Source organism: Cryobacterium sp. TMT2-10, from assembly GCF_004403075.1.
GTDB classification, from domain to species: domain Bacteria; phylum Actinomycetota; class Actinomycetes; order Actinomycetales; family Microbacteriaceae; genus Cryobacterium; species Cryobacterium shii.
The window spans coordinates 1-57530 of sequence record NZ_SOGW01000072.1; the positions used below are offsets into that span (position 1 = coordinate 1).

General features: G+C 69.4%; 52 protein-coding genes (1 of these 52 running past the window's edge). 23 read left to right on the forward strand and 29 right to left on the reverse strand.

Translation table 11 applies throughout. The features are described 5' to 3' along the window. The 5 genes from E3T37_RS07785 to E3T37_RS07805 all read left to right on the forward strand — a co-directional run. A partial coding sequence (locus tag E3T37_RS07785; RefSeq protein ID WP_166806081.1) for a molybdenum cofactor guanylyltransferase occupies positions 1-486 on the forward strand: 486 nt, incomplete at its 5' end. A gap of 6 nt (positions 487-492) precedes the next feature. Continuing rightward, entirely contained in the window at positions 493-780 is a 288-nt protein-coding gene (locus E3T37_RS07790; protein ID WP_134366237.1) for a DUF6457 domain-containing protein, read from the forward strand. Then, complete coding sequence (locus E3T37_RS07795; protein ID WP_134366238.1) at positions 780-1019, forward strand: MoaD/ThiS family protein; 240 nt, start codon at positions 780-782, stop codon at positions 1017-1019. Before E3T37_RS07790 ends, E3T37_RS07795 begins: the two co-directional genes overlap by 1 nt. 164 nt (positions 1020-1183) lie before the next feature. Beyond that, positions 1184-2509, forward strand: a complete 1326-nt coding sequence (locus E3T37_RS07800) for an MFS transporter (protein WP_134366239.1) — start codon at positions 1184-1186, stop codon at positions 2507-2509. Between the two features lie 195 nt (positions 2510-2704). Further along, positions 2705-3217, forward strand: coding sequence for a flavodoxin domain-containing protein (locus tag E3T37_RS07805; protein WP_134366240.1), 513 nt, complete (start codon positions 2705-2707; stop codon positions 3215-3217). A gap of 118 nt (positions 3218-3335) precedes the next feature. Here E3T37_RS07805 and E3T37_RS07810 read toward each other — a convergent pair whose 3' ends face one another. Continuing rightward, positions 3336-3851, reverse strand: a complete 516-nt coding sequence (locus tag E3T37_RS07810; RefSeq protein WP_198416006.1) for a DUF2231 domain-containing protein — start codon at positions 3849-3851, stop codon at positions 3336-3338. Positions 3852-4080: 229 nt separating this feature from the next. Between E3T37_RS07810 and E3T37_RS07815 the strand changes: the two genes are divergently transcribed. Next, on the forward strand, positions 4081-4248 hold the full coding sequence (locus tag E3T37_RS07815) for a dihydrofolate reductase family protein (protein ID WP_134366241.1): 168 nt from the start codon (positions 4081-4083) through the stop codon (positions 4246-4248). 55 nt (positions 4249-4303) lie between these two features. Here the strand turns inward: E3T37_RS07815 and E3T37_RS17345 are convergent, their stop codons facing one another. The 11 genes from E3T37_RS17345 to E3T37_RS07865 all read right to left on the reverse strand — a co-directional run bounded on the left by E3T37_RS17345 (position 4304) and on the right by E3T37_RS07865 (position 18448). After that, complete coding sequence (locus E3T37_RS17345; protein ID WP_241978679.1) at positions 4304-4456, reverse strand: DUF2252 family protein; 153 nt, start codon at positions 4454-4456, stop codon at positions 4304-4306. Then, a complete protein-coding gene (locus tag E3T37_RS07820) occupies positions 4413-5753 on the reverse strand; it encodes a DUF2252 domain-containing protein (RefSeq protein ID WP_241985465.1) in 1341 nt (446 codons plus the stop codon). Before E3T37_RS07820 ends, E3T37_RS17345 begins: the two co-directional genes overlap by 44 nt. A gap of 96 nt (positions 5754-5849) precedes the next feature. Further along, positions 5850-6623, reverse strand: a complete 774-nt coding sequence (gene narI, locus E3T37_RS07825) for a respiratory nitrate reductase subunit gamma (protein ID WP_134366242.1) — start codon at positions 6621-6623, stop codon at positions 5850-5852. Continuing rightward, positions 6620-7312, reverse strand: coding sequence for a nitrate reductase molybdenum cofactor assembly chaperone (gene narJ, locus E3T37_RS07830; RefSeq protein ID WP_134366243.1), 693 nt, complete (start codon positions 7310-7312; stop codon positions 6620-6622). Before narJ ends, narI begins: the two co-directional genes overlap by 4 nt. Next, entirely contained in the window at positions 7309-8988 is a 1680-nt protein-coding gene (narH, locus tag E3T37_RS07835; protein WP_134366244.1) for a nitrate reductase subunit beta, read from the reverse strand. Before narH ends, narJ begins: the two co-directional genes overlap by 4 nt. Continuing rightward, positions 8989-12771 (reverse strand): nitrate reductase subunit alpha, encoded by a 3783-nt coding sequence (locus tag E3T37_RS07840; protein WP_134366245.1) that lies wholly within the window; start codon positions 12769-12771, stop codon positions 8989-8991. Positions 12772-12850: 79 nt separating this feature from the next. Beyond that, entirely contained in the window at positions 12851-13552 is a 702-nt protein-coding gene (locus E3T37_RS07845; RefSeq protein WP_134366246.1) for a metalloregulator ArsR/SmtB family transcription factor, read from the reverse strand. A gap of 157 nt (positions 13553-13709) precedes the next feature. Further along, positions 13710-16433 carry a multicopper oxidase domain-containing protein gene (locus tag E3T37_RS07850; protein ID WP_134366247.1) on the reverse strand — a complete coding sequence of 908 codons (2724 nt, stop codon included), beginning with the start codon at positions 16431-16433 and terminating at the stop codon, positions 13710-13712. Further along, positions 16430-17512 (reverse strand): hypothetical protein, encoded by a 1083-nt coding sequence (locus E3T37_RS07855; protein WP_134366325.1) that lies wholly within the window; start codon positions 17510-17512, stop codon positions 16430-16432. Before E3T37_RS07855 ends, E3T37_RS07850 begins: the two co-directional genes overlap by 4 nt. 76 nt (positions 17513-17588) lie before the next feature. Next, entirely contained in the window at positions 17589-17882 is a 294-nt protein-coding gene (locus E3T37_RS07860; protein WP_241985464.1) for a DUF2249 domain-containing protein, read from the reverse strand. An 83-nt stretch (positions 17883-17965) separates the two neighbouring features. Then, positions 17966-18448, reverse strand: coding sequence for a molybdenum cofactor biosynthesis protein MoaE (locus E3T37_RS07865; RefSeq protein ID WP_241975815.1), 483 nt, complete (start codon positions 18446-18448; stop codon positions 17966-17968). A 127-nt stretch (positions 18449-18575) separates the two neighbouring features. Here E3T37_RS07865 and E3T37_RS07870 point away from each other — a divergent pair, with 127 nt between their 5' ends. From E3T37_RS07870 to E3T37_RS07880, 3 genes are all read left to right on the forward strand, one after another. Next, positions 18576-19595 carry a C4-dicarboxylate transporter gene (locus E3T37_RS07870; protein ID WP_166806082.1) on the forward strand — a complete coding sequence of 340 codons (1020 nt, stop codon included), beginning with the start codon at positions 18576-18578 and terminating at the stop codon, positions 19593-19595. A 469-nt stretch (positions 19596-20064) separates the two neighbouring features. Continuing rightward, the gene (locus E3T37_RS16785) at positions 20065-20568 is read left to right on the forward strand and encodes a hypothetical protein (protein WP_166789196.1); all 504 of its coding nucleotides are present in this window, start codon (positions 20065-20067) and stop codon (positions 20566-20568) included. Positions 20569-20702: 134 nt separating this feature from the next. Continuing rightward, a complete protein-coding gene (locus E3T37_RS07880; protein ID WP_134366252.1) occupies positions 20703-21209 on the forward strand; it encodes a hypothetical protein in 507 nt (168 codons plus the stop codon). Between the two features lie 37 nt (positions 21210-21246). Here the strand turns inward: E3T37_RS07880 and E3T37_RS07885 are convergent, their stop codons facing one another. Together E3T37_RS07885 and E3T37_RS07890 are read right to left on the reverse strand one after the other, a co-directional pair. After that, a complete protein-coding gene (locus tag E3T37_RS07885) occupies positions 21247-21921 on the reverse strand; it encodes a response regulator transcription factor (protein WP_134366253.1) in 675 nt (224 codons plus the stop codon). Next, positions 21918-23447: a cell wall metabolism sensor histidine kinase WalK gene (locus tag E3T37_RS07890; protein ID WP_241978675.1), complete on the reverse strand. Its 1530-nt coding sequence runs from the start codon at positions 23445-23447 to the stop codon at positions 21918-21920. The genes E3T37_RS07885 and E3T37_RS07890 overlap by 4 nt, the downstream gene beginning before the upstream one ends. Positions 23448-23505: 58 nt before the next feature. Here E3T37_RS07890 and E3T37_RS07895 point away from each other — a divergent pair, with 58 nt between their 5' ends. Further along, positions 23506-24363: a TIGR00645 family protein gene (locus E3T37_RS07895; protein WP_241976082.1), complete on the forward strand. Its 858-nt coding sequence runs from the start codon at positions 23506-23508 to the stop codon at positions 24361-24363. A 1-nt stretch (position 24364) separates the two neighbouring features. Here E3T37_RS07895 and E3T37_RS07900 read toward each other — a convergent pair whose 3' ends face one another. The 3 genes from E3T37_RS07900 to E3T37_RS07910 are packed head-to-tail and all read right to left on the reverse strand — an operon-like array spanning position 24365 to position 27665. Beyond that, positions 24365-25393: an electron transfer flavoprotein subunit alpha/FixB family protein gene (locus E3T37_RS07900; protein ID WP_134366256.1), complete on the reverse strand. Its 1029-nt coding sequence runs from the start codon at positions 25391-25393 to the stop codon at positions 24365-24367. A gap of 29 nt (positions 25394-25422) precedes the next feature. Beyond that, the gene (locus E3T37_RS07905) at positions 25423-26226 is read right to left on the reverse strand and encodes an electron transfer flavoprotein subunit beta/FixA family protein (RefSeq protein WP_134366257.1); all 804 of its coding nucleotides are present in this window, start codon (positions 26224-26226) and stop codon (positions 25423-25425) included. Continuing rightward, the gene (locus E3T37_RS07910) at positions 26223-27665 is read right to left on the reverse strand and encodes an FAD-binding oxidoreductase (protein ID WP_134366258.1); all 1443 of its coding nucleotides are present in this window, start codon (positions 27663-27665) and stop codon (positions 26223-26225) included. The genes E3T37_RS07905 and E3T37_RS07910 overlap by 4 nt, the downstream gene beginning before the upstream one ends. Positions 27666-27759: 94 nt before the next feature. Here E3T37_RS07910 and E3T37_RS07915 point away from each other — a divergent pair, with 94 nt between their 5' ends. Genes E3T37_RS07915 through E3T37_RS07935 form a run of 5 tightly spaced genes read left to right on the forward strand, consistent with a single transcriptional unit; the run spans position 27760 to position 33422 of the window. After that, positions 27760-29328: a CoA-acylating methylmalonate-semialdehyde dehydrogenase gene (locus E3T37_RS07915; protein ID WP_134366259.1), complete on the forward strand. Its 1569-nt coding sequence runs from the start codon at positions 27760-27762 to the stop codon at positions 29326-29328. 2 nt (positions 29329-29330) lie between these two features. Further along, positions 29331-30509: an acyl-CoA dehydrogenase family protein gene (locus E3T37_RS07920; RefSeq protein WP_134366260.1), complete on the forward strand. Its 1179-nt coding sequence runs from the start codon at positions 29331-29333 to the stop codon at positions 30507-30509. Further along, positions 30506-31678, forward strand: coding sequence for an enoyl-CoA hydratase/isomerase family protein (locus E3T37_RS07925; RefSeq protein WP_198416007.1), 1173 nt, complete (start codon positions 30506-30508; stop codon positions 31676-31678). Before E3T37_RS07920 ends, E3T37_RS07925 begins: the two co-directional genes overlap by 4 nt. Next, positions 31675-32625, forward strand: coding sequence for a 3-hydroxyisobutyrate dehydrogenase (gene mmsB, locus E3T37_RS07930; protein WP_134366261.1), 951 nt, complete (start codon positions 31675-31677; stop codon positions 32623-32625). Before E3T37_RS07925 ends, mmsB begins: the two co-directional genes overlap by 4 nt. Next, positions 32622-33422 carry an enoyl-CoA hydratase gene (locus tag E3T37_RS07935; RefSeq protein ID WP_134366262.1) on the forward strand — a complete coding sequence of 267 codons (801 nt, stop codon included), beginning with the start codon at positions 32622-32624 and terminating at the stop codon, positions 33420-33422. Before mmsB ends, E3T37_RS07935 begins: the two co-directional genes overlap by 4 nt. Before the next feature lie 199 nt (positions 33423-33621). Here E3T37_RS07935 and E3T37_RS07940 read toward each other — a convergent pair whose 3' ends face one another. Beyond that, complete coding sequence (locus tag E3T37_RS07940; RefSeq protein ID WP_241976081.1) at positions 33622-34146, reverse strand: MarR family winged helix-turn-helix transcriptional regulator; 525 nt, start codon at positions 34144-34146, stop codon at positions 33622-33624. A 22-nt stretch (positions 34147-34168) separates the two neighbouring features. Continuing rightward, the gene (locus E3T37_RS07945; protein ID WP_134366263.1) at positions 34169-34768 is read right to left on the reverse strand and encodes a TetR/AcrR family transcriptional regulator; all 600 of its coding nucleotides are present in this window, start codon (positions 34766-34768) and stop codon (positions 34169-34171) included. Between the two features lie 79 nt (positions 34769-34847). Between E3T37_RS07945 and E3T37_RS07950 the strand changes: the two genes are divergently transcribed. Then, positions 34848-36023: an acyl-CoA dehydrogenase family protein gene (locus tag E3T37_RS07950; RefSeq protein WP_134434558.1), complete on the forward strand. Its 1176-nt coding sequence runs from the start codon at positions 34848-34850 to the stop codon at positions 36021-36023. Positions 36024-36155: 132 nt separating this feature from the next. Here E3T37_RS07950 and E3T37_RS07955 read toward each other — a convergent pair whose 3' ends face one another. Further along, a complete protein-coding gene (locus tag E3T37_RS07955) occupies positions 36156-37310 on the reverse strand; it encodes an AI-2E family transporter (RefSeq protein WP_134366265.1) in 1155 nt (384 codons plus the stop codon). 140 nt (positions 37311-37450) lie between these two features. On the opposite strand from E3T37_RS07955, the gene E3T37_RS07960 reads away from it, so the two are divergent. From E3T37_RS07960 to E3T37_RS07970, 3 genes are all read left to right on the forward strand, one after another. Further along, complete coding sequence (locus E3T37_RS07960; RefSeq protein ID WP_134366266.1) at positions 37451-37723, forward strand: hypothetical protein; 273 nt, start codon at positions 37451-37453, stop codon at positions 37721-37723. A 3-nt stretch (positions 37724-37726) separates the two neighbouring features. Further along, the gene (locus E3T37_RS07965) at positions 37727-41134 is read left to right on the forward strand and encodes a DNA polymerase III subunit alpha (protein ID WP_134366267.1); all 3408 of its coding nucleotides are present in this window, start codon (positions 37727-37729) and stop codon (positions 41132-41134) included. A 66-nt stretch (positions 41135-41200) separates the two neighbouring features. Beyond that, a complete protein-coding gene (locus E3T37_RS07970) occupies positions 41201-41788 on the forward strand; it encodes a heme-binding protein (protein ID WP_134366268.1) in 588 nt (195 codons plus the stop codon). Here E3T37_RS07970 and E3T37_RS07975 read toward each other — a convergent pair. From E3T37_RS07975 to pflB, 4 genes are all read right to left on the reverse strand, one after another. Then, a complete protein-coding gene (locus tag E3T37_RS07975) occupies positions 41785-43950 on the reverse strand; it encodes a transglycosylase domain-containing protein (RefSeq protein ID WP_160141004.1) in 2166 nt (721 codons plus the stop codon). The genes E3T37_RS07970 and E3T37_RS07975 overlap by 4 nt on opposite strands. Before the next feature lie 153 nt (positions 43951-44103). Continuing rightward, positions 44104-44577 (reverse strand): aromatic ring-opening dioxygenase LigA, encoded by a 474-nt coding sequence (locus tag E3T37_RS07980; protein WP_134366270.1) that lies wholly within the window; start codon positions 44575-44577, stop codon positions 44104-44106. Positions 44578-44759: 182 nt separating this feature from the next. Continuing rightward, the gene (gene pflA, locus E3T37_RS07985; protein ID WP_134366271.1) at positions 44760-45617 is read right to left on the reverse strand and encodes a pyruvate formate-lyase-activating protein; all 858 of its coding nucleotides are present in this window, start codon (positions 45615-45617) and stop codon (positions 44760-44762) included. Positions 45618-45663: 46 nt separating this feature from the next. Further along, positions 45664-47928: a formate C-acetyltransferase gene (gene pflB, locus E3T37_RS07990; protein WP_134366272.1), complete on the reverse strand. Its 2265-nt coding sequence runs from the start codon at positions 47926-47928 to the stop codon at positions 45664-45666. Between the two features lie 321 nt (positions 47929-48249). On the opposite strand from pflB, the gene E3T37_RS07995 reads away from it, so the two are divergent. From E3T37_RS07995 to E3T37_RS08010, 4 genes are all read left to right on the forward strand, one after another. Beyond that, a complete protein-coding gene (locus E3T37_RS07995; protein WP_134366273.1) occupies positions 48250-48951 on the forward strand; it encodes a GntR family transcriptional regulator in 702 nt (233 codons plus the stop codon). Between the two features lie 63 nt (positions 48952-49014). Next, entirely contained in the window at positions 49015-50220 is a 1206-nt protein-coding gene (locus tag E3T37_RS08000) for an MFS transporter (protein ID WP_134366274.1), read from the forward strand. Between the two features lie 46 nt (positions 50221-50266). After that, a complete protein-coding gene (locus tag E3T37_RS08005; RefSeq protein ID WP_134366275.1) occupies positions 50267-50797 on the forward strand; it encodes a GNAT family N-acetyltransferase in 531 nt (176 codons plus the stop codon). Between the two features lie 76 nt (positions 50798-50873). Continuing rightward, the gene (locus tag E3T37_RS08010) at positions 50874-52286 is read left to right on the forward strand and encodes a phosphotransferase (protein WP_134366276.1); all 1413 of its coding nucleotides are present in this window, start codon (positions 50874-50876) and stop codon (positions 52284-52286) included. 35 nt (positions 52287-52321) lie between these two features. Here the strand turns inward: E3T37_RS08010 and E3T37_RS08015 are convergent, their stop codons facing one another. From E3T37_RS08015 to ligD, 5 genes are all read right to left on the reverse strand, one after another. Beyond that, positions 52322-54025: an AMP-binding protein gene (locus tag E3T37_RS08015; RefSeq protein ID WP_134366277.1), complete on the reverse strand. Its 1704-nt coding sequence runs from the start codon at positions 54023-54025 to the stop codon at positions 52322-52324. Positions 54026-54073: 48 nt separating this feature from the next. Beyond that, positions 54074-55441, reverse strand: a complete 1368-nt coding sequence (locus tag E3T37_RS08020) for an ABC transporter permease (protein ID WP_255572784.1) — start codon at positions 55439-55441, stop codon at positions 54074-54076. Positions 55442-55459: 18 nt separating this feature from the next. Next, entirely contained in the window at positions 55460-55741 is a 282-nt protein-coding gene (locus tag E3T37_RS08025) for a hypothetical protein (protein WP_134366279.1), read from the reverse strand. After that, positions 55738-56688 carry an ABC transporter ATP-binding protein gene (locus tag E3T37_RS08030; protein ID WP_198416008.1) on the reverse strand — a complete coding sequence of 317 codons (951 nt, stop codon included), beginning with the start codon at positions 56686-56688 and terminating at the stop codon, positions 55738-55740. Before E3T37_RS08030 ends, E3T37_RS08025 begins: the two co-directional genes overlap by 4 nt. A gap of 79 nt (positions 56689-56767) precedes the next feature. Then, positions 56768-57530: the 3' portion of a non-homologous end-joining DNA ligase gene (gene ligD, locus E3T37_RS08035; RefSeq protein ID WP_134366280.1), read on the reverse strand. Its footprint extends 260 nt past the window's final position; 763 of the gene's 1023 nt are visible here — the last part of the coding sequence; its start codon lies beyond the right edge, outside the window — the gene reads right to left on this strand; the stop codon is at positions 56768-56770.

The window sequence follows — 57530 nt, forward strand, 5'->3', positions numbered from 1 at the left end:
GAGGCCGTGCCCGCGGCGGCCTGGACCCTGGAGGACCCACCGTTCGGCGGGCCCGTCGCCGGGATCGTCGCCGGGCTGGCTGCGCTGGACCGGCCCGCGGCATCCGTTGTCGCGGCCGAGTGGGTGCTGGTGCTGGCCTGTGACCTGCCCTGGGCCGCGGATGCCGCGCGCCTGCTGGTGCCGGCGGCGACCGACCCGGGGCTGCCGGCATCCGTTCACGGCCTGCACCTCACCGACGAGGGCGGCCGGGCGCAGTGGCTCGCCGCGATCTACCGTCTGGCTCCCCTGCGGGCGGCCGCGGGCCGGCTCGGCGCCGACGCGCACGGTTCGAGCATGCGTGACCTGCTGGCCCCGCTCACCCTGCGCGGCATCCGGGACGCCGCCGGCGCGGGCAGCGACGTGGACACGTGGCAGGATGTGGAGAGGAGCTCCGCACTCCTGCTCACCGAGGCCGACCCCGTCGCGGAGCAATCCGATGAGGAGTGAAACCGAATGAGCACCTCCGCCCCGCTTCCCCCCGAGGCCCTCGACGACTGGTTGGCGGCCCTCGCCGCGCGGCTGGGCCTCGACCCGGCCGACGTCCCGGTGGGCACCCTGCTCGACGTGGCCCGCGACGTGGCCCACAATGTGGCCCGGCCCGCCGCGCCGCTGAGCACGTTCCTGGTCGGGCTGGCCGCCGCCCGCGCCGGGGGTACCGCCGCCGACATTGAACGCGCCTCCGCCCTGGCCACCGAGCTCGCCCTGGCATGGCCGGCCGACTACCCGGACACGACCCGCTGATGGCCACGGTGCGCTTCTTCGCGGCCGCCGCCGAGGCCGCCGCCACCGACGGCACCGCCCTCGACGCGGCCACGATCGGCGACCTGCGCGCCCGGCTCGTGGCCCGCTACGGGGCCGAGTTCGAACGCATCCTGAACCGGTGCTCGCTGCTGGTGAACGGCACCCGGGCCACGGATGACGCGGTGCCGCTCGCCGGCAGCGACGCCGTCGACGTGCTGCCGCCCTTCGCCGGCGGCTGACCCGGCCCGCCACCGTTCGGCTACCGCCGGGACGAGGTTCGAGCCGGACCGGATCGGAATCATTTTTCACGGTGTTCGCGCGTTGTCGCATCCCGGCCGGCCGGTCAAGGTGGTAGCTATGCGGGCCTTTGGCGCCCGGCAGCGCACCCGGACGAAGGAAGAACATGTCTGTCGCACCGCCCACGCAGTACGCCGCGAACCTCCAACCGGACCTGTCGAACTGGGACCCGGAACACGACGAGACCTGGGATCCGAAGCTCGCCTGGCGCACCCTCTGGATCACCACCTTCAGCCTGACGCTCAGTTTCGCCACCTGGTACCTCGTCAGCGCGATCGCCCCGCGCCTGAACGACATCGGCTACTCGCTGACTCCCGGCCAGCTGTACTGGCTGGTGGCCCTGCCCGGACTCGCCGGCGGCCTGCTGCGCCTGGTCTTCATGTTCCTGCCGCCGATGATGGGCACCCGGGCCCTCGTGGCCATGTCCTCGGCCCTGCTCGTACTGCCCATGATCGGCTGGACCCTCGCCGCCCGCGACACCTCCACCCCGTACTGGGTGCTGCTCGCGCTGTCCTTCTCGGCCGGAATCGGCGGCGGCACGTTCTCCGGCTTCATGGCATCCACCAGCTATTTCTTTCCCAAACGCCTCGCCGGCACCGCGCTCGGCCTGCAGGCCGGCCTCGGCAACTTCGGCATCGGCCTGATGCAGCTGCTGCTGCCCTGGGTCGTGGGCTTCGGCCTCCTCGGCACGGCGGCCCTCACCCCGCAGAGCAGCGCCGCGGGCGACCTGGTCTGGCTGCACAACGGCGGCCTGGTGCTCATCCCCTGGGCGCTGCTCGCCGTCGTGCTCTCGGTCGTGTACCTGCGGCGGGTGCCGGTCACGGCCAACTTCCGCCAGCAGATGGACATCTTCGGGGTGAAGCACACCTGGATCATGACGGCCATCTACCTGATGAGCTTCGGCGCCTACAGCGGCCTGGCCGCCCAGATGGGCCTGATCATCCTCAACGTCTACGGCGACTTCCCGGATGCCCCGAACCCGCTCGCGTTCGCGTTCATCGGTCCCGTCGTGGGCGCCCTGGTGCGCGCGGCCAGCGGGCCGTTCTGCGACCGGTGGGGCGGCGCGATCTTCACCTTCGTCGGCGGCCTCGGCATGGTGGCGGGAACCGCGTTCACGTCCTTCTTCCTCACCCCGACCAGCGTGGACGAGTTCTGGGGCTTCCTCGCCGGCATGATCGTGATCTTCTTCTTCGCGGGACTGGCCAACGCCGGCACGTTCAAGCAGATGCCGATGATCTTCCCTAAGCGACAGGCCGGCGGCGCCATCGCCTGGACCTCCGCGATCGCGGCCTTCGGCCCGTTCATCGTCGGCATCTCGCTCACGGCCATCAGCCCGACCGCGTTCTTCATCGGCTGCACCGTGTTCTGCGTCTTCTGCACCTGGCTCGTTTGGTTCTACTACGCCCGCAAGGGCGCTCCCTTCCCCAGCTGACCGCGCCGCGCCGCGCCCTAACGAATTCGACGGAGATTCTGCCCGAATCGGCCCCAGATACCCCGAAGACGCGCTTTTACAGCAAAATCTCCGTCGAATTGGTTCCGCGCCGGGGGCGGCGGCCGGGGGCGGCCGGCTGCCGCGGTTCCCTCGGCGGCACCATCGACGTATTCTGGGCAAAAAACGGAGGACGTCATGCGAGCACTCGTGGTCTACGAATCCCAATGGGGCAACACCGAGCAGGTCGCGCGTGCGATCGCCGCCGAACTCGGCACCACCATGGAGGTGGAGGTCGTCGACACCGACAGCGCTCCAGCGTCGGCCGACGGCTACGACCTCCTGCTGGTCGGCGGCCCGACGCACGCCTTCTCGATGAGCCGGCCGAACACCCGGCAGGATGCCGTGAACCAGCATGAGGCGCCCCGGTTGCCGACTCGAGGCATCCGGGAATGGCTGGACGGCCTCGCCCCGGTGACGGGTGTCAAGGCCGCGACCTTCGACACCCGCGCGAACGCGCCGCGCCTGCCGGGCTCAGCGGCCCGGGCGGCGAAGCAGGAGTTGAAGAGCCTCGGCTTCGAGATCGTGGTCAAGCAGATGAGCTTCCACGTGCACGGCTACGCCGGCCCGCTCGTGGACGGCGAGCTCGAGCGGGCCGTCGAGTGGGCGCACGAAGTCTCCAGCGGCCTCACCTCCGCGGACACCCAGTAAGTCTCAGAGCACATGGGTGTCTGAGTACCTGGAAAGAAGCCTCCAGCGGCGAACGGATGACCCGGTCGCCGCTGGAGGCTGGGGAACGTCTGACGGCCGCGGAACGGCCAGTGCCGGCTCAGTCCTTGTTGCCGGCGGGCGCCGGTGTGCCCATGTCATCGGACCAGACGGCGGTCGCGCCGCTGTGGCCGATGCGGATGGCCTGCACAGTGGTGCCGGTGGAGGCGAGCAGGGCGGCCGCGGCCAGGACGATGGCGACCCACCTCGGGGCGCGGCGCGTGGAGCCCCGGCCGAAGATCTCCCGGTAGTTCCACCAGAGCAGCACGCCGGCGACCACGGCCAGACCGATCCCCCACGGCAGCAGGCCCTCGGCCAGGTCGGCGTGCGTCTCGATCAGGGCGCTCTCGGAGACCCGCTCCTCGAGTGCTTCGCCGGACTGGGTCGACAACGGCACGAGAACGACGGCGGCCAGGGCCAGCAGCAGCGGAAGGAATCTGGCCCACTTGCGGAAGCGGGGCCACAGGGCGGCAACGACGATGACAAGGGCTGCAGTGGGAACGACGACCTCGGTGGCGTGCACGATGAGGGGGTGAACGGGCAGACCGGCGATGGTGTCGAGCAGCGCTTCGAACATGGTTCTCCTTGTGGGCGTCACCGGGCAGGCACGTGTGTGAGCCCGTACTCTCGCAATGCTAAGCACGGGGAGCCGTACCTCGCCACGACGTGCAGCCTTCCCTCAGTAGCCCGCGCGGCGGGTCGCTGCACAACGGGTCGAAACGAAGGGACAGCATCTTGGCCAGACTCGTCTACACCGGGATCACGTCGCTCGACGGCTACGTGGTGGGCCCGACCTGGCCGCACGGATGATCCGGGCCGGCCTGGTGGACGAGTTCCGGCTGCTCGTCTCGCCGATCATGCTCGGCGGCGGCCACTCCCACTTCCCGAACGGAGTGCGCGTGCCGCTGCAGCTGCTCGCCGACCGCCGTTTCGGCAACGGCGTCGTCTTCGTCCGCTATCGCGCCGAACCGTGAGTCTCGCCCCTATTTTTTCGATTTACCGGGTCTTTTCTCACGGTTCGGCGAAGAACTAGACGCCTTCGATTGCCTGCAGGCGGCCGGAACCGACCGCCCCGGCGAACAGGGCGTAGTCCCGGTCGTTCTGGTCGGCGTAGCGCTCGGAGAAATCGGTGACCGATTTATCGAACTTGTCGCTCTTGCCGAGGTAGGCCGCGATCGCGATCGGGTCGCCCGAGCGGGCGTACGCCCGAGCGGGCGTACGCCCGGGCGAGCGTCCAGCCGCAGGCGTGGGCGTACAGCGACAGGCCGGCCGGTTTCAGCGATTCGACCTCGGCAGACCCCTTCATGTCGCGCAGCTGCCGCCAGTAGATGAAGCGGTTCTCCTGCACGCCCTTCGTCCAGCCCAGGTAGATGTCACTGGCGGCCTGCATCAGCCGTTGGCCCTGCACGACCCGCTCCCCCGGTTGCTTGTAACGACTCTTCGGCAGGTGGTCTTCCAGAACGGATGCCGTGGCCTCCTTGATCTGCAGGAAGAGCGGGTCCTGTTCATCTCGCCCCTGGAGCAGGGCGATGAAGGAGCGGGTGCCGACACTGCCGACACCCACCACCTTGCGGGCCACGTCGACCAGCTGGAACTGCTCGAGCAGATGACGGCGGTCGTCCGGAAGGGTGACCCGGTAGGCGCGCAACTGGTCGAGGATAGCGCGCCGGGTCTCCTCGGCTGACATCCCGAACGCGTCGAGGAGCCCTCGGGCGGGGATGACGATCGGCGGCTGACTCACGATCCGGTACTGCCCGTCGTCGAACTCGGCGAGTTTGGAGAGAGCCTGCAGGCTATCCCTGGTGCGGGCCTTCGCCGAGTTGCGCTGCATTGTCTTCTCGATGGTCCGGTTCAGTTTCCGCTGCTTGCCTGTCCCGGCGCCCACGGACTGTTGGAGGACCTTCGTCAGGTCCTCCTGTGACAACCGGGCGTACCAGATGTCCATGGTGCGCATCTGGGCGAACGAGGCCATGGCCTCTCGATACGCACGGACCGCCGCGAGGGTCACATCCCGGGCGCCGGACGCGCTGAAGCCGTTGTTTCGGGCTGCGATCGTGAAACTGGCGGTCATCCGCAGCACGTCGTACTCGAACGGACCGGGGAGCGTCTCATCGAAGTCGTTGAGGTCGAAGAGGAGCAGCCGCTCGGGTGACACGAACACGCCGAAATTGGAGAGGTGGGCGTCACCGCATTGCTGGGCGATCAGGCCCGCCCGGGGCGTGTCCGTGAGGTCGGTCGCCATGATCTTGGCCGCACCGCGGTAGAAGGTGAAGGGGGAAACCAGCATCCGGTCGTGCCGAACCGGCACCAGGTCCTGCTCCCTGGTGGTGTTCTGAGCCTCGAGCAGCGACGGCGGGTCCGGCCGGTCGGCGGCGGGAACCCAGCCCCGATGACTGGTGAGGGGCGTGCGCTCCCGCGCGCTCCTGCCGCGGGCTTTCCGCTCCTCGACGCTGAGGTGCTGCGCTTTGGGCGCGGTCATGATCGGAGACCTTTCGGCTGCACTGCAATCGGCGGGTGAGAACATCTCCACGATTGCCCGGCCGCGCGCCGGCGTCAATGTCTCCGGGCCGGGCGGCTAACGGCGACTGCCCTCCCGATGGCGGGTGCCGCGTGGCAGCTCGCTCTTCTCCCAGCCGCGGCGGGCCTTCACTGCACCCGCGCCGCGGTGGCCGTCCCGCGAACGGTAGACGATGTAGGGCCGCACGAAGTAGCCGAGCGGCGCCGAGAAGACGTGCACCAGGCGACTGAACGGCCACAGCAGGAACAGGGCCGTCGCCGAGAGCACGTGCAGCTGGAAGAAGAACGGCACGCCGCTCATCAGCGACGGGTCCGGCTGGAAACCGTAGAGGCTGCGGAGCCAGGGCGAGATCGACCCGCGGTAGTCGTAGCCGGCGCCGAGCACCTGGTAGAGCACCGTGGCCGTGGTGCCGAAGGCGATGGTGCCGGCGAGGAAGAGGTACATCACCTTGTCCATCGCGGTCGTGACCAGTTTGACCCGGGCGACCAGGCGCCGACGAACCAGCAGGATGACCAGGCCCGCGATGGTCAGCACCGCCGCGATGCTGCCCAGCCAGGTGGCCCCCAGGTGGTACAAATGCTCGGTGACGCCGAATAACTCGAGCCAGGGCTTGGGGATGAACAGGCCCACGAGGTGGCCGCCGAAGACCATCAGGATGCCGTAGTGGAACATCGGCGAGCCCCAGCGCAGCCACTTGTTCTCGTAGGTCTGGCTCGACCGGGACGTCCAGCCGAACTGGTCGAACCGGTAGCGCAGCAGGTGGCCGACGATGAAGACGACGGCCGCGGCGTAGGGGAACGCCACCCAGAGCAGAATGTCGAGCGGGGTCATACCCGTACGTCCTCACTGTTCGCGGCGGACGGCGAGAACGGTTTGAGATTGCCGAGAAAGGTCATGCCGACCGTCTCGGTGGGCGGTCCCTCGTTGACGAGGTCCAGGTAGCGCTGACGGGTTTCCTCGTCGATCTTCGGCAGCGACAGGGACACCACCTCCACGACGTGCGCGTAGGGGCTCGGCACCGCCTCGAGGGCCGTGCGGAGCACCTCGATGCCGTCGCGGTGGGCGGCGAGCAACTCCTGGGCGATCGGCGACTCGCTGAGGGCCGAGAACTCCAGCACCATCGGCAGGTAGTCGGGCAGTTCGTCCGCCGCCACCTCCCAGCCGGCCGCGCGGTAGGCCTCGACGAAGCGCACCAGCGCCATTCCGCGCCGGCGAGTGTCCCCCGCCGCGTAGTAGCTCAGGTACGGACAGCACTTGCGCTTGAGGTCGAACGTGGCCGTGAAGTGGATCTCCAGCTCCTGCTGGCTCATCGCATCCGCCGCCGTCAGGAACGCCTCGAAGGCGTGGCGGAGCGGATCCGGCAGCAGCGTCACCGATGCGGCCACGGCCGAAAAGCGCGCCCGGCGCTCCTCGCTGGGGTAGTCCAGCAGGATCGACGCCGCCATGTGCGCCATCCGGCCGTCCTCCGCGGACAACGGCAGGGCTGTCACCTTGCGGACCGGCAGCTTCGGCAGCCTCATGCGGGGATCCCGGGGGCGCCGTCGGCGGTTCTGGGCGGGAACATGCCCTTCGGCACGCCGCCGCCGGTCCAGTTGAGCAGGTTGACCCGGCCCGGCGTGGTGGGCCGGGTGCGTTCCCCGCCCTTGCCGACCATCTCGTTGTAGTTGTCGACGGTCGCGTTCAAAGGCATGCCCGGGGTCTTCCCGTAGGGGCCCGCCGCCGTGGCCGCGGTGGGCCCGCCCATGCCGGGGCCGCCGTCGGTGTCGAGCGAGCAGGCGAGTTCCTCCAGCTCGCGCGCCGTCTCGACGTGCGCCTTCGGGATGACGTAGCGGTCCTCGTACTTGGCGATCGCCAGCAGGCGGTACATCGCCTCGATCTCGGTGCCGGTCATGCCGACCGCGGCCGGGATCGACTCGTTGCGGGGGCGCCCCAGGTTGATGTCGCGCATGTAGGACCGCATCGCGGCGAGCTTGCGCAGGGAGGACTCGACCGGAACGACGTCCCCGGCCGAGAACAGGCCGGCCAGGTACTCCACCGGGATGCGGAGCTTGTCGATGGCGGCGAACAGGGTGCGGGCATCCTCGCCGTCGTTGTTGGTGGTCGAGATGACGTCGACCACCGGGGACAGCGGCGGGATGTACCAGACCATGGGCATGGTGCGGTACTCCGGGTGCAGCGGCAGGGCCACCTTGTACTCGGAGATGAGCTTGTAGATGGGGCTGTTCTGGGCGGCGAGGATCCAGTCGTCCTCCATGCCCTCCGCCTTCGCCGCGGCGATCACCTCCGGGTCAAACGGGTCGAGGAAGCAGGCGCGCTGGGCATCCAGCAGGTCCTGCTCGTTCTCGACCGAGGCCTGCGCGAGGACCGCGTCGGCGTCGTAGAGCATCAGGCCCAGGTAGCGCAGCCGGCCGACGCAGGTCTCGGAGCAGATGGTGGGCTTGCCCTGCTCGATCAACGGGTAGCAGAGAGTGCACTTCTCCGCTTTGCCGGTCTTGTGGTTGAAGTAGACCTTCTTGTAGGGGCAGGCGGAGACGCACATGCGCCAGCCGCGGCATCCGTCTTCATCGACGAGCACGATGCCGTCTTCTTCGCGCTTGTACATCGCGCCCGAGGGGCAGGCGGCGACGCAGGCGGGGTTCAGACAGTGCTCGCAGATGCGCGGCAGGTAGAACATGAAGGTGTTCTCGAACTCCATCTTCACGTGCTCGCTCATGGTGGCGAGGATGGGGTCGTCGGCCGCGGTCTCCTGCGAGCCGCCGAGGTTGTCGTCCCAGTTGCCGGACCACTTGATGTCCATGTTCTGGCCGGTCAGCAGGGATTTGGGCCGGGCCACCGGGCTCTGGGTGCTCAGCGGGGCCTTGGTGAGCATGTCGTAGTCGTAGGTCCACGGCTCGTAGTAGTCGTCGATGACGGGCAGGTCCGGGTTGTTGAAGATGGTGGCCAGGCGCTTGATCCGGCCGCCGGAGCGCAGCTTCAGGCGTCCGCGCTTGTTGCGCGTCCAGCCGCCCTTCCACTTCTCCTGGTCCTCGTAGCGGCGCGGGTAGCCCACGCCGGGCTTGGTCTCCACGTTGTTGAACCAGACGTACTCGACGCCGGTGCGGTTGGTCCAGACCTGCTTGCAGGTGACCGAGCAGGTGTGGCAGCCGATGCACTTGTCGAGATTCATGATCATCGACATTTGAGCCATTACGCGCATTTAGTACTCAACCTCCTGGCTGCGTCGACGGATCACGGTGACCTCGTCGCGTTGGTTCCCGGTCGGGCCGAGGTAGTTGAAAGCGAAGGACAGCTGGGCGTAGCCGCCAATCAGGTGGCTGGGTTTGAGCAGGATGCGGGTGAGGGAGTTGTTGGTGCCACCGCGCATGCCGCTGGTCTCGGCGATCGGCACGTTGATGGTGCGGTCCTTCGCGTGGTACATGTACACGGTGCCCTCCGGCATCCGGTGCGACACGATGGCGCGGGCCACGACGACGCCGTTGCGGTTGTAGGACTCGATCCACTCGTTGTCGCGCACGCCGATCTTGTCGGCGTCGAGCGGAGACATCCAGATGGTCGGGCCGCCGCGGGACAGCGAGAGCATCATCAGGTTGTCCTGGTACTCGGAGTGGATCGACCACTTCGAGTGCGGCGTCAGGTAGCGCACCGCCACCTCGGCCCGGCCCTTCGAGCCGGTCGCCCCGGTCGCGGCGGTCGAGCCCACGATCGAGTCGTCGAACAGGCGGTGCATGTCCAGCGGCGGCCGGAAGATCGGCAGCTGCTCCCCCAGTTCGATCATCCAGTCATGGTCGAGGTAGAAGTGCTGCCGCCCGGTCAGGGTGTGCCACGGCTTGAGGTGCTCCACGTTGATCGTGAACGCGCTGTAGCGTCGGCCGCCGTGCTCGCTGCCGGACCATTCCGGGGAGGTGAGCACCGGGACCGGCGCGCCCTGGACATCCGGGTAGGAGAAGCGGCGGCCCTCGTTGTCGCTGGCCAGGTGCGCCAGCTTCATTCCGGTGCGCTCCTCCATCTGGCGGAAGCCCTGCGTGCCGAGGCGGCCGTTAGTGGTGCCGGAGAGGGCCAGCACCATTTCACAGGCCTGGATGGCGGTCTTCAGCTGCGGCCGTCCCGCGGTGGGGCCGCTCTGGACCAGGCCGTTCTTCTGGCCGAGGTAGGCGACCTCGACGTCCGGGTTGAACTTGACGCCCTTGGTGACCATCCCGAGCTTCTCGGTCAGCGGCCCGAGGGCCCCGAGCCGGGCCGCGAAGGCCGGGTAGTCGCGTTCGACCACGACCAGCTTGGGCATGGTCACGCCGGGCACCAGCACCTGGTCGTACTCGACGATGCCGTGGGGGGCGCTCATCGCATCCGGGGTGTCGTGCAGCAGCGGCACGGCGACGAGGTCCTTCCGAACTCCGAGGTGCTCGACCGACATTTCGGAGATCTTCTCCGCCAGGAGGTGGAAGATGTCGAAGTCGGTCTTGGCCTGCCAGGGCGGGGCGATCGCGGGGTTGAAGGAGTGGATGAACGGGTGCATGTCCGTCGTGGACAGGTCGTTCTTCTCATACCAGGTGGCCGGGGGCAGCACCACGTCGCTGAAGATGGTGGTGCTCGTCATGCGGAAGTCGCTGGTCACCATCAGGTCGAGCTTGCCCTCGGGCGCGGTCTCGTGCCATTTCATGGTCTTCGGCCGCTTCTCCGGCGGCGACTCGGGCGCCCGCACCGCGGACTTCGTGCCGAGCAGATGCTTGAGGAAGTACTCGTTGCCCTTGCCGGAGGAGCCGATCACGTTGGCCCGCCAGATGTCCAGGATGCGCGGGAAGTTCTCCGGCGCATCCGGGTCTTCGACCGCGTATTCGAGCGTGCCGTCGCCGAGGGACTCGACCACGTACTGGGCCGGGTCCACACCCGCGGCGACCGCGTCGTCGACCAGGTCGAGCGAATTGCGGTTGAAGGTGGGGTAGCCGGGCATCCAGCCGCGCTTGGTCGACTCGACCAGGCAGTCGGCCGTGGTGCGGTCCTTGAACGTGCCGGCCCCGAGCGGGCTGGACAGGGTGTCGGCGGACAGTCCGTCGTAGCGCCACTGGTCGGTGGCGAGGTAGAAGAAGCCGGTGCCGATCATCTGGCGGGGCGGCCGCACCCAGTCCAGGCCAAACGCGTACTGGCCGTAGCCGGTGATCGGGCGTACCTTCTCCTGGCCGACGTAGTGCGCCCAGCCGCCGCCGTTCACGCCCTGGCAGCCGGTCATGGTGGTCAGGGCGAGGAAGGCCCGGTAGATGGTGTCGGAGTGGAACCAGTGGTTGGTGCCGGCGCCCATCAGGATCATCGAGCGCCCACCGGAGTCCTCGGCGTTCTGCGCGAACTCCCGCCCGATCCGCTCGGCGGCCTGCATCGGCACCGACGTGATGCCCTCCTGCCAGGCCGGGGTGCCCGGCGAGGACGCGTCGTCGTAGCCGGTGGGCCAGACGCCCGGCAGGCCGGGCCGGCCGACGCCGTACTGGGCGAGCAGCAGGTCGAACACGGTGGTGACCAGCTGGCCGGCCACCATCCGCACGGGCACGCCGCGACGGATGACGCCCGCGCCTCCCGCGTGCTGCTCGCCGACCTCGTCGGTCTCCGGTGCCACGTCGAACCGCGGCATGTCGATGGCCACGGATGCCTGGTCGTAGTCGGGTGCGTCCGCGATCGACAGCAGCGGGTCGACGCCCTCCAGGTCGAGGTTCCACTTGCCCACGTCGGTCTCGGAGAACCGGTGCCCGATCGAACCGTTGGGCACGACAACCTGGCCGTCCTGGCCCAGAAGCACCGGCTTGAACGCGGCGCTGGCGACGGTCGGTGCCAGGCCGGGCAGGGCATCCGCGGTCATGAACTTGCCGGGAACGTACGCGTCGCCGCGCTTGGTGAGACCGATCAGGTAGGCGGAGTCGCTGTAGCGCTTCATGTAGTCGACGAAGCGGGGCGTGCGGCGGTCGACCAGGAATTCCCTGAGCACGACGTGGCCCATGGCCAGCGCGAGGGCGCCGTCGGTGCCGGGGTGCACCGCCAGCCACTCGTCGGCGAACTTGGAGTTGTCGGCGTAGTCGGGCGAGACGGTGATGACCTTCTGGCCCTTGTAGCGGGCTTCGACCATGAAGTGCGCGTCGGGGGTGCGGGTGACCGGCACGTTGGAGCCCCACATGATCAGGTAGGACGAGTTCCACCAGTCGGCCGACTCCGGCACGTCGGTCTGGTCGCCGAACACCTGCGGGGAGGCGACGGGCAGGTCGGCGTACCAGTCGTAGAAGGAGAGCATGGTGCCGCCGAGCATGGAGATGAACCGGTTGCCCACCCCCTGCGAGACGATCGACATGGCGGGGATCGGCGAGAAGCCGGCGATGCGATCCGGGCCGTACTTCTTGATGGTGTGCACGTGGGCGGCGGCGACGATCTCGGATGCCTCGTCCCAGCTGGTGCGCACCAGGCCGCCCTGGCCGCGGGCGCTCTTATAGGCGCGGGCGGACTCGGGGTTGCCGGTGACGTCGGCCCAGGCGAGCACCGGGTCGCCGGTGCGGGCCTTCGCCTGGCGGTAGAGGTCGAGCAGCACGCCGCGCACGTAGGGGTATTTCACCCGGGTCGGCGAGTAGGTGTACCAGCTGAAGGCGGCGCCGCGGGGGCAGCCGCGGGGCTCGTATTCGGGCGAGTCGGGGCCGACGGAGGGGTAGTCGGTCTGCTGGGTCTCCCAGGTGATGATGCCGTCCTTGACGTACACCTTCCAGGAGCAGGAGCCGGTGCAGTTCACGCCGTGGGTGGACCGCACCTCCTTGTCGTGGGTCCAGCGGTCGCGGTAGAACGAGTCGGCGTCGCGGCCGCCCTCGAGGAACACCGAGCGGAGGTCGGGCGAGGCCTTGCCGCGGCGCAGGAAGCGCCCGAGTTTCAGGATCGTGTCGTCGATCGGGCCGTCGATGCCGGGCTTCGCGGGTGTGGCGGCCGGCTTCGAAAAGGCGGAATTCTTGAGCGATTTCACACTGTACCCCTTGCACTGCCCGGGGTCACTGCGGTCAGCGACCACCCTCGCAGCCCAGTCTCACCGGCGGGAAAAGGCGCTACAAGTCAGAAACGCCGTGATAAATGATTGCGGGCCGGTGCTGCTCCTGGGGCTGTGCGTCTTCGGCGGGTTCAGTGTCGGACCGGTGTAGGTCGAGAACGCAGGTGTTCGGTTCGACCAGCGGGTGCAGCGCGTCGGCGCTTAGCGGGCCCTCGGTCATCTCCAGCAGTGTCTTCAGCAGCCCGAAGTGCACCCGACAGACCTCGGGGTGTGCCTTGACCATGTCCCTGTACGGGCACTCGTGCAGGTGAACGTGGTCACCGTCGGCGTCGTCGATCGCGAGCCGCGCGTCGAAGCCGGTGCCGTCGAGGTGGTCGTCGAGGGCGTCCAGTTGCCGTTGCAGCGGCGAGTGGATGACGGCCTCGACCCGCAGCATCCGTCGCACCTGATCGCCGTGGCGCTCGGCTGCCTGGGCCTTGGCCGCCCGGATCGAACCCTCGGCGCGGTCCGGGCCGGCGGCGGCGCTGTACAGCATCCGCGGACGGCCCTTTGAGTCCTTGCTTTCCGGCTGGCAGGTGACGAAACCATCGCCGATCAGGCGCTGCAGGTGCTCGCGGGCCGTGTTGTGGTGCAGTCCGGTGGCTTCGGCCAGGTCGCCCACCGTCATGGTTCCGCGTTGCTGCAGAAAGTGCAGCAGTTTGATCCTGCTGAACGAAGCGAGCGTGCGGTAGCTCGACGTGCGTTTCGACGACGGCGTCATCGGCCCAGTCTCCTGTCCACCCGGCAAAACCGATACCCCTGGGCGCAAACTCGGTGCCCGCGGGTCGCCCCTGAACCAATTCGACGGAGATTTTGCCGATTTGGGCCCGAAACCGCCCGCTTTGCGCTTGTGGGACCAAAATCTCCGTCGAATTCGTTCACGGCGTGACCTGGAAGACGCCACGAGCGCCCTTTTCGGCGTCGGACATGACGTGGCTGACGAAGGGATAGCTGCCGGCCTCGGGGAAGGTCAGCTCGACGAAGCCACCCTGGGCGGCGGCCAGGTCGAGCACCTGCGAACCGCCGGTTCCGGTGCTGCCGCCGTCGCGCAGCAGGTAGTCCCCCTCCTTGAACACGGTGTCGAACTGGCCGCCGACGACGTGGAAGGAGCTGCCCACGTTCGGGCCGGCGTCGAGCACCCAGACGCGCACCCGCTCCCCGACTTTCGCGGTCAGCGGCCGGGCACCGTACTGGTTGGCGATGCCGTTGAAGACCACCAGATCGGGGAACTGGGCCGCCACCTTGTCGGCGTCGGCCTCGCCGCCCTGCGCGCCGAGGTAGAGCTCGGACTGCACCAGGACGTATTCCCGGTCGACCGGGGTCAGTCCGGCCGGGTCGATGACGACGGCACCGAACATGCCGTTCGCGATGTGCACCGACATGGGCATGGTGGAGCAGTGGTAGAGCCAGATTCCCGAGCTGGTGGCGGTGAACCGGTAGCTCAGGCTCTGCCCCGGTGCGATGCTGCGCATTGCCTTGTCGGGCGCCAGAGCGCCGGCGTGGAAGTCGATCGAGTGCTCGATCGAGCCGTCGTTGACGAACGTGATGTCGAAGACGTCGCCGACCCGGCCGTGCAGGGTCGGTCCGGGGGCCGTGCCGTTGAACGTCCAGAGTGATTGGGTGACGCCGGGCGACACCTCGGTGGTGACGTTCTTCACCCGCATGGTCAGTGTGTGCACGGTCGGCGTGGACCCGTTCGGCGTGGACCCGGTCTGCACGGATACCGGCGGCAGCACGGCGTCGCGTGCCGTGAAGTCGGCCGCGGGCTTCTTCATCAGGTCGAGGTCGTCCGCCGCCGACGATTCCCCGCCGGCGGAGGCGTGGCCCGCCGGCATGGCCGCGTCCCCGGCAGGGTCCGCGCCGACGGCCACGACGGTGAGGGTCATGCCGAGCAGCTTGTGCCCGGCGATCGAGCACCAGCCGTCGATATCCGTTCCGACGACGCCGATGGTGACATCCTTGCTCGTTCCCGGAGCGACGGAACCGGAGACCACGCCGGTGGCGAGCACGAGGTTGTGCACCATGTCGTCGGCGTTGGTCAGGGTGATCACCAGGGTGTCGCCGGCCGGAATCTCGATCCGGTCCGGGCTGAAACGGGTGTCTTTCATCCTGACGTCCACTCGGGTCGTGTGCCCGGTCGCGTGGCCGCTGGCCGAGACCCCGGCGGATGCCGCCCCGCTCGCCATCCCCGCGGCGGCCGGGTCCATCGCGACGCCGAGGGTGACGACGAGGAGCAGGGCGCCGACGGCCGTGACGGTCGCGCCGGTCCGGCGCGGCTGCTCCGCGCCGGTCGCGGCGGGGCCGCCGGCCGGTCGGATCGGCGAGGCCGAGGCATCCGTGGCTCGGCGCACGCGCCGGTTCACCCGCATCGCCCGGGTCATCAAGACCAGGAAGGANGAGGCATCCGTGGCTCGGCGCACGCGCCGGTTCACCCGCATCGCCCGGGTCATCAAGACCAGGAAGGATGCGAGGGTGCCGACGACGAGCAGGGAGAGGGTGACCCTGACCAGGCTGGGCACCGGCAGCAGGTAGAGCACCAGGCCGCCGTTGACGACGATCACCCGGAACAGCGCGCCACGGTCGAGCTCCCGGGCCGTGGGGCGGGATACCCGGGGGCCGCCGCCGAGCACCACCGGCAGCAGGTAGCTCAGCGCGCCGAGCAGGATCTGCGCGGCGAAACCGACCGCGAACACGGGGACGAGCTGCTCGAGCCGGTCCGCCGCGGCGACCCAGCTGGGAGCGAACGCCACGAGCAGTCCGAACCCGGCCACGCAGAGGAAGAACCAGGCCAGGGCGGCACCGATGCTCCAGCTTGCGAAGGTGGTCGGCGGGGACGTGCGGCCCAGGCGCACGGCCTCGACCAGGACCAGCCCGAGGCCGACCAGGTAGAGCAGGGCGCCGAGGGCGGTGACCAGACGTTGATCGGCCAGCGCGCCGAGGCCGAGCACCGCGAGCCCGGCGAGGAGCAGCGGCAGTGTGCCGCGGGCCGATGCCCGCGTGGTCTGCACCCGGGCGTGCAGCACGGTCGGCCAGAGCAGGGCGACCGTGCCGATGACGGTCAGGCCGACCCAGCCGAGCAGGTTGAGACCGATGTGGGCGACGAAGAGGCGCTCGAAGGGCTCCCCCTCGTCGGTGCGCGCCATCAGCACGCCCAGGGTCACCCCGATCGACAGGGCGACGCCGGCCGCCAGGTAGTAGCGCACGAGCGGCGCGAAGCGGGCCGGCAACGACCCGCGCGACTGGGCGAACAGGATGCCCGCATGCAGCAGGGCGTTGGCCCCGACCAGGCTGCCGCCGACCAGTACGAGCGGCCACCAGCCGCCGACCATGCCGGCCACGACGAGCGCCGCGCCCACGGTGTGGGTCAGGAGCCGGACGCCCATCGAGGCCCGGCCGCCCGGGGCGCTCCGCCGCAGCAGGGTGTCGGCGAAGTGCTGGCTCCAGGTGAGGATGGCGGTGCTGACCGCGCCCAGCAGCAACAGGTGCACCATCAGCCAGGGCGCGACCGGCAGGAAGCGGTGGAACAGCACCGCCACGACGGTGAGGACCAGCCAGGCCGGCACCAGCAGCCCGGTGAGAAGGTGCCACAATCGACGGCTCATCTGATCACTTTCGTTGTTGTCTTTCGGGCGGGCACGCCGAGCAGCACCGACACCACGGCCAGCACCACGAACAGCAGCACCGCCGCGATGTTGGCCACGCCGCCCCACTGCACCAGTTCAGGCAGGCCGCGCGCGTCGCCGAGCAGGATGCGCACCACCAGCGAGGCGTGCAGCAACAGTGCCGGCGCGTACAGCACCGGCCGGTACGGCAGCGGCCGGCGCAGCACCGCGGGCAGGATCGTGGGCGCGTGCGCCATGATCATCGACATCACGAAGCCCAGGAAGACGGCATGCAGCACGGCGTCGTAGGCCGGGCCGGAATAGGCCGGCCCGGCGAGAACCCAGACGGCGCCGACCACGAACAGCCAGGCGTAGCCGGCCAGGAGGCACACGGCAATGTAGCGCGGCAGGCCCACGCCGCGCACGAGCCGGGTCGCCACATCGTGCCGGAACAGCCAGGCCACGACCGCCAGCATCCCGAGCCCGAGGATCGGATAGCCGATCCCGGGCCAGACCAGCGCCACGAGAACGCCCCCGGTCAGGACGAGTGCGGAGGCCAGCAGCCAGGATTCGGCCCGCTCGTCGACGGAGGGCGAGATGCGAGCGAGTTCGAGGCGTTCGCCCGCGATTGTGAGCACCAGGAACAGCGTCATGGCCGGCACCAGGTGCGGGACCGGGGCACCCCCCAGCCAGAGCACGGTGGCGCTCACGCCCAGCAGCGCCCCGAGCGACTGCACCGCCGTGGCGGTCGATGCCTGACGCCGCCAGATCTCCCGGTAGATCGGCAGCAGCATGGCCGACCCGGCCATGAAGGCGAGCTGCCCGATCACGACGGGCAGCGGCGACAGGAGGGCCAGCCCGCCGAGGCCCAGGAAGGCCGGGGACAGGAAGGCCCAGGCGCGCCGGATCGCGACGGCCCGCTCGAGCACGACCACGCTTCCCACGAAGCCGAAGACCATCAGGGGTCCGTGCACATCGGCCAGCCGCGCGGTGACGACCGGAGCCGGCAGGCCCAGCAGCAGCAGCGCCCCGTCAAGCCCCGCCAAAAGGGCGATGCCGCCCAGCAGGAGAAGGGCCATCCGCCAGCCGGCGCGGCGCGGGTGTCGATTCACGACGGGTATCGGGTGCTCGGGTCTGACGTAGGGTACGCGGCGGTCAGGCGACGCGGGTGAAACGGATGCGCCAGGCCTCCGGACCGCGTTCCAGGTACGACACCGAGAACGCGCCGGGACGGGTATTCTCCAACTGAGACAGCAGGGGCAGCGGGTCGTGCGGGGCGATCAGGTCGAGTGCGAAACCGATCTGGATCGCGTCCAGCGCACCGAAGATCGCCGCGTGGCGCACCGCATGCGGGATGGTGCGGCCGTCGAGCACGATGGCCTCGGCGGCGTCATCGTGGTTGCAGGTGCAGGTGTGCGCGGAGCTCAGGGCAATGGGTTCGGCAGTCATGGGAAGCATCCTCCTCGGTGGCACGACCACGCCGCGCTCTAATAAAGATGATACACGTCCGTTTTAATAAATCGAACGCGGAATCAGGCCAGGCCGACCCAGCCGGTCGACCCGTCGGCCTCGTACTGCTTCTTCCAGATCGGCACCTCGGCCTTGACGCACTCGACCAGCCGCTCGCACGCCGTGAAGGCGTCGCCGCGATGGGCGCTCGCCGCGGCCGCGACCAGGGCCAGGTCGCCCACATCGAGGTGGCCGATCCGGTGGCTGAGCGCCAGGTTCACCTGCGGGTATTCGGCGCGGAACCGGGCGACGATCTCGGACAGGATGCGGCCGGCATCCGGATGCGCGCTGTAATCGAGCCCGGTCACCTGCCCGGCCGCGTCGGGGTCGTGGTCGCGCACCTGGCCGATGAAGGTGACGACGGCCCCGCACGAGCCGGTCGAGACGACCCGCACGTGTTCAGCCACGTCGAGGGGGGCCTCGGTGACCCGGGCGAACCCGTTCTCGGCGGGGGTCGCGGCGGCGGGCGGAGTTGCGGGGGCGTCGTTCGTGCGTCCTGAATTCACAGGTCCAGAGTAGCCCGGGGCCGGGACCCGGTCGGCGGCCGCCGTGCCCTGGCATCCGTTCACGAAGCATCGAGGATGTTCGTGAGGCCGTCGGCTGCACGGCGAACCGACCGAGGAGCTCGCGCACGTGATCGCACAATCAGGCCCCCAGGATGCCGATCCGATCCCTTCAGGCCAGACCCGGGGGCTGCCCGTCGGCCGCGCCCCGCTGTCGAGCCTCGGCATCCCCTTCGGCCTGTCCGGCCTCGCCGGCACCTGGACGATGGCCGGGGACACCCTGGGCACTCCGGCCCTGATCGGCGACGTGCTCTGGTTCGTGGCGCTGGCCGCCTGGACCGGTGTGATCGGCAACTACCTGCTGCGGAGCCGGAACCGGCGCGGCGGCATCCGGGCCGACCTCGACCACCCGGTTCAGGGCGCGTTCGCGACCCTCGCGCCCGTCAGTGGGATGCTGATCGGGACACATTTCGCGGCATCCACGCCTCTCGCCGGTCATATTCTCGTTGTGGCATGCATGGGGCTCGCGGTGGTTCTGGGCGCGCGCTTCGTGGCCGGGCTGGCCGCGGGGAACCGCAACATCGACGCGGTGCACGCCGGGTACCTGCTGCCCACCGTCGCCGCCTTCCTGATCCTCGGCCAGTCCGCCACAGGCGCGTGCTGGACCGGGCTCTCCGTGGCCGGCATCGGCGTCGGGGTGCTCTTCTGGCTTCTCCTCGGCACGATCGTGCTGGCCCGGATGGTGTTCCGGCCGGCGTTGCCCGCGGCCCTGGTGCCGACGTTCGCGATCTTCTCCGCTCCCCCGGCGGTGGCCGGCAACGCGTGGTTCGCGTTCACCGGTGGCCGGCTCGACACGATTCAGTACCTGCTGCTGGGCACCTTCGTGCTGCTGATCGCGGTGCAGGCGGCCCTGATCGGCACCTACTGGCGGCTGCCGTTCACACTCGGTTTCTGGGCCTTCACGTTCACGGTCGCGTCCAGCGGCACCTACGCGCTGCACTGGCTGAAGCTGGCCGGGGGCCCCGCCCAACCGTTCTGGGGATACCTGTCGCTGACCCTGGTGACCGTGATCATCGGCAGCATCGCCGGGCGCTCGGTGAACCTGCTGGTGCGGTCCCGCAGCTCGGTCTCCGCTCTTGCCCGGGCATAACTCCTGCAAATCGTGATGCCGCTCGGGGACATCCGCGCAATGACTGGCCGGACTGGGCCCTGGGCGACCAGATTGCAGGAGTTATGCAGAGGGTGCGCGTTGCTCTGTGTGGCTAACTCAGGAGAAACGGATGCCGCGAGCCGCCTCCGCCAGGCACGCAGCGGGTGCAGCGGGTGGTCCCGCCGGATCTTCCTGAGTTACCCCCCCCGGGGTAGGGCGCGGCCCCCAGCCGGAGCCCCGGGCCGGAGGAGCCCCGAGCATAACTTCTGCAGATTCCGCGAAACGGCCCGAAATCAGGGTGCGGTGCGGCCGACTGGGTTCTGCAGGAGTCATGTGCGACGCCCACCCCGACCACCGGGGAGTCGGGTCTAAGAGCATTCTCACCCGGGTCCGGGGCCCGGCCTCGTAGGATCAAGACACAGCCGATGGCACAGCCTCAGCACAACCGTCGCACAGCCGTGGAGGCACGATGACAACGCATGCCCGGACACCGCGGCGCTCACGGTTCCTGCTCTTCGGCGGCGTCGGACTGGCCGTTCTCGTCGCCGCCGCTGCCTCGGCGTCGATGGTCAGCGCCCTGGTCCTGCCCGACCTGCCGGGTACCCCGCTCGGGGTTCCGCCCGTCACGGTCGAGGTGAGCACGGTCGAGGTGAGCACGGTCGAGGTGAGCACGGTCGAGGTGAGCACGGTCGAGGTCGGCGCGGTCCCGGGCAATGCTGACCTGGGCACCGACCCCGCCGCGCCACCGGTTGCCGCCCCCGGAACGACGCCGGGCCCGAGCGACGTCCCCGAGTCGACCGACCTCGGCGCCGGCGCCGGCGCCGGCAGCGCCAGCGCCAGCGCCAGCGACACCGGCAGCGGCACTGACACCGACTCCGACACGGATGCCGCGGAGCCTGAACTCGTGCCTGCCCCCGCCCCGGTGGTCGTGTCCGAGGACGGCGACGATGACGGTTCCTCCCCCGAGGACTGACGACCCCCGAATCTAAGAGAGCTCTCACAGCCCTCTCGTGCCCGCCTCATCCCGGCACCCCACAGTGAAGGGGTGGAGACGCACCCCGCCACGCACCGAACGTCGGTTTACCGACGCAAACGAAAGGTCAGCGCATGCCGCAGATGACGAAGAAGAAGTCCATCATTCTGGCAACCCTCGGACTCGCCGGGCTCATGTCCATCGGCATCGTTGCCGCCCAGGCCGACCCGGGAGCCGGCAGCGACCCCGTACCGACCTCGAGCGTCTCGGACGACACCTCGGTCGTCGAGACCATTGATCTCCTCGACGACAACTCCATCGGCGAACTCGGCGCTGACGCGAGCGACGCCGTAATCGGCGACTCGGGCGACGATACGAACGAGGAAACGACCGAGGTCGGAGAGACCGAGAACGAGTCCGCGACGGATGACGACGGCGACGCCGCGGTCGGCACCGACGACGAGTCCGAAAACGAGTCCGATGACAGCGACACCACCGAAGACACGACCGACGACGCGACCGACGAAGCCGGTCACAGCGACGACTCCGACGACTCCGCACACGACAGTGCAGACGACAGTGCAGACCACGGTTCAGACGAGGGCGACGACTCGGGCCACAGCAGCGACACCGACGACTAGCCAGGCACCCCGGTTGGGCTATCGGCCCGCGCTTCTCTCAGCGCAGCCGGTAGCCCATTCCTCTGACCGTTTCGATCCTCCCGGCGCCGAACTTGGCCCGGAGGTACCCGACGTACACGTCCACGATGTTCGACCCGGGGTCGAAGTCGTAGCCCCACACCCGGCTGAGCAGCTGTTCCCGGCTGAGCACCTGGTCGTGATTGCGCAGGAATTCCTCGGCCAGAGCGAACTCCCTCGCCGACAGGTCGACCTGCCGATCGCCGACGGCCGCGCGTCGCGTGCGCAGATCGAGCCGGAGTCCCGTGACCTCCAGTGCCGCCTCGACCACCGGCACGGCACCGGTCGCCCGCACGGCATCCGTCATGCGCAGCCGCACCCGGGCGAGCAACTCGTCGAACCGGAACGGCTTGGCCATGTAGTCGTTCGCTCCACCACCCAGGCTCGCGAGTACGTCCTCCCCCGAGTCCCGGGCCGTGAGCACGATCACCGGCAGGGTGCACTCCTCGGCCCGCAGGCGCCGCAGCACCTCGTAGCCGTCGATTCCTGGCAGCCCGATATCCAGCAGCAGCAGGTCGAAGTCGCCGGTCAGGGCGAAATCGAGGGCGTCGGTGCCGCACCTGACCGTCACGGTGGCCAGGCCGGCCGCGGCGAGGCCCTTCTCGATGAAGGATGAGATCCGGAGTTCGTCTTCGGCGATCAGGATGCGGCTCACGGGCTGGTCTCCGTCGGTGCGTGGCCGGCTTCGGCCGGCGGGATGGGCAGGTCGATCGTGAAAGTGGCTCCGTGCCCGGGCCGGGAGGCCACGGTGGCGGTCCCGCCGTGGGCCTCGGCGATGGCCAGCACGATGGCGAGACCCAGTCCCGAGCCGGCCTCACCGCGCCCGGCGCTGCCGCGGCGGAAGCGCTCGAAGATCTGCTCCTGCGCCTCGGCCTCGATCCCCGGCCCGCCGCCCCGCACCCACAGACGGAGGCGGGACTCGCCCCCGGTGCCCCGGCCGACGGCGCTGCCGATCTCGATGGTGCCGTCGACGGCGCCGTGGCTGACGGCGTTGGCCGCCAGCTGCAGGAGCGCCTGGGTGAGCTTGCCGGCGTCGACCGACGCGACGACGTGCGCCGCCTCAGGGGTCGCCCAGCGATGGCCGGAGAGCGCGGAGGCCTTGGTGCGCACCTGCTCGGTGAGGGCGGCGATGTCGACGGGCGCGCGGGTCAGGCCGGCCGGCCGCTGCACCTCAGCCAGGACCGAGATGTCCCGCACCAGGACGTTCATCCGGTCGAGCTCGTCGATGGCCAGCACCCGGGTGCCGATCACGTCGGCCGTGTCTGCCGGGTCCATCAGCTCCAGGTGGCCGCGCACGATCGTGATCGGGGTCTTGAGTTCGTGGCCCACGTCCTCGAGCAAACGGCGCTGCGCGACCAGGGCCCCCTCCAGGCGGTCGAGCATGCCGTTGACGGTGCGGGTCAGGTCGGACACGTCGTCGTGGCCGTTCACGGGGATCCGTTCGCTCACGTCGGAGGCCGTGATCCTCGCCGCGGCCTCGCGCAGGGAACGGATCGGCCGGAGCAGCCTCCCCGACACCAGCCAGCCGACGAGGCCCAGCACGACGAAGGCGGCAAGACCCACGCGGACGTAAGTGCCCAGGGCATCCGTCACCGGCTCGAGTTCTGCATCGACGTCGAAGGCGGCCACGAAGATCCCCCGGGCGGCGTCCCCCGCCACGGTCACGGGGGCGGCCACGTAGCGCACGGTCTGGCCCGGCAGAACCAGCGTGCCACGAACGACCTGTCCGGACGAGGTCTCGGCCGTCACCCGGTCGACGAAGGCCCGGTCGTCCTCCAGCCGGAAGTCGACGTCTCCGCCCGGGGCGAGCGCCGCGGCGCCGTCGATGATCGCGAGGGTGGTTTCGTTCGTGCCGGGGCGCACCTGCTGCACGACGGCCGCCAGCACCGCGTCCAGGGAGGTGGAGCCGGACTCGGTGGCGATGAACCGGGCCTCGCCGACTTCGGCGGTCAGCGCGCTGTCGACGGAGTCGAGGGTGCGTTCGCGCTGCACGAGCGACGCGGCCGCACCCGAGGCGAACAGGCCGGCCGCCGCGACGAGCAGGATCGCAGCGAGGATGCGCACCCGCACGGACAGCATCGGCCGCCGCGGCCCGGGGCGGCGGCCGGCGCGGTGCGGTCGCCGGCCGGGGGCGCCGGGGGCACCCTCGGTCGTTCCGGCCCGCGCTGGCTTCCCGCTCACCCGACCAACGCTACTGGATACAGGGATCTCCCATCCGGCCTCCCCCTACGATGGTCCGGTGACTGAAACCTCCAGCCAGCTCCCTTTCCGCCAGCAATCCCAGTGGGTGAAGAGCGTCGGCCTGATGATCTTCTTCAGCCGCTGGCTCCAGGCCCCGCTCTACATCGGCCTGATCGTTGCCCAGATCATCTACGTGATCGTCTTCATGGTCGAACTCATCCACCTCGGTGAGGGCGTCATCCACGCATTCACACACCCGGGACCGGACGGGATCGTGATCGAAGAGGCAACGATCATGCTCGGCGTGCTGGGCCTGATCGACGTGGTCATGATCGCCAACCTCCTGATCATGGTCATCATCGGCGGCTACGAGACGTTCGTCTCGCGCATCGCCATCGACGGCCACCCCGACCAGCCCGAGTGGCTTTCCCACGTCAACGCGAACGTGCTCAAGGTCAAGCTCGCGATGGCCATCGTGGGCATCTCGTCCATCCACCTGTTGAAGACCTTCATTGAGGTCGGCGACCTCGCCGCCCGCGGTTCGACGTCCACCGACGGCCAGGAGAGCATCACCGGCGACGTCTACACCTGGGACGGCGTGCTCTGGCAGGTCGTCATCCACATGGTCTTCATCGTCTCGGCCATCGCCCTGGCCTGGATCGACCGGATGTCCCAGGGCACCCCGCACGGCCCTGCCCCGGTACCGGCCGGCGCAGCGCTCACCCCCGCCCCGCTGGTACCCGGTCCCGCGCCGCTCGCGCTCGACGCCGCCCCGCGGTCGGTGACGGATGCCCGCGTCCTCGCCTCCGGCGCGGCCGCCGGCCACCTCCTCCAGCTGGGGCAGCTCCGGGACGCCGGGGTCGTCACCGACGCCGAGTTCGAAACCAAGAAAATGGAGCTGCTCGCCAGATTCTAGGTCACCCTGCGGCGGCACGGTGGGCCACGACGGCCTCGATCAGCTGCGGCACGACGGTGAAGACGTCCCCGACGACCCCGAAATCCGCTACCGCGAAGATCGGCGCGTCCGCGTCCTTGTTGACGGCGATGATCGTGCCCGCCCCCTGCATGCCGGCACGGTGCTGGATGGCCCCGGAGATGCCCAGGGCGATGTAGAGCTCCGGGGTCACGGTCGCGCCGGTCTGGCCGACCTGCAGGCCGGGCTCGCAGAGCCCGGCCTCCACGGCGGCCCGCGATGCCCCGACGGCGCCGCCGAAGAGGTCAGCCAGGTCGCCGGCCAGGCCGAAGCCCTCGTCCGAGCCCAGGCCGCGCCCGCCGGAGACCACGACACTCGCCTCGGTCAGGCCGGGCCGGATGCCGGAGGCCGGACGCGGATGCACGGCGACGATTTCCGCTCCGCGCCCGCGTTCCAGTTCGGCGTCGATCTCAAGCCGGATCGGGGCTGTCACTGTGCCACCCGGAACATCACGGTCGGGAACGCTGCCGGGAATGCCGTCGGCGACAATGCTGTGGGGACGGACCGTCACGACCGCCAGCCCCTTGGCCACGGCCTCCACGGTGTACGCGCCGCCGAGCACCGGCACGGTGGCCACGATCACACCGTCCCGCAGCCGGGCGTCGACCGCGTCGCTGATCAGACCGGCGGTCAGCCGCACGCACAGCCGTGCCGCGACCTCCCGCCCGTCGATGGTCCCGGCGATCAGCACCCCGGAGACCTCGGCGCCGGCGGCCCGGGCCAGGCGCACCGCCGCCTCGAGCGCCGCGACGGCGGGAGTGGTCAGCCGGGTGCCGGCGTACGTGCTCTCGGCGAGGTAGACATCCGTGACACCCCACCCTGCCAGCTGGCCGGCCAGCGCCGGGCCGGCTCCCGGCCCGGTCAGCAGCACGACGGCCGGTTCACCGAGCCGGGCCGCGGCGGCGAGCAGTTCGCGGGTCACCGTGTCCAGCGTGCCCGTGTTGTGCTCGGCGAGCACCAGAATTCGTCCCATCGGCGTGTCTTCCGTCCGTGTCAGATCAGTCAGATCAGGTTGGCCGCGGCCAGGAAGGCGGCGATGCGGCTGCCGCCGGTGCCGTCATCGCTGATGACGGTGCCGCCCGCGCGGGCCGGCCGGGCGGTCACCGTGCAGACGAGCGACCAGGAGTTCGCACCGCCGGCCTCGGCCTCGACCAGGCCGTGGTCGGCGAGGTCGGCGAGGGTGAGGGTCGTCAGCGGCTTGGACCTGGCGCTCATGATGCCCTTGAAATTGGGGAAGCGCGGCTGGGCGCTGCCCTCCGTCACCGAGATCACCGCGGGCAGAGCCGCGCACAGTTCCGTCGTGCCCTCCGGCGTGATGCGGAGGCCGGTGACGATTCCCGCGTCGACGGCCACCGAGCCGAGGAAGGTCAGCTGCGGCAGGCCCAACCGTTCGGCGAGCATGGCGGGCACCGCGGCGGTGCGCCCGTCGGTCGATTCATTGCCGGCGACGACCAGGTCGAACGTGGCGGCGCCAGGGGCGGCTGTGGCCCGCACGGCCGCGGCCAGCACGGCGGCGGTCTGCAGCGCATCCGAGCCGGCCAGGGCCTCGTCGCAGACGTGCACGGCCCGGTCGGCACCCATCGCGAGGGCTTTCCGCAGCGCCACGACGGCTTCCGGCGGTCCCATCGTGAGCACGGTCACCTCACCCCCGGCGGTTTCCCGCAGTCGCAGGGCAACCTCGAGGGCGCGCTCATCGATCTCATCCAGGGCCGGGGTGTCCCTCTCGCGGTCGATCCGGCCGTCCCCCCGCAGCGTCCGCTCCCCGTAGGTGTCCGGGACCTGCTTGACCAGCACGACGATATTCATGACGTTCTCCGCTCTTCCGGGCCGAAACTGAACATCGACCCGGGGTTGAAGGTGCCGCCGGGGTCGAGGGCGGCCTTGATCGCCCGGTGCACCTCGAGGCCCACCTCGCCGAGGGCATCCGCCAGGTACTCGGTCTTCATCCGGCCGATGCCGTGTTCGCCGGTGACCGGGCCGCCGAGGTCGAGGGCGGCCTGGAGGATGAGCCGGTACGCCTGCCCGGCCCGCTCGCTCGCGCCCTCGGCGTCGGGCCGGTAGACGATCATCGGGTGCACGGTGCCGTCCTGGGCATGGCCGTGCACGCCCACGAAGACGCCGGTCTCCGCGGCGATGTCCGCGGCGGAGAGGATCAGCGCCGCCAGCCGGTCCCGGGGCACGGTCACCTCGTGCAGGATCCAGGTCCCCAGGGGTTCCAGCGCCGCCTCGAGCCCGCGCCAGTAGCCCATGATCATCTCACCCTCCGCGGGGTCGTCGGTCTGGAACGAGAGGATGGCGCCGTTGGCGCAGGCCGCGTCTTCGAAGGCGGCGAGTTCGGCCCTGGTGCCGCTGTCGCTCTGGGCGAAGAGCACGGCGGCCGGGGTGCCGCCCTCGTCCAGGAGCCGGCTGCCCAGGTGCGTCTCGACGGCGGCGAAGCAGGACTGGTCCATGATTTCCAGCAGGGCCAGGGATTGGCCGGTGGCGATGAAGTCGGTGACTGCCCGGCCGGCCTCCTCGACGCTCGCGAACGCCGCCACGGCGGTGGTCAGCGCGGGGCGGCGGCGGGTCAGCCGCAGGGTGGCCTGCGTGATGAAGCCCAGGGTCCCCTCGGAGCCCACGAAGATCCGGTTGAGGTCGTAGCCGGTGACGCCCTTGAGGGTGTGGCGGCCGGTGGCGAGCACCCGCCCGGAGGCGAGCACGACCTCGAGGCCGAGCACGGCATCCGCCGTCACCCCGTATTTGGAGCCGTGTGGACCGCCGGACCCGTTGGCGAGATTGCCGCCGATGGTGCACCAGTCGCTGGAGGTGGGGTCGGGCGCGTAGAACATGCCCGCCGCCTCGGCCGCCCGGATCAGGTCGAGGGTGATCACGCCGGGCTGCACCACGGCGTACCCGGCCGCGGCGTCGATGGTCAGGATCGCGGTCATCCGCGAGGTCAGGATGGTGACGGCGCCGTCCTGCGCGTTCGCGGCACCGGTCATCCCGGAACCGGCGCCGCGCGGCACGACGGGCACCCCGTGGCGGGTGCAGGCGACGATCACCGCGGCCACCTCGCTGGTGCAGGCCGGCCGCACCACGGCCAGGGGACGCCCGGCTCCCACCAGCGGCTGCATGTCCCGGCGGTACTGCTCGGTCACGTCCGGGTCGGTCAGCACATGGGCGGCTCCGACGGCCTGCACCAGGCGGGCGAGGAGCTCTCGCCGCCCCGTGTCCTGCGCCGTGTTCCGGATCGAATCGGTGGTCATCGCCCCAACATACTAGGAAGCCCTAGTAAATGCTAGGACTTCCTAGTACCTTGGTGACGGCAGCACGATCCGTCGCAGGGAGAGCAGGTTTTTCATGGTTCGCGAATTGACGCATTTCATCGGTGGCCGGCATGTTCGCGGCACCTCGGGGCTCTTCTCCGACGTGTTCGACCCGAACACCGGGCAGGTGCAGGCGCGGGTTCCGCTCGCGAACCGGGCCGAGACCGAGGCCGCGATCGCCGTCGCGGAGGAGGCGCAGCTCGAGTGGGGTTCCTGGACTCCGCAGCGCCGGGCCCGGGTGCTGCTGCGCTTCCTCGAACTGATCGACAAGGAGATGGACTCGCTGGCGCGAGTGCTCTCCTCCGAACACGGCAAGACGGTGGCGGATGCCCTCGGCGACATCCAGCGCGGACTGGAGGTGATCGAGTTCGCGGCCGGCGGCCCGCACCTGCTCAAGGGCGAGTACAGCGTCGGCGCCGGAACCGGCATCGACGTGTACTCGATGCGCCAGCCCCTCGGCGTGGTCGCCGGCATCACCCCGTTCAACTTCCCGGCGATGATCCCGCTCTGGAAGGCGGGACCCGCCCTGGCCAGCGGCAACGCGTTCATCCTGAAGCCGTCGGAGCGCGACCCCTCCGTGCCGCTCCGGCTCGCCGAGCTGTTCCTGGCGGCGGGGCTGCCGGCGGGCGTCTTCAATGTCGTCAACGGCGGCAAGGAGAGCGTCGACACGCTCCTGGAAGACCCCCGAGTCAAGGCCCTGGGCTTCGTCGGCTCGACCCCGATCGCCCAGCACATCTACACCCAGGCCGCGGCCAACGGCAAGCGCGCCCAGTGCTTCGGCGGCGCCAAGAACCACATGATCATCATGCCGGACGCCGATCTGGACCTGGTCGCAGACGCCCTGATCGGGGCGGGCTACGGCGCGGCCGGCGAACGCTGCATGGCCATCTCCGTGGCCGTGCCGGTCGGCCGGGACACCGCCGACGCCCTGGTGGCGAAGCTCACGGAGCGGATCGGGGCGCTGAAGGTCGGGCATAGCCTCGACGCTACGAGCGACTACGGCCCCCTCGTCAACGGCCCGGCGCTCGACCGGGTCGAGGAGTACGTGCGGATCGGGGTCGAGGAGGGCGCCGAACTGCTCGTGGACGGCCGCGGCTTCCGCCCGGACGGCTTCCCGAACGGCTTCTTCATGGGCCCGACCCTCTTCGACCGGGTGACCCCGAAGATGCGCATCTACCGGGAGGAGATCTTCGGGCCGGTGCTGATCGTGACCCGGGCGGACACGTACGAGGAGGCCCTGCGGCTGCCGAGCGAGCACGAGTACGGCAACGGCGTGTCCATCTACACCGCCGACGGCGACGTCGCCCGGAATTTCACCACCCGGGTGAACACCGGCATGGTGGGCGTGAACGTGCCCATCCCCGTGCCCATCGCGTACCACACGTTCGGCGGCTGGAAGAGGTCGGTGTTCGGCGACCTGAACCAGCACGGCCCGGATTCGTTCCGCTTCTACACGAAGACCAAGACCGTCACCTCCCGCTGGCCCGCGGGGGCCCTGCGCTCCGGCGCAGCGGGCCCCGGCACAGCAACCCCCGGGGACCCCGGGAGCCGGACCGCCGAGACGGGGGCCGGCGCCAGCTTCGTCATCCCCCAGATGGGTTGAACATGTTCGAGCTGACGGATGAACAGCATGCCATCGTGGACATGGTGCGGTCCTTCGCCGCGGAGTCGCTGGCGCCGCAGGCCGTGACCCGGGACGAGACCAAGCACTTCCCGCTCGACGTGTTCGCGGCGGCCGGCGCCCTGGGCATGGGCGGCATCTACGTGCGGGAGGATGTCGGCGGCTCCGGGCTCTCCCGCCGGGACGCCGTCCTGATCTTCGAGGAGCTCGCCCACGGCGACCCCTCGATCGCCGCCTATATGTCCATCCACAACATGGTCGCCTGGATGATCGACACCTTCGGCACCGACGACCAGCGCCGCCGGTGGGTGCCCGGCCTGGCGTCGATGGAGTCGCTGGGCAGCTACTGCCTGACCGAGCCGGACGCCGGATCCGACGCCGCCGCCCTGCGCACCCGCGCCGACCGGGACGGCGACGAGTACGTGCTGAACGGGGTGAAGCAATTCGTGTCGGGCGCGGGCGCATCCAGCGTCTACATCGTGATGGCGCGCACCGGCGACCCCGGCAGCGGCGGGATCTCGGCGATCGTGGTGCCGGCCGGCACCCCGGGGCTGTCTTTCGGCGCCAACGAGAAGAAGATGGGCTGGAACGCGCAGCCCACCCGGCAGGTCATCCTCGACAACGTGCGGGTGCCGGTGGGCAATCGGCTCGGCGCCGAGGGCGATGGCTTCGGAATCGCCATGAAGGGCCTCAACGGCGGCCGCATCAATATGGGCGCCTGCTCACTCGGCGGCGCCCAGTGGGCCCTGAACCAGGCCGTGCGCTATCTCACCGAGCGCTCGGCCTTCGGCGCGCCGCTGATCGAGCGGCAGGCCCTCCTGTTCGAGCTCGCGGACATGGACACCGAGCTGGAGACCGCCCGCACCCTGCTCTGGCGGGCCGCCGACGCCCTCGACCGGGGCGCGCCCGACCGGGTGCGGCTCTGCGCCATGGCCAAGCGCGTCGCCACGGATGCCGGTTTCTCGGTGGCGAACCGCGCCCTCCAGCTGCACGGCGGCTACGGTTATCTCGCCGACTACGGCATTGAAAAGGTTGTCCGCGACCTGCGCGTGCACCAGATCCTCGAAGGCAGCAATGAAATCATGCGTCTGATCATCGGCCGGGCCCTCACAGAACAGCCGGCCGCGCCGAAGCCCGCGCCACAGCAGGCGGGCCGGTCGTGAGCGGGCCGGTCCTGAGCGAGCCGGAGGTGAGTGAGCCGGAGATCCTGCTGCGCCGCTCCGGGCGGGTCGGGCAGATCATCCTGAACCGCCCGGCCGCGATGAACGCCCTCACGCACGCGATGATCACCCGGATCTCGGCCGTGCTCACCGGCTGGACCGACGACGACGAGGTTCAGACGGTGCTGCTGACCGGCAGCGGCGAGCGGGGTCTCTGCGCCGGGGGTGACATCGTGTCGATCTACCGCGGCGCCCAGGGCAGCGGCGCCGACGCCGCCCGGTTCTTCGCCGACGAGTACCGGATGAACGCGCAGATCCACCGCTATCCGAAGCCGTACCTGGCGGTGATGGACGGAATCGTGCTGGGCGGCGGGGTCGGCGTCTCCGGCCACGGCGGCATCCGTGTCGTCACCGAGCGCACCAGGCTCGGGATGCCGGAGACCGGCATCGGTTTCGTGCCCGACGTCGGCGGAACGTACCTGCTCTCCCGCGCGCCCGGTGAGCTCGGCACCCACCTGGCCCTGACCGCCGCCTTCGCCACCGGCGCCGATGCCATCATGCTGGGGCTGGCGGACCATTTCGTGCCGAGCGACCGGCTGCCGGAGCTGATCCGCTCGCTGTCCGGCCGGGGAGCCGCCGAGGCGGTTGCCGCGGTCGCCGACACTCCCCCGCCCGCGCCGCTGCTCGCCGAGCGGGACTGGATCGACGAGTGCTACGCCTTCGACGACGTCCGGCAGATCCTGGCCGCGCTGCAGCGCTCCCCCGTGGAAGCGGCGCAGGCGGCCGCCGCGCTCATCCGCACCAAGTCGCCGACCGCGCTCGCCGTCACCCTGGCGTCGCTGCGCCGGGCGCGCGCTCTCCCCAGCCTCGAGGCGGTGCTGGAGCAGGAATACCGGGTCTCCCTGCGCTTCCTCGAGGGCACCGAGATGCAGGAGGGCATCCGGGCCCAGGTGATCGACAAGGACCGCCGCCCCCGATGGTCGCCGGCCACGCTGGACGAGGTCAGCACGGATGCCGTCGCCGCCTGCTTCGCCCCCCTCACCGCCCACGAAGATCACCTGGCCGGGCTGCACCTGTCCGCCCGGGGCCGGCCGCACCCGCACGACACACCCCGCACCCGAACCAGCACCAGCACCCGCACCACCGACAGCACCAGGAGAAGCGCCTCATGAGCACACGCATCGCCTTCATCGGGCTCGGCCACATGGGCGGTCCCATGGCCGCCAACCTCGTCGGGGCCGGCTACACCGTCACCGGGTTCGACCTGGTGCCCGAGGCCCTCGCCCAGGCCAGGGCGAAGGGAATCCGGGTCGCCGACTCGGCCGCCGACGCGGCCCGGGGCGCCCGCATCGTGATCACCATGCTGCCCGACGGGCGGCACCTGCTCGGCGCCTACGAGGATGAGAACGAGGGTCAGGGCGACGGTGCCGGTTCGGCTGCGGGCGGCGGCCTGCTCGCCGCGTCGGACGCCGGCACGCTCTTCATCGACTGTTCCACGGTCGACGTCGCGGATGCCCGCGCGGCCCACGACCTCGTCGTCAGCGCCGGCCGACGGGGCCTCGACGCCCCGGTCTCCGGCGGAGTCGCCGGGGCCGAGGCGGGAACCCTGACCTTCATGGTGGGCGCCGAGGACGCGGACTTCGCCGCGGCGACATCCGTGCTGGAGGTGATGGGCGCCCGGATCGTTCACTGCGGCGGACCGGGCAGCGGGCAGGCGGCCAAGATCTGCAACAACCTGATCCTCGGCATCTCGATGATCGCCGTGAGCGAGGCCTTCGTGCTCGGCGAGAAGCTCGGGCTGACCCACCAGGCGCTCTTCAACGTGGCCTCCGCCGCGTCCGGCCAGTGCTGGGCCCTCACCACGAACTGCCCGGTTCCCGGGCCCGTACCGACCAGCCCCGCCAACCGCGACTACCAGCCGGGCTTCGCCGGCGCCCTGATGGCCAAGGACCTCGGCCTGGCCCTGAACGCCCTCGACGCCACCGGCGTGGCGGCCGAGCTCGGCCCGGTCGCGGCGGGCGTGTACCGCCGCTTCGCCGACGAGGGCGGCGCCGGCCTGGACTTCTCGGCGATCATCAACGACATCAGGGCGAAATCCGACCGGACGGCCGGCGCATGAGCGGCACCGACGGCATCCGCGAGACCGGGTACGAGCACATCATCCTGGAGCGCCGGGGCCGGGTGGGCCTGATCACCCTCAACCGGCCGAAGGCCCTCAACGCCCTGAACGACGCCCTGATGCACGAGGTCGTCGACGCGGCAACGGGGCTCGACCGGGACCCGGAGATCGGCGCGATCGTGCTCACCGGGTCCGAGCGCGCGTTCGCCGCCGGGGCCGACATCCGTGAAATGGCCCCGCAGACCTACCAGGACATGTACGCGGCCGACTGGTTCGCCGGCTGGAATGCGCTCACCCGCCTCCGCACCCCCCTGATCGCCGCCGTTGCCGGCCACGCGCTCGGCGGCGGCTGCGAGCTCGCGATGATGTGCGACTTCATCCTCGCCGCCGACACGGCCGTCTTCGGCCAGCCGGAGATCAGGCTCGGCGTCATCCCCGGCATCGGCGGTTCGCAACGCCTGACCCGGGCCATCGGCAAGGCCAAGGCGATGGAGATGGTGCTGACCGGGCGAACGATGGATGCCGCGGAGGCCGAGCGCTGCGGCCTCGTCGCCCGGGTCGTCCCCGCCACGCGGCTGCTCGACGAGGCCCTCGCCACGGCGGCGACGATCGCGGGCATGTCCGCCCCGGTGGCGATGCTGGCCAAGGAGGCGGTCAACGCCGCCTTCGAGACCACCCTCGCCGAGGGCGTGCACGTCGAGCGCCGGCTTTTCCACTCCACCTTCGCCCTGGCCGACCAGAAGGAGGGAATGGCGGCCTTCCTGGAGAAGCGCGCCCCCCGCTTCGAGAACCGCTGACCGCCCGCGCGCCCCTAACCTGTGTCGGCGGCGAACCAATTCGACGGAGATTCTGCCGTAAATGTGCTTTTCAGGCCGTTTCCGGCCCGTTTCGGCCAAAATCTCCGTCGAATTCGTTCAGCGTGGGGCGGCTGAACGGCGGCGCGACCGAACGGCGAAACGGCGCAGGGACAGAACGACTCAGGCGGGCCCGTCGTGCCTAGCGGGAGCCGGGGTCGGCGAAGTCGCCGGCATCGTGGCGGAACCCGCTGAGCACGCGGATCAGGCTGTGGATGTCGTCCTGGCTCAGGCCGGGGCGGGCGAACACCTCATCGTTCAGTCGGGCAGTCGCATCCCGCACGATCGTCTGTCCGGTCGCCGTGATCTCGACCAGGGTGGTGCGCCGGTCGGTCGGATGGGCGAGGCGGCGCACGTAGCCGGCCGCCTCGAGGCGGTCCACGGCATTCGTCACGCTGGTCGGATGCACCTGGAGCCGGACGCTCGCGTTCTTCATCGGCAGGGCCCCGCTGCGGGTGAAGCTGAGCAGGGTCAGCAGTTCGTAGCGGGCGAAGGTCACGCCGAACGGTTTCAGCACGGCCTCGATCCGCGCGAGCATGATCTGCTGCGCGCGCATGATCGAGGTCACCGCAGCCATGCCGTCGGCCGCTTCCGGCCAGCCGTGCTCGACCCACTGGCGGTGCGCCTCCGCGATCGGGTCCCCCGGCAGGGGTAAGGGTGTTGACACCGTTCTTCTCCTCTGCCGCCGGCTATTGCGCCCGGATGCCGTTGACGATGAGCGCGGCGAGTTCGTCGTACGCCTGCGCGTCGGACAGGCCCGTGCCCGCGGACATCCGTCGTTTCTGAATGCTCACCATCACCGAAGATACCGCCTCGGCGATGAAGGCGGCGGGAACCTCGCGGAACGCACCGCTCTTCACCCCCTCCGAGATGAGCTCGCGCACCCGGGCGGCGGCGATCTCGGTGTTGCGTTCGTAGATCTCGTTGGCCGGCGGGAACGCTGCGACGTCGTCGATGAACGCGACGGATGCCGGCCGCAGTTCGTCCCCGACCGCGCGCAGGTAGGCGGCGATCCGGTCGGTCGGGTCGTCGATCTCGGCGAGCTTGTGCTCCACCCGTTCCGCCGCCTCACGGAAGAAGTGGACGACGGCCGTGCGCACGAGTTGTTCACGGCTGCTGGCCAGGGAATAGATGGTGGACTTCGAGCAGCGCAGTCGGGATGCGGCGTCGTCGAGGGTGACGAAGGCGAACCCCTCCCGGAGGAAGAGCGCCACCAGTTGGCCGAAGAGCTCGTCCTGGCGTGCCGTCCACCGCCGTCGCGGGACCGTCGGGGGCAGGGAAGCCGACATGAAATGCCCTTTCTACTGTACGCTCGTACTCAAAATCGTACTCTCTCAACTTCGGAACGCACCAATGACGGGCGGCGGAATGACACACCTCGATTGCACGCCCTACCCCGATGCCGACCTGATCTTCGTCACGGACTTGCTGACCCCGGACGAGCAGGGCCGCCTCGCATCCGCTCGCGCGTTCTTCCAGGCCGAGGTGCGCCCCCTCGCGGTGGAGTACTGGAACCGGGCGGAGTTCCCCTTCGAGCTGCTGCCCCGCCTGGCGGCACAGAACCTCGGCGGGGTCGGCCCGGCGGCCACCGGACACCTGCTGACCGGACTGCTGCAGATGGAACTGACCCGGGCCGACACCTCCATCTCCACGTTCTACGGCGTGCACCACGAACTGTTCGCCACGGCCGTCGACACGCTCGGCTCCCCCGAACAGCGGGAACGCCTGCTGCCGGGACTCCTGTCACTGCAGAAGATCGGCGCCTTCGCCCTGACCGAGCCGGGCCACGGCTCCGACATCTCCCGGGAGATGGAGACGACCGCCACCCGCAGCGGGGACGAGTGGGTGCTGAACGGCCGGAAGCGCTGGATCGGCAACGGCGCCATGGCGGACTACGTGCTGGTCTGGGCCCGGGACACCGCCGACCGGGAGATCAAGGGCTTCATCGTGGAGAAGGAGCGTGCCGGCTTCAGCGCCACCACGATCGAGAACAAGATTGCCGTGCGGATCGTGCAGAACGCCGATATCACCCTCCGGGACGTGCGGATCCCGGCCGGGAACTGGCTGCCCGGCAGCCGGAGCTTCGAGGACACGAACGTGCTCCTGCGCAACTCGCGGGTCTGGGTAGCCTGGCAGGCGGTCGGCCAGCAGTTCGCCGCTTTCGACGTGGCCCGCGCCTACGCCCTGGAGCGTCGCCAGTTCGGCCAGCCGATCGCATCCTTCCAGCTGGTGCAGGAGCAGCTCTCCCGGATGATCGGCAACGCGACCCTGTCGCTGTCGCTGATGGTCCAGCTGGCACGGCTGCAGGAGAGCGGGCGCCTCACGATGGACCAGGCGGCCCTCGCCAAGGCGACCTGCACCACCCGGATGCGCGAAACCGTGGCCCTGGGTCGGGGCCTGCTCGGCGGCAACGGCATCGACACCCGGTTCGAGATGGCGAAGATTTTCGCGGACGCGGAGGCGATCTACTCCTACGAGGGCAGCTACGAGATCAATTCGCTACTGGTCGGGCGGGCCGTGACCGGCGTATCCGCCTTCACCTAGACGCGCGGGACCCTAACCAATTCGACGGAGATTTTGCTCTAAAAACCCGATTCCGGACTGTTTTGGCCCGTTTCGGGCAAAATCTCCGTCGAATTCGTTCAGAGCGAGGCGCGGGTGAGGTGCGGGCTGCGCCTAGACCGCCGCCGGCAGGGCCGCACCGGTCGGCTGGGCCAGGCCGGTCGGCTCGGCCAGGCCGGTCGGCTCGGCCAGGCCGTCCGCGGCCGCGGGAAGCGGCGGGGTCGGCTCCAGCGGCGCGTTCCAGGCTTTGATCACGGCCCAGCCGACCGCGGCGATGGGCACGGAGATGATCGCTCCGACGATTCCGCCGAGGATCGTTCCCGCCGTGAGGGCGAGGAGGATCACCAGGCCGTGCAGCTGCAGCGATTTGCCGAGCACCACCGGCGAGAGGAAGTTGCCCTCAAGCTGGTTGACCGCGATCACGATGGCGACGACGATCACGGCGGTGGTCAGGTCGTTGGTGACCAGGGCCACCAGCGCCGCGAGGATGCCGGCGGCCGTCGCGCCCACGATCGGGATGAAGGCGCCGAGGAAGACGATGACTGCCAGCGGCAGCGCCAGCGGCACCTGCAGCACCCAGAGGCCGATCCCGATGAACAGCGCGTCCACGAACGCAACGATCGCCGTGCCGCGGACATAGCTGCCGAAGACGCCGACGCTACTCGCTCCGATGCGAACGGCCCGCTCGTGCCGTCTGCCGGAGAGCGGCTGGATCAGGAAGGTCCAGATCCGGGGGCCGTCCTTCAGGAAGTAGAACAGCACGACCAGCCCGAGCACCAGTCCGGCCACGATCTCGGCGGCCACGGATACCCCCGCGAGGGCGCCGGTGCCGAACTGGCTGCTCGTGGCGAAGGAAATGACCGACTCGCGCACGGAGTCGAACTGGGCGGGATCGATCGGCAGTGCCCCGCTGCTGAGCAGTTCCTGCAGGTGGTCCAGTCCCTCGCTCGCCGAGCTGAAGAGGCTGGCCCACTCCCCCCGGATGCCGAAGACGACGAGGGTGACGATGCCGCCGAAGACGCCCACGCCGCAGATCAGGGCGATCGTCGCGGCCACCGTGTCGTTCGCGCCCCGGGCCAGGAGCAGCCGAACGAACGGCCGCAGGGCCGACGCGATGATGAGGGCGAGCAGCATCGGGATGAAGACCAGCTTGAGCTGCGTCATGCCGAAGATGGCCACCACGGTCAGTGCGAGCACCAGCAGGGCCTGGCCCGAACGGATGGCGGACCGGCCGAGGTAGTCCGTCCAGGACGAAGTTGAGGGTTTCATCGACCTAGCTAACCAGACGACGGCGAGTTCGACGGTCAGTACGGGCACCCGTTGCCGAGTGTCGGCCCCGTGACGTACACTCCTGATATCGAACATCTGTTCTAAGTATCGCACTTGATCCAACGATCGAAGGAGAACACATGCCCCAGATCATCGACACCCCCGTCGACGTCGAGCTCTCGGCCGACGGCGACCCGCGCGCGTTCATCTGGAACCGCTTCGAGCACACGATCATCGGGCAGCCGCAGGCGGTCTTCACCCGCACCAGCTGGTGGGAAAACGCCCGAACCCCCGCGCGCATCGACACCGAGCTGTGGCGGGTGGACGCGTCCCGCGGGGACGAGGAACAGCACCGCTACGACCTGCGACGCGACGTCGACGGGTCGTGGGTACTCGCCCTCGACTGGGGGTGACGGATGAGTTTCCCCCACCTTCACGTCGCCAGCGCCTACTCGACCCACTACGGCGTCACCCTGCCCGAGGCGCTGGCCGAGCAGACGGCCGCCCAGCAGAGCGCGGCCCAGGCCGCGGCGCCGAGCAGCTCCTTCCTCGCCGTCACCGACCGGGACGGCCTCTACGGCGCGGTCAAGCACGTGCGCGCCTGCGCCCAGGCCGGAATCCGGCCGGGGCTCGGCGCCGACCTCGCCGTGCACGATGACGATCTCTACCCGCTCGGGCGGGTGGTGGTGCTCGCGCACGGCCACACGGATGGACGAGGCTACGCCGCACTCTGCCGCGCCGTCAGTTCCGCTCACGCCGGTTCCGTTCACGCCGGTTCCGCTCACGGCAGCGCCGCCTTCCCCAGCATCGCCCGCTCCCGGCTGGCCGAGCTGGCGGGGCTCGACTCCCTCACCGTGCTGATCGGGCCGGCCAGCGATGTGGGGCTGGCGATCGGCCTCCGCGACAATGACGGCGCCAGAACGCGACTGGCGGCCTGGCAGCGCGCCATGCCGCCCCAGTCCGTGGCCTGCGAGGTCGTCTGCCACCTGTCGGAACCGGGCACGCCGGGCAGTGTGACGCCCGCCACCCGCATGCTCGCCCTCGCCGAGTACGCCGCGCTGCCGGCCGTGCTCACGAACGCCGTGCGCTACGGCACCCCCGAGGAGGCCGTCACCGCCGACCTGGCCGACGCCGCCCGCACCCTGACCCCGCTGGCCCGGCTGGACCAGCCGCAGACCAACGGGCAGGCCTGGCTGAAACCCGAAAGCGGCATGCGGCAGGTGGCCCGCATGGTCGTCGACGCCGGGCTCCACGACGATGACGCCCTCGAGCGACTCTTCCGCGACACCTGGCGCCTGGCCGACCAGTGCAGCCTCGACCCGGATTCCGACATCGGTCTCGGCCGTCCGCGCATGCCGGAAGCGCGCATCATCGGCATCAGCGGCGACCCCTTCGCCGAACTCTGGAAGCGGGCCCGTGCCGGCGTCGACGACCGCTACGCCGGCACCGCTCTGGGAGAGGCGGCGCACGCCCGGCTCGCCCACGAGATGAAGACGGTGGAGCACCTCGGCTTCGCCGGCTACTTCCTCACGGTGGCGCGGGTGGCCGACATCGTGCGCGAGATGGGGGTACGCATCCAGGCGCGCGGGTCGGGCGTGGGCTCGGTGCTCAACTACGCGCTGCACACCTCCTCCGTCGAACCCATCGCCAACGGTCTGCTCTGGGAGCGGTTCCTCTCCCCCGAACGGCAGACCCTGCCCGACATCGACCTCGACGTGGAGTCCGCCCGCCGACACGACATCTACCGCACCCTGTTCGACACCTTCGGCAGCGACCGGGTCTCCCTGATGTCGATGACGAATGCCTACCGCGGCCGCGGCGCCGTGCGCGACGCCGGCCTGGCCCTCGGCATGGACCGAGACCAGGTGGCCGCAGTAGCCAAGCAGATCTGGCGGTTCAACGCCCGCGACCTGCGCCGGGCGCTGGAGGAGAAGCCCGAGCTGGGGCCGCTCGCGGCCGAGGTGCGCGGGTCGGCCCAGCTCGATCTGCTGGTCGACCTGACCGCCAAACTCGACCGGCTCCCCCGCCACATCTCCGTGCACCCCTGCGGAGTGATCCTCTCCGATCTGTCCCTGCTGGACCGCACCCCGGTGCAGACGTCCGGCATGGGCCTGCCCATGTCGCAGTTCGACAAGCACGACATGGACCCGATGGGCCTGATCAAGCTCGATATCCTCGGCGTTCGGATGCAGTCGGCGATGGCCCACGCGGTCGAGGAGCACCGCCGCCTCTCGGGCGAGAGCATCGACCTGGACCGCATCCCCCTCGACGACCCGGCCACGTTCGAGCTGATCCGCTCCACCCGCACCCTCGGCATCTTCCAGATCGAGTCCCCCGGCCAGATGGAACTGGTCGGCAAGCTGCAACCCGAGGTCTTCAACGACCTGACCGTCGAAATCTCACTGTTCCGGCCCGGGCCGATGCAGAACAACATGCCCCTGAAGTACCTCCAGGCCCGGCACGGGGAGGTGATGCCCGACTACATCCATCCGCGCTTCGAACCGATCCTGCGCGAAACGCGGGGCGTCGTCATCTTCCACGAGCAGGTGATGCGTCTCTTCGACGAGCTGACCGGGTGCGGCCTGGGCAAAGCGGATGTCTTCCGCCGCCACCTGGGCAAGCCGGACCAACTCCCCCGGATCGAGGCCTACCTGCGGGAGGCCGCGCTCGAACGCGGTTTCGACACCCCGACCATCGACCGCATCTGGCAGGTCCTCGCCGGCTTCGGCAGCTTCGGGTTCGCGAAGGCGCACGGGGCAGCGTTCGCCCTGCCCACGTACCAGTCCGCCTGGCTGAAGACGCATCATCCGGCGGTCTTCCTGGCCGGACTGTTGACGCACGCCCCCGGCATGTGGCCGAAAGACCTGATCGTGGCCGAGGCCCGACTGCTCGGCGTGCCGGTCCTCGGCCTGGACGTGCAGCGAAGCACCCTGATCTACCGGGTGGAAGACCTCGAGCACGAACGCCGCGGCATCCGCCTGCCCCTGCCGGAGCTCTCCGGCTCGACCGCCGCCGAGCGAGGCCGCATCGTGCGGCACCAGCCGTTCACTTCTCTGCAGGACTTCCGCGACCGCGTGCGCCCGCGCCGCAGCACGTTCGAGGCGCTCGCCCGGGTCGGGGCGCTCGACAGCTTCATCGGCTACGACCGCACCCGCCGGCATGAACTGCTCGCCCACATCCAGTCGCTGCGCGGCACGGCCGTGAGCATCGCCGACGACCAGCTCGCCTTCGAGGTCGAGCTGCCGGTGCTCGAATACGCGGGCGCCCGCTTCGACGCGGTGACGTCCCTCGAGCTACGCGGTCGCAGCCAGACCGACCTGGAGCTCCGAGACCTGGCCCTGGCCGTGTCCGGGCACCAGATGGCCCGCTTCTACCCCCTCTTCAGCGAGTTGGGCGTCACCCCGGCCTCCGAACTGATCAACCTCCCCGGCGGCACCGAGGTTCTGCTGGCCGGGGTGCGCCGGGCGACGAACACCCCGCCGATGCGGGGCGGGCGCCGGGTGGTGTTCGTCAGCCTCGACGACGGCACCGGACCGGTGTCGAACGTCGTGTTCTTCCACGACGCGCAGGAGCGGATCGGCGGCCCGGTCTTCCACGCCGGCCTGATGCTCGTGCGCGGCCGCACCCGTCGTTCGGGAACGAAGGGAGTCTCGGTCACCGGGGAGAACCTGTGGGATTTGACGGAGGTGGCCCGCACGGTGCGCACCCGCCACGCCGCCGAGGCGGCCGCACAGCGCGTCGATCGGGCGAGCGAACTGGCCGCCGAGCTGGCGGCCCTGTCCGCCACGAATGTGCACCACCTGTGGCCTCGCCTGAGGGCCTAGGACACTCCGGAAACCCGTGCCTACACTGGCGTATGACAGGGAACGGCTTATGACAGAGAACGGCTCATGACAGAGCACCAGCCCTACGAGGTGCTCCGCCGATTCCCGGACTTCGAGCTCCGCCGTTATCCCGAGTACGTGCTGGTCCAGATGGAGATCGAGGGCGATTTCGCGCGGGCCGGTAATCGCGGGTTCGGCCCGTTGTTCCAGTACATCAGCGGCAACAACCAGACCGCGACCCGCATCGCGATGACCGCGCCGGTGCTCCAGGAGGCGACGTCCCCGGTCAGCCACACGGTCAGCTTCGTTCTGCCCGACGGGATGGATCCGGCCGCCGTCCCCGTGCCCCGCGACGGCCGGGTCAGCACCAAACAGGTTCCCGCACACCGGGCCGCCGCGCTCCGTTTCAGCGGCGGCTGGAGCGAGGCCCGGTTTGGGAACAACGGCGGCGCCCTTCTCGCCGCCGTGCGCCGGGAGGGCCTGACTCCGGTCGGCCGCCCCTATTTCGCCCGCTTCGATCCGCCGTGGAAGCCGGGCTTTCTCAAGCATAATGAGGCGCTCGTCGCCGTCGCCGACACCGGCACCGGCACCAGCACAGGCACAGGAACAGGCACAGACACAGGCACAGACACAGACACAGACTCGGAAGGCTAGCGGGCGGGCGGCGGCGGGGCCGGGGCCGGACCGGATTCGGGCATGTCCACCCCGCCGTACTTCGCGTTGGCGACCGACATGACGGCCGGCCACATCCGGTGCCGGGCGGTGGCCGCCGAGCCGCTGTCGAAGGTGATGCCGCGCTGGTTCGCGTCCCCGGTCACACTGACCACGGCCGCAACGGTCGCGACCCGGGAACTGGCGCCCGCCATCCAGGTGTCCTTGGCGCCGTCCGTGGTTCCCGTCTTGCCGATCATCGAGACCTTCGGCACGGTGGTGCCGTACGACGCGGTGGCGGTGCCGCCCGTCATCACCCGCTTCATGGCGAAGACCATGCCCGCGGCCACGGCCGGGGTCACGGATTCGGTGCACCGCGACGCCGGCACGGGCAATTCTTTGCCGTAGGAGTCGACGATCCGGTCGATCGCAATCGGCGAACACGTCGTGCCGCGGTTCGCGATGCCCGCGAAAGCGACGGCCATGGTCAACGGCGCCAGTTCGTTCGTGCCGATGACGGATGCCGCGGTCTGTTCCAGGGGGCCACCGTCGGCGCCGTGCACGTCGAAGGCTTCGGCCCGCTGCCGGATGTTGCACAGGTCGAGCTGCTTCGCCATCCCGATGAAGCCCGTGTTGATGGAGCCGAGCGTGGCTTCGAGTGCGCTGTAGTTGGCGCCGCTCTCCCCCTCGTCGTTCCTCGGGTTCCAGCCCTGGGAATCGTAGTTCTGTGGGCCGCGGCAGTGGTCGGCGAAGGTGCCCCAGTTCGACCTCGGCGCCGAAGCGACGCGGTTCTCCAGCCGGTGTCCGGTGGCCAGCCACTCCGCCAGCGTGAAGACCTTGTAGGTGGATCCGGGCTGGAAACCGCTCGACCCACCCTCGTTGTAGTCGGTGTTGTAGTTGATGCCGCTGTAGGTGGCGCTGGTCTCGGTCACGGCGGGATCCTGGCTGTACTGCTTGTTCTGAGTCATGGCCAGCACCCGCCCGGTGCCGACCTCCACACTGGTGATGACGGCGCCGAGGTCCCAGCCCGGGTAGGTCATCGGCACATTGGCCTTCAGAGTCGTCTCGGCCGCGTTCTGCAGGTCCAGGTCGAGGGTGGTGTAGATGTTGAAGCCGCCACGGCGGAAGTTGAGCAGGCGCGCGTCCTCATCCTCCCCGAACGTCGGGTCGTTCCTGAGCAGGTGCGTCACGTAGTCGCAGAAATAGGCGCTGCCGCCGGCGGTCTGGCAGCCGGTGCTCGGCTCAGTGATCACCGGCTCAATCGGAGCGGCGATCGCGGCCTGGTATTCGGCCGGCGTGATCTTCTTGTACTTCTGCATCTCCCGCAGGATGTAGTCGCGGCGTTCCTTGTTGGCGGCGTACCCGTTGGCCACGCCGTTCGTCGCGCTCGCCGGCAGGTCGAGCTGGAACTTGACCGGGTTGTTCACGATGGCCACGAGGCTGGCCGCCTGCGGCAGGGTCAGCGCGGCCGCGCTCGTGTTGTAGTAGTACTCCGCGGCCGCCTCGATCCCGTACACGGTGCCGCCGAACCCGATGATGTTGAGGTACTGGCGCAGGATGTCGTTCTTGGCGTACTTCTTCTCCACCCCGATGGCCAGGCGCATCTCCTTGATCTTACGGTCCGGACTGGTCTCGGTGACCGCGTCGTAACACCGCTGACGGATCCTCTGGTCGGTCATCACCTCGCACTTCTGCACCCGCACGTTCTTGACGAATTGCTGGGTGATCGACGACCCGCCCTGTGTCTCACCGCCGAGGAAGGTCTTGACGGCCGCCCGGGCGGTGCCCTGCGCGTCGACACCGCCGTGGTCGTAGAAGCGCGGGTCCTCGCTGGCGATGGTGGCGTCTTTGACGTACGGGCTGATGTTCTCCCAGGCGACCTCGATCCGGTTCTGCTCGTAGAAGGAGGCGAGCAGCACCGGTGAGCCGTCGCTGTGCGTGGCGTAGATGTTGCTCTTCTGGGACAGCCGGTCGATGGCGAGGTAATTCGGCAGATTCTCGAACACGTTGATGGTGTCGCTGGTGGCGATGCCGGTGAGGGCCACGACGGGCGTGACGGCGGCGCCGACGAGCAGACCCCCCGATACGCTGATGGCCACGAGGCCGAGGATGCCCCCGATGATTCCGCCTGCCGTCCGCCGCTCCGCGAAGCCGGACTTACCCATTCCACCACCCCAGTTCCACGCGTGCACGAATCTCCGATCATGGAACCGCGGGAGCCGGAGGGGCGCTAGGGGGTTGCAGGCGCCCTCCATCGGTGGCAGACGAAAGGCCCGGCAGCGAATGCTGCCAGGCCTTTCGAGACGGATGGACGCTGACTAGACCGTGGTGGTCTTCGACCGGGCCGGGACCAGGGTCAGGATGGACCAGCCGAACAGGCCGACCAGGACGCCGATGGCCGTTGCGAAGACGGAGACGCCGAACGCGAGGATGGAGGTGAAGAGCGAAGCGCGCAGGAGCGAGGCGGTCATGACCGTGGGGCGGGTCGGATCGTCCTGCTCGAGCTGGGCGTAGGTCTTGCCGCCGCTGGCCTTCATGGCGCGGTGGTTGATGATGTCGGCCTGCGCGAACGCGGAGAAGGGCCCGACGACGGGAGCGCCGGCCAGGAAGGATGCGTCTTCGGCGACTGTAATGTTCTCTTCGCCGAGTTGGCTGCTGACCGTGCCGTAACCGAGTCCGCCGACGACGAGGAGAAGGATGCCGCCGATCATGCCGAGCACGCCGACCAGCCGGACCATTCCCGCCTTCCCGGTGCTCAGGCCGAATGTTGCCGGGATCGTTGACGTTGTCATCGTTTTGCCTCTCGTCGTGGCACGAAAGCCGTGTCACTGTTCCGATCTCAGTTTAGAAATCCTGCAAGCGTTTTCATCGATACGCATGCACTTTGCCCCCTGACTGGGGACACAGAAAAGGCGCAGCATCTGTAAGATTCCGCGCCTTTTCTGTGTCGTTCAGGTTGGACGACCCCTTCGGGTCAGAAGACCGTCAGGCCCCGGGCCTCGAACTGGCCCCGCACTCGTTCCAGCAGGTCCTCATCCGGCGGATGGGCCCCGTGCAGCGGATACGGGATTTTCAGCCGGTCCCACTTGTCTTCCCCCATCTGGTGGAAGGGCAGGACCTCGACTCGCTCGACATTCGGCCAGCGCGACACGATCTCGGCGACGGCGTCGACATTGTCGACGGCATCCGTCAGCCCCGGCACGAGCACGAAACGAACCCAGACGGGAATATTGCGTTCTGCCAGCCGGTCACCGAAAGCGATCGTCGGTGCGAGCTCGCGCCCGGTCACCTCTTTATAGGTCTCCGGGATGCCCGACTTGACGTCGAGCAACACGAGGTCGAGGTTGTCCAACAGCTTGTCGGACGCGCTCTTGCCCAGGAACCCGGAGGTGTCCAAGGTGGTGTGCACGCCCAGCTTGTGGCACTCCTCGAACATCCGCGTCACGAACGCCGGCTGCATCAACGGTTCACCACCGGAGATGGTCAGACCGCCGCCGGTCGCGTCGAAGACGCCTTTGTAGCGCTCGACCCGCGTGACGAGGTCGTCGAGGGTAGTGAGCAACCCGTCCTTCATTTTCCAGGTGTCCGGGTTGTGGCAGTACTGGCAACGCAACAGGCACCCCGACAGGAAGAGTGTCATGCGCGTGCCAGGACCGTCAACGGCCGTGACCAGTTCCCACGAGTGGACACTGGCAACGGAACCGTTGTGGATCGCTTCCATCTCGAGGTGGTGGAGTTCAGCCAGTTCGGCCTGCTCACTGCTGACGGATGAACCGTCCACCAGGTCGATCGCCGGGCCGGCGCCGGGTAGGCCGAGGTTTACTGCTGCCATTGTCTCGTCCTACTCAGCGTCGCCGCGGGTGTGTGATCGGTGGAAATTAGTGCGAGTGGAACGTGCGGCTGATGACATCCATCTGCTGCTCGCGGGTCAGTCGAACGAAGTTCACCGCGTAGCCGGAGACGCGAATCGTCAGCTGCGGGTAGTTCTCCGGGTGTGCCATGGCGTCTTCAAGCGTGTCGCGGTTGAGCACATTCACGTTGATGTGGTAGCCGGTTGCCGACGTGAACGCGTCGATGAGGCCGACCAGGCTGGTGATCTGCTCTTCCTTGGTGTGGCCGAGACCACTGGGAATGACCGTGTTGGTCAGCGAGATGCCGTCCTGCGCTTCACTGTAGGGAAGCTTGGCGACGCTGAGCGCCGACGCGAGCATTCCGTGGGTGTCGCGGCCGTTCATCGGGTTGGCACCCGGAGCGAACGACTCGCCCGCACGGCGGCCGTCCGGCGTGTTGCCGGTGGCCTTGCCGTAGACCACGTTAGACGTGATCGTCAGGATCGACTGGGTGTGGATGGCGCCACGGTAGGTCGGGTGCTTGCGGATCATCTTCATGAACCGCTCCATCACGTCGACGGCGATGGTGTCGACACGGTCGTCGTCGTTACCGAACTGGGGGAATTCGCCCTCGATCGTGTAGTCGACAACCAGGCCGGTCTCGTCGCGCACCGGGCGGACCTTGGCGTACTTGATGGCCGACAGGGAGTCGGCGACCACGCTCAGGCCGGCGATGCCGCAGGCCAGCGTGCGAATGATCTCCTTGTCGTGCAGCGCCATTTCGAGACGCTCGTAGGCGTACTTGTCGTGCATGTAGTGAATGCAGTTCAAGGCCGTGACGTAGGTCTCGGCGAGCCATTCGAGCGTTTCCAGGTAGGCCGGGAAGACGGTGTCGTAGGACAGGATCTCTTCGTCGTTCGGCGTGGTGGCCGGGGCGATCTGCTTACCGGACACCTCGTCTTTTCCGCCGTTGATCGAGTACAGCAGCGCCTTGACGGCGTTGACGCGGGCACCGAAGAACTGCATCTGCTTGCCGACGCGCATCGGCGAGACACAGCAGGCGATCGCGGCGTCGTCACCCATCTCGGCGCGGATGATCTCGTCGGACTCGAACTGGATGGCCGAGGTGTCGATCGACACCTGGGCGCAGAAACGCTTGAAGCCGTCGGGCAGGGCGTCGCTCCAGAGAACGGTGAGGTTCGGCTCGGGTGCGGCGCCGATGTTGTACAGCGTCTGCAGGAACCGGAAGGTCGTCTTGGTGACGAGCGGGCGCCCGTCTTCACCGATGCCGGCGAGGGACTCGGTCACCCAGGTCGGGTCGCCGGCGAAGATCTCGTCATATTCCGGGGTGCGCAGGAAGCGCACGATCCGGAGCTTGATCACGAGGTCGTCGATGAGCTCCTGGGCCGTTTCCTCGGTCAGGGTGCCGGCGGCGAGGTCGCGCTCGATGTAGGCGTCGAGGAAGGCCGCGTTGCGACCGAACGACATGGCTGCACCGTTCTGCTCCTTGACGGCACCGAGGTAGGCGAAGTAGAGCCACTGCACAGCTTCGCGCGCGGTGGCGGCGGGCTTGGAGATGTCGGAGCCGTAGGTGGCCGCCATCTGCACGAGTTCCTTGAGGGCCCGGATCTGCTCCGAGTTCTCCTCGCGGGCGCGGATGACGTCTTCGGTCGAGGGCTCCATGTCGATCTCGGCGCGGTCGTTCTTCTTGCCGGCGATCAGGGCGTCGACACCGTAGAGGGCAACGCGGCGGTAGTCGCCGATGATCCGGCCACGGCCGTACGCGTCGGGCAGACCCGTGATCAGGTGGCTGCTGCGCGCACGGCGGACCGCGGGAGTGTAGGCGTCGAAGACGGCGGTGTTGTGCGTCTTGCGGTAGTCGGTGAAGATCTTCTCGAGTTCGGGAGACACGGGATAGCCGTAGGTCTCGAGCGAGGTGGCGACCATGCGCCAGCCGCCGAAGGGCATGATCGCGCGCTTGAGCGGCGCATCCGTCTGCAGGCCCACGATGACCTCGTTTGCCTGGTCGATGTATCCCGGGGCGTGAGCGGTAATGGAGGACGGCGTGGTCGCGTCTACGTCGTAGACGCCCTTACGGCGTTCCTCGGGGAACATCTCGGACAGCTTGGCCCAGATCCCCGTCGTACGGGCGGTTGCTCCGGCAAGGAAGCTCGCGTCGCCCGTGTAGGGCGTGTAATTGCGCTGAATGAAATCGCGCAGGTCGATCGAGTCCTGCCAGGGACCGGAGACGAAAGCCGGCAGGCCGGTCTCCGTCGTTCCCTTGTCGCTGCGAACACCGTCAGTAATCGTCATCTAGATTGCTCTCCTCGTGGGATCGAGACACGCCCTCCGCGGAAGTGTCTCTCCCGCGGTCGGGCGCAGAGAGCAGGATCACGAGGCTCCGGCTAATGCGACGATGCACCGTGACTTGCCCTCTGTCTCAACCCTACTCCCGTCGAGGTGCCCGGCAGCGTATTCCTCGCGTTCTGGCTCTTCCGTGCTTTTTCGCGTGCCACGCACGCGCGCGGTTAAAAGGATGGCCACTCCCGATCCGGGTCCCGATAAGTGCCCGAAACAACTCGAAACTGCGTAAAACTTTGCATCTATTGATGTATTTATGACTAGAATCGAGTTATGAGTTTCCTCCTGGAGTCCCGCGCGCCCGGCGCCGGTTCGGCGACGGCCGGCTCCTCCACCGCGGGTGCCTCCGCCGTGGGCCGCGTCTACGCGAAGGTGGCCGAGGGGATCATCTCGGGGGCACTGCCGGCGAGCTCCTTCATCACCGAAGGCGAGGTCGCCGAGGCGCTCTCCGTCAGCCGCACCCCCGTGCGAGAGGCCTTCCTCACCCTCCAGGCGCACGGTCTGCTCACGCTCTTCCCCAAGAAGGGCGCGGTCGTCACCGCGGTGGACGACGCAGAGACGGCCGAGCTGCTTCAGGTGCGCGTGATGCTCGAGACCGCCGCTGTCCCCCGCCTGGCCGAGCGGCCGCAGGACATCCCGGCCGTGGACGCCGAGCTGCAGGACCTGATCGGGGTGCAGCTGGATGCCGCCGCCGCCGGCGACCTGCTCACGTTCGCCCGCGCAGACCACCGATTCCACACCCGCATCGTCGACGAGACCCGCAACCGGGTCATCGACGACATGTACACGCGGCTGGGGCCGCGGCTCGAGCGCCTCATCCACCGGGCCGCCAGCCGGGATCCCCGCAACCTCGACCGACTCGTCGCCGAGCACAGGGTGCTGGCCGGGCACCTGCGCGCCGGTGACACCCCGTCCTACGAGATCGCCCTCCGCCAGCACGTGGAGGACGGTCATCACGCGCACCTCGCGCCCTGATCCTCCGCGCCGTCCATCCGCATCTTCCTCCGCATCCCCGCAGCACACGTTCCAGAAAGATTCATGACTTCCCGCCGTACCGTTCCACCTTGGCAACTCGCCGCACCCGCCCTCTTCGTCATGGCCTGGGGCGGGAACCATTTCACCCCCCTTCTGCACATGTACGAGTCGCTCGGCCACTACTCCGCCGTGATGGCCGATCTCTTCCTCGGTTTCTACGTGGTCGGCCTGATCCCCGGACTACTGCTGGCGGGGGCGCTGTCGGACCGGTACGGCCGCAAACCGCTGTCGGTTGCCGGCGTGCTGATCGGAATCGCGGCCAGCATCCTTCTCGGCCTCGGCTTCACGAGCGGCATCATGCTCTCGCTGGGACGGTTGCTGGCCGGCCTGAGCGTGGGCGTCGCCATGAGCGTGGGAACCGCCTGGCTCAAGGAGCTCTCCGGCCCGCCGTTCGACCGCCGAGCCGGCCGCACCGCCGGCGCCCGGCGGCCCGCCCTCACTCTCACGCTCGGCTTCGGGCTCGGCGCGGGGGTGGCCGGCGGTCTGGCCCAGTGGGGGCCGCTGCCGACGCTGACCCCGTACCTGGTGCACATCGTTCTAAGCCTGCTGGTTCTCCCCTGGCTCGCCCGGGCCCCCGAAACCGTTCCTCACCACCGGGCACACCGCCCGTTCTGGCAGGACCTCGCTGTTCCGCTCGCCGGTCACCGCCGGTTCCTGCGGCTGATCGCGCCCTCCGCGCCCTGGGTCTTCGGTGCCGCCGGAATCGCCTATGCGATCATGCCCAAGCTCGTGGAAGACCGGCTGGGCGACTTCAACCTGGCCTATGCGACGCTCCTCACCGTAGTCACCCTCGGCACCGGCGCCCTCGTGCAGCCGCAGGTGGCCCGCATCAACCGGGTCACCGGCGGGCAGGCACTCGTGGCCGGCATGTCGGTGATGCTGCTGGGCGTGCTGTTCTCGGTGATCACGGCCATCGTGCGCTCTCCCGTTCTCGCCCTTCTCACGGCCGTGGTGCTCGGCGCCGCCTACGGGATCAGCATCGTCGCCGGCCTGGTCGAAATCCAACGGATCTCGACCCCCGCCAACCTCGCCGGACTGACCGGGGTGTACTACAGCCTGACCTACATCGGATTCCTGCTGCCGGTCGTGTTCGCCTGGCTCAACTCGGTTGCCGATTACACCACTCTGATGTCCATCCTGATGGTCGTCTGCCTGCTCTGCCTCATCCTGGTGACGCACGAAAGCCGCCGCGGCTCCGCACCCCGGTGAACCGGCCACGCGGTGCGGCCCGTCCCCATTCGGTATCCTCCTGTCTATGCGCTATTCCCTCCGGCCCCTCCGTGCCGACGACTCCGACTCGCTGCTCGCGCTCAACAACACCGCCGTTCCGGCCGTCAACCCCCACGATGAGAGCAGTCTGGCCGCGCTCCTGGCGGCGAGCAGCCTGGCAATCGCGGTGGTGGAGGACAGCCGGCCGGACGAGATTCTCGGCTTCGCGGTGGTCTTCGCCGTGGCCGCCGACTATGCCAGCGAGAACTATCGCTGGTTCTCGGCCCAATCCGATGATTTCCTCTACGTCGACCGCATCGTGGTCTCGTCCGACGCCCGGAACCGGGGCCTCGGCCGGGTGCTGTACGCGGCCATCTTCGAGGCCGCCCGCGCCGCCGAAGTCTCCCGGGTGTTCTGCGAGGTCAACGTCGCGCCGCCCAACCCCCGGTCCCTGGCTTTCCACGCCCGCCTCGGCTTCGGCGAAATCGGCCGTCAGTCGACCAAGAACGACACGGTGGTCGTGTCCCTGCTCTCGGCGTCCGCGGAGGTCCGCCCGGAGCTCCCGGTCCCGGCCTGAGCCACCGGCGCGGTGATCGTACCGGTCCCGGCCGGGAGCTGTCACGGCGCACCCCCCGCAGGCGTACGCTGGCGCTATGACTGAAGATGGTCGCGGAATTGCACTTCCGGACTCCCTCGACCACTGGGCCGCGGCCCAGCGCTGGTTCGGCGGCACGGGCCGCATTCCGGCCCTCGTCGGAATCGGCAGGTGGACTCTCCCCACGGATGAGTCCGGCGTGCTCATCCGCACCGAACTGGTCGTGGATTCCACGGCCGTGCCCCCCACGCTCTACCAGGTGCCCCTGACCGAACGGGTGAACCCCCTGCCCGGCGGCGAGCACGCGCTGATCGGGATGCTCGGCGATGCCTACGTCTACGACGGCCCCGTCGACGCCGCGTATTCCCGGGCTCTGTTGCGCTTCATCCTGGAGGAGAAATCCTCCCCGGGTGCCCGGGGAGAACTCCTGTTCGAGGGCGAGTCTGCTCTTCGGCCGCCGACGATGGCGTCCAGCCGCGTTCTCAGCGGCGAACAGTCGAACACCTCGATCATCTACGACTGCATCGGCGACGACGGCCGGCCGGCGCAACCCATCATCTGCAAGGTCTTCCGCGCGGTGCACGACGGTGAGAATCCGGACATCTCGGTGCAGTCCGCCCTGGCCAGGGCCGGTTCCCGCCATGTGCCCGAACCGGTCGGCTGCGTCGTCGGCCACTGGCAGGACCCGGCCGCACCCGGCACGGTCCTGACGGGGCACCTCGCCTTCGCCCAGGAATTCCTGCCCGGGGTCGAGGATGCCTGGCGCTCGGCACTGCGGGAAGCCGCGGCCGGAACGGATTTCACCGTTCAGGCTCGAGAGCTGGGCGAGGCGACCGCCGCCGTGCACGCGGACCTGGCCAGTGTCATGCCCACCCGCGACGCCACCCCGGCGGTCATCGCGGCCGAACTCGACAGCATGCGCGAGCGGTTTCTCAGCGCCGCCACCGAAGTGCCGGCCCTGGCCGGATTCCGCACCGCGATCGAGGCCGTGCTCGAGCGGGCCCGACTCGTGCCGTGGCCGAGGCTGCAGCGCATCCACGGCGACTACCACCTCGGCCAGGTGCTCGAGGTGCCCGGTCGCGGCTGGGTTCTGGTCGACTTCGAAGGCGAACCCCTGCGCCCGCTGGCGGACCGCACTCAGCCGGATGTCCCGCTCAAGGACGTCGCCGGCATGCTGCGCTCATTCTCGTACGTGGCCGGCACGGCCCGGCAGTCCTACCCCGCGCACCGGGCCGAGGAGGCCGATGACTGGGCCTCCGCCTGCCGGCAGGCGTTCCTCGAGGGCTACGCCGTCCGGTCTGGGACGGACCTGCAGGAACAGAAGGCGCTCCTGGACGCTTTCGAACTGGACAAGGCCCTCTACGAGGCGGTCTACGAGACCCGTAACCGGCCGTCCTGGCTTCCCATCCCGCTGGCGGCGATCAGGGCGCTGGCTGCGGAGGTCACCGCGCGGAGCATCGAAGCCCGTTAGCGGGATGCCGGCCTTCCGCGCCACCGTTTCAGCCGCTACCGTTTCAGCTCGGGGAACTGGTCGTCCCGCCACTCGCCCGGCAGACGCACCCCCTGTTCAGCGGCGGCGTCCTCACGCATCCGGAGTTCGACCCGCCTGATCTTGCCGGAACTGGTCTTGGGCAGCTCGTAGAACTCGACCCGCCGCACCCGCATGTACGGCGGCAGGCCGGTGCGGGCATGGCGCAGCACCGAGAGGGCCGTCTCCCCGTCGGCGTCCCAGCCGGCCGCCAGGGCGACGTAAGCCTTCGCGATGTTGAGCCGGGTGTCGTCCGGAGCCGGTACGACGGCCGCTTCGGCCACCGCCGGGTGCTCGAGCAGCACGCTCTCGACCTCGAACGGGGAGACCTTGTAGTCGGAGGACTTGAAGATGTCGTCGGTGCGTCCGATGAAGGTGATGTAGCCGTCGGAGTCCCGGCTGGCGACATCCCCGGTGTGGAAATACCCGTCGCGCACGGCTTCGGCGGTGCGTTCGGGGTCGCCGTGATAGCCGGCCATCAGGTTCACCGCGGCGCGGGACAGGTCCAGGCAGATCTCGCCCTCCTCGGTGACCTCCCCGGTGATCGGGTCGAGCAGGGTGACGGCCACCCCGGGCAGGGGCAGCCCCATCGAGCCGGCCTTGAGGATCGACCCGGGTGCGTTCCCCACGATCGCCGTCGTCTCGGTCTGGCCGTAGCCGTCACGGATGGTGAGTCCCCACGCGCGCTGGATCTGGGTGATGACCTCCGGGTTCAGCGGCTCACCGGCGGCCAGGATCTCACGCAGGCCCAGGGGCTTGACGCCGAGGTCTGACTGGATCAGCATCCGCCAGACGGTCGGCGGGGCGCAGAACGTCGTGACCTTCGCGCGGTGCAGCTGGTCGGCGAGGGCGAACGGGTCGAACCGGCCGTAGTTGTAGACGAAGACGGTCGCCTCGGCGATCCACGGGGAGAAGAAGCTGCTCCAGGCATGCTTGCCCCAGCCGGGCGAACTGATCGCCAGGTGCACGTCGCCGGGGCGGAGCCCGATCCAGTACATCGTGGTCAGGTGGCCCACCGGGTAGGAGGTCTGGGTGTGCACGACCATCTTCGGCTTGCTGGTGGTGCCGGACGTGAAGTAGATCAGGGACGGGTCATCGGATGCCACGACGACCGCGCACTTCTCCGCCACGACCAGATCGGCGTCCGCGTAGTCGGCCCAGCCCTCCGCGGGTTCGCCGACGCAGATGCGGGAGTAGTCGCCCGCGACCGTGTCGAACTTGGCCGCGTCGTGAGCGTTCGCGATGACGTGGCCGACTCCCCCGCGCGCCACCCGGTCGGCCAGGTCGTGGGCGGACAGCACGGTGGAGGTCGGCAGGATGACCGCGCCCACCTTCATGATGGCCAGCATCAGTTCCCACAGTTCGACCTGGTTGCCCAGCATCAGCATCACGTGGTCGCCGTGGCCGACGCCGTGCCGGGTGAGCCAGGTCGCGACCTGGTCAGACCGGGCCAGCATCTCGGCGAAACTGACCTTCAGCTCACGGCCGTCCTCCTCGACGATCCACAGGGCGGTCTTGTCGTTCCCCGCGGCCATCACGTCGAACCAGTCGGTCGCCCAGTTGAAGTGAGCACCCACATCCGGCCACTCGAACTCGGCGGCGGCTTGCGCGTGGACGTCCCGAAGCTGAAGGAGTCGGTCGCGCGCGTCGCGGAAGCTGGTGGTGCTCTGGGGGTTGGTCACCCATCCATCTTCCTCGGTTCGAATACCCGGAACGGCATACGACACCCGTCAGCTGCGGCGGGGATCCCACCGGAAGAACCGTACGGCCAGCGCGCCGGCTCCGGCCGACCAGGCAGCCAGCACCGCGAGATTGCCCCACGCCACGACCGGTCCGGCCGGATCCCAGGCAGCCGTGAGCGCGTTCTGCAGGTTCCTCAGGGGGAAGACCGAGCCGACGGCACCCATCCATTCCGGCCCGGCGCCGACCAAAAAGATGTCGGAGAAGAAGGCCAGCACGAACAGGACCATCAGGCCCACCGCCCCGACGGCCCGGGAATTGGGCACCAGGGCCGCCAGCAGGAACCCGCAGGCCGCGATCGACGGGGTTCCCACGATGATCACCACGAGTTCCAGTGCGAGGCCGGCCGCGGGGATGCGGAGCCCGAAGAAGACAGCGCCGACGGACAGCACCAGCACGGCTACCAGGAGAGTCAGGCCCAGCACGGCCACGGTGCCGCCGGCCAGATAGTGGCGCGCCGGAAGCGGGGTGCCGCGCAGTCGTTTGAGCACGCCTCGGTCGCGGGCCCGCGCGAGGGCCTCAGGCATATTCATGAACACGGCCGTGCCGGTGCCCCAGGTGATCATGCTCGCCGCGTAGAAGATCGCGAACGGGATGCCGCCCATCGGCTGGACACTGCCCCCGAAGACCGTCAGGAACAGCCCGTAGAGCCCGACCGGCACGAGCACCAACAGCACCGAACCCGGGTCACGCCAGGTCGCGCGGTTCGCGGCGCGCGCCTGGTCGAACACCAGCCGCGCCGCCGAGGGACGCCCGACCGAGGTCGCCGCGGTAGTCGAGGTCGCTGAGGTCGCCGCGGTCGCCGCGTCCCCGGGGCGGCGGGCGGCACGCACCCGCGTGGCGCCCGGCCGATCCGCTCGCGGTTCCCAGCGAAAGGCCCGTGAAGCCACGACCGCACCGGCCAGTCCCCAGGCGAGCAGGATCCCGAGCGCCGGGAGGTCCCAGCCGGCACCGGTCGCATACGGGTCGAACTGGTCCGTGAGGGCGTCCGCGTAGGGTTTCAGCAGAAACACGGATGCGATCCGGGTCAGCCCGGCCGGGAGCTCGCCGCCCACAAACAACAGGCCGGAGATGAACGCGAGCACGATGGCGCTGCCGATCGACAGGGCCTGGCCCAGTGCCGCGGTCGAGGACACCGCGGCAATGGCCAGGCCGAGTGCGGCGAAGGCGGCTATGCCCACCAACAGGGTCACCGTCAGGGCCGGCAGGACCTCGGCTCGGAGCTGCACGTCGTAACCCAGCACGGCGACGCCGAGCGTGAGCAGCAGGGATGCCGTCGAGTAGAGCACGGCCGCGGCGATCTGACCGGCCAGATAGGTCCAGGCCGGGAGCGGGGTGCCGCGCAGGCGTTTCAGGATGCCGGCGTCCCTGGCCTCCTACAGTGTCGTTCCGAGGGTGGGATAGGTGCCGAAGAAGGTTCCCATCGCGACGGCGACGGGGGTGGCGAACTGCATCACGCGCACGCCGGACCCCGGGCCGAGGTATTCGTTGCCTGCGACGATGCCGATCACGACGAGCCAGACCAGGGACATGGCAAACGTGAAGATCAGCACGGTCGGCGACCGCCACAATGCCACGACGGCATAGCCGAGCTGCCCCAGGACCAGGCGGACCGTGCCCGGGCGGCCGATGTCGATCCGGGTCGCGGCGGAGGTCATGGCCGGGGCTCCCCGGATGCCGCCTCCGCCGCGTCCGCCGCATCGGCACCCCCGATCAGCGACAGGTACGCGTCCTCGAGCGAGGGGCGGCGCACGCTCAGCGCCGGCAGTTCGCTGCCCAGCCCCAGCGCCCAGCCGGTCAGGGCGTGCACCACCGCGGCGGGGTGGTCCGTGGCCACCTCCCAGTCGGCCCCGTGGGGCAACGGCCGGGACTCGAGGGCCGGCAGGTCCCGCGGCTCGGCGCCCTCCGGCAACCGGAAGGAGACGACGGCGGCGTGCTGCTCGGCGGCGAGAGCGGCCGGCGTGCCGAGTGCCACGAGCCACCCGCGCACGATCACGGCCACCCGGTCCGCCAGGTGCTCGGCCTCGTCAAGGTAGTGCGTGGTGAGCAGAACCGTCTTACCCATTTCCCGCAGTCCCTCCACCAGGTCCCAGGCCCGCAGACGTGCGGACGGGTCGAACCCGGTCGTGGGTTCGTCGAGGAAGAGGACCTCGGGGTCACCCACCAGGCCCAGCGCGAGGTCCAGGCGCCGGCGCTGCCCGCCGGACAGGGTCTTGACGCGCGCATTCCTCTTCTCGGCCAGCCCGACCTGCCCGATCACGGCGTCGGCATCGCGCCGACGCGGGTACAGTCCCCGGTAGAGGCGCACCAGCTCGCCGACCGTGAAGTCCTCGTCGAAGCCTGCCTCCTGAAGCACGATCCCGATGCGTTCCCGAAACGCCCGCCCGCCGGTTTCGGGATCGAACCCGAGCACATCCACCGTTCCGCCGTCGCGGGTGCGGTGCCCCTCGAGGATCTCCACGGCCGTGGTCTTCCCGGCCCCGTTCGGGCCGAGGAGGGCGAAAATCTCTCCCTGCTCGATGGAGAAAGACAGGTCGTCGACAACCGTCAGTCCGCCGTATTGTTTCCGAAGCCCGTTGACGTTGACCACACTCACGGCAATCACTCCCCTGCCTTCGGCATTTTCCCCGAGGATAAACCGGGCCCCGCGCCGTCGCTAGGCGCCTCTGCGCCCGATCGACCGTTCAGCCGGGCTTGCGAGCGCGACTGGGCTGCACCCGGGGCGGCTCGCCGGGCATCTTCGGGAAGTCCGGGGGAAACGGCATTTCGCCGAGCCCGTCGGCGAGGTCACGGTCCCACCAGCCGAGGAGGGTGTCGATCGTGCCGGGGCGCGCCTGCAGATCCGCCCACGGGTCCCCGGTGCGCCGGAGCCGCTCGGGCACCGTGACGATGGTGAAGTCGCCGGGGGCGACGTGTGCGAGCTCGGACCAGGCGAGCGGGCAGGAGACCGGCGCCTGCGGGAGCGGCCGCGGGCTGTAGGCCCCCGCCATCGTGCGGTCGCGGTTGGCCTGGTTGAAGTCGACGAACACCCGTTTCCCCCGTTCCTCCTTCCACCAGGACGTCGTGACGGTGCGCGGCAGGCGGCGCTCGAGCTCGCGGGCCGCCGCGATCACGGCGTGGCGCACGTGCAGGAACTCGTGGGTGGGCTCGATCGGAGCGAAGATGTGCAGCCCGCGGCTGCCGGAGGTCTTCACGAAAGCGGTCAGGCCGGCCTCCGCCAGCACCATGCGGAGTTCCCGGGCGACCGGAACGGCGTCGAAGAAGTCGGTTCCCGGCTGCGGGTCGAGGTCGATCCGCAGCTGGTCGGGGTTGTCGGGGTTGCCCGCGCGGGAGGCCCAGGGGTGGAAGACGAGGGTGTTCATCTGGACCGCCCAGACGGCCGCCGCCGGCTCGTCGATCACGAGTTGCGGATGCGAGCGGCCGCTGGGATACACCACGGTCACCGAC

Bases quoted from the DNA above. Each gene is read 5' to 3' on its own strand.
- E3T37_RS07855 (WP_134366325.1), bottom strand. From the start codon at position 17,512: ATGGCCCTTCTCCTGCTGGGCGGCATCGCCCTTTTGGCGGGGCTTGAC.
- E3T37_RS07995 (WP_134366273.1), top strand. From the start codon at position 48,250: ATGAGTTTCCTCCTGGAGTCCCGCGCGCCCGGCGCCGGTTCGGCGACG.
- E3T37_RS07960 (WP_134366266.1), top strand. From the start codon at position 37,451: ATGCCCCAGATCATCGACACCCCCGTCGACGTCGAGCTCTCGGCCGAC.
- E3T37_RS07805 (WP_134366240.1), top strand. From the start codon at position 2,705: ATGCGAGCACTCGTGGTCTACGAATCCCAATGGGGCAACACCGAGCAG.
- E3T37_RS07860 (WP_241985464.1), bottom strand. From the start codon at position 17,882: ATGACTGCCGAACCCATTGCCCTGAGCTCCGCGCACACCTGCACCTGC.
- E3T37_RS07935 (WP_134366262.1), top strand. From the start codon at position 32,622: ATGAGCGGCACCGACGGCATCCGCGAGACCGGGTACGAGCACATCATC.
- E3T37_RS07965 (WP_134366267.1), top strand. From the start codon at position 37,727: ATGAGTTTCCCCCACCTTCACGTCGCCAGCGCCTACTCGACCCACTAC.
- E3T37_RS07790 (WP_134366237.1), top strand. From the start codon at position 493: ATGAGCACCTCCGCCCCGCTTCCCCCCGAGGCCCTCGACGACTGGTTG.
- E3T37_RS07970 (WP_134366268.1), top strand. From the start codon at position 41,201: ATGACAGAGCACCAGCCCTACGAGGTGCTCCGCCGATTCCCGGACTTC.
- E3T37_RS08005 (WP_134366275.1), top strand. From the start codon at position 50,267: ATGCGCTATTCCCTCCGGCCCCTCCGTGCCGACGACTCCGACTCGCTG.
- E3T37_RS08010 (WP_134366276.1), top strand. From the start codon at position 50,874: ATGACTGAAGATGGTCGCGGAATTGCACTTCCGGACTCCCTCGACCAC.
- E3T37_RS07810 (WP_198416006.1), bottom strand. From the start codon at position 3,851: ATGTTCGAAGCGCTGCTCGACACCATCGCCGGTCTGCCCGTTCACCCC.
- E3T37_RS07845 (WP_134366246.1), bottom strand. From the start codon at position 13,552: ATGACGCCGTCGTCGAAACGCACGTCGAGCTACCGCACGCTCGCTTCG.
- narI (WP_134366242.1), bottom strand. From the start codon at position 6,623: ATGACCCCGCTCGACATTCTGCTCTGGGTGGCGTTCCCCTACGCCGCG.
- E3T37_RS07815 (WP_134366241.1), top strand. From the start codon at position 4,081: ATGATCCGGGCCGGCCTGGTGGACGAGTTCCGGCTGCTCGTCTCGCCG.
- E3T37_RS07905 (WP_134366257.1), bottom strand. From the start codon at position 26,226: ATGAATATCGTCGTGCTGGTCAAGCAGGTCCCGGACACCTACGGGGAG.
- E3T37_RS07920 (WP_134366260.1), top strand. From the start codon at position 29,331: ATGTTCGAGCTGACGGATGAACAGCATGCCATCGTGGACATGGTGCGG.
- E3T37_RS07915 (WP_134366259.1), top strand. From the start codon at position 27,760: ATGGTTCGCGAATTGACGCATTTCATCGGTGGCCGGCATGTTCGCGGC.
- mmsB (WP_134366261.1), top strand. From the start codon at position 31,675: ATGAGCACACGCATCGCCTTCATCGGGCTCGGCCACATGGGCGGTCCC.
- E3T37_RS07980 (WP_134366270.1), bottom strand. From the start codon at position 44,577: ATGACAACGTCAACGATCCCGGCAACATTCGGCCTGAGCACCGGGAAG.
- pflA (WP_134366271.1), bottom strand. From the start codon at position 45,617: ATGGCAGCAGTAAACCTCGGCCTACCCGGCGCCGGCCCGGCGATCGAC.
- E3T37_RS16785 (WP_166789196.1), top strand. From the start codon at position 20,065: ATGACAACGCATGCCCGGACACCGCGGCGCTCACGGTTCCTGCTCTTC.
- E3T37_RS07880 (WP_134366252.1), top strand. From the start codon at position 20,703: ATGCCGCAGATGACGAAGAAGAAGTCCATCATTCTGGCAACCCTCGGA.
- E3T37_RS07800 (WP_134366239.1), top strand. From the start codon at position 1,184: ATGTCTGTCGCACCGCCCACGCAGTACGCCGCGAACCTCCAACCGGAC.
- narJ (WP_134366243.1), bottom strand. From the start codon at position 7,312: ATGAGGCTGCCGAAGCTGCCGGTCCGCAAGGTGACAGCCCTGCCGTTG.
- E3T37_RS08000 (WP_134366274.1), top strand. From the start codon at position 49,015: ATGACTTCCCGCCGTACCGTTCCACCTTGGCAACTCGCCGCACCCGCC.
- E3T37_RS07820 (WP_241985465.1), bottom strand. From the start codon at position 5,753: ATGACCGCGCCCAAAGCGCAGCACCTCAGCGTCGAGGAGCGGAAAGCC.
- E3T37_RS08025 (WP_134366279.1), bottom strand. From the start codon at position 55,741: ATGACCTCCGCCGCGACCCGGATCGACATCGGCCGCCCGGGCACGGTC.
- pflB (WP_134366272.1), bottom strand. From the start codon at position 47,928: ATGACGATTACTGACGGTGTTCGCAGCGACAAGGGAACGACGGAGACC.
- E3T37_RS07945 (WP_134366263.1), bottom strand. From the start codon at position 34,768: ATGTCGGCTTCCCTGCCCCCGACGGTCCCGCGACGGCGGTGGACGGCA.
- narH (WP_134366244.1), bottom strand. From the start codon at position 8,988: ATGCGCGTAATGGCTCAAATGTCGATGATCATGAATCTCGACAAGTGC.
- E3T37_RS07975 (WP_160141004.1), bottom strand. From the start codon at position 43,950: ATGGGTAAGTCCGGCTTCGCGGAGCGGCGGACGGCAGGCGGAATCATC.
- E3T37_RS07955 (WP_134366265.1), bottom strand. From the start codon at position 37,310: ATGAAACCCTCAACTTCGTCCTGGACGGACTACCTCGGCCGGTCCGCC.
- E3T37_RS07795 (WP_134366238.1), top strand. From the start codon at position 780: ATGGCCACGGTGCGCTTCTTCGCGGCCGCCGCCGAGGCCGCCGCCACC.
- E3T37_RS07950 (WP_134434558.1), top strand. From the start codon at position 34,848: ATGACACACCTCGATTGCACGCCCTACCCCGATGCCGACCTGATCTTC.
- E3T37_RS07910 (WP_134366258.1), bottom strand. From the start codon at position 27,665: ATGACCACCGATTCGATCCGGAACACGGCGCAGGACACGGGGCGGCGA.
- E3T37_RS07900 (WP_134366256.1), bottom strand. From the start codon at position 25,393: ATGGGACGAATTCTGGTGCTCGCCGAGCACAACACGGGCACGCTGGAC.